Here is a 56,782-nt window from a genome sequence, read left to right as displayed (position 1 = left end):
CGATTTCCGTTGGCATCGTAGTCGAAGCCAGCGGTGCTGCCCGTGGCGTTGAAGCTCACGATGCGCCCCACGGCGCTGTAGCCCACGCTCCAGGTGACGTTGGCATTGGCGATGGTGCTGTGGGTCGGGTCGGTGTCGCCGGGCTGGTAGAGGTTCTGCGTCAGGCTGGTGATGCGCCCGGCCGCGTCGTAGGTGTAGCTGCTGAACTCGGTGGCGGTCAGCCGGCCTGCGGTGTCGTAGGTGCGGCTGGCTGCGATGGAGGGGCTCGCGAACGCCCAGCTCCACGCCGTGGGCTGGCCCAGCGGGTTCCAGGCGATGCCGGTGACCAGCGGGTTGCCGTTCAGGCTCAGGCCTGTGAGGCGGCCGGTGCTGTCGTAGGTGTGCGTGAGCACGCCGCCGCCGTTGGGGTAGCCGATGCTCGCCAGCGTGCCGTTGGGGTTGTAGGTGTAGCTGACCTGCTGGACGCTGCCGTTGGCAAGCGTCTGCTTCTTGAGGGTGACCCGGCCAAAGGTGTCGCGGGTGTACTCGGTGGTGCCGCTGCGATCAACGATCTCCGACAGATAGCCTTTGCTGCTGGCCGTGAGGTCGTAGCGCAGGGTGGTGGTCTTGCCGTCGGCGAAGACCAGGCCAATGGGGCGGCCCAGGGCATCGCGGGTGATGGTTGTGGCCTGGCCGAGGGCGTCGGTGATCTGGCTGGGCAGGCCCAGGTTATCGTACTGGGTGCTCGCTCCGCCTGTATCGGCGCTGCTCTCGGTTGTTGCGTTGCCTTGGGCGTCGCGGGTGTAGGCGGTGGCTACGCCCTTTAAGTCCTTGGCTTCGGTGACGGCGTCCAGGGCGTTGTACGTCAGGGTGGCTGTCGTATTGGTCGCATTGGTGATGGCCTTGACGCGGCGCAATGCATCCAAGCTGACCCAAGTGGATTCATTGAGCCCGTTGGTTTTGATGTAAAGCTCGCCGTTGACGTCATAGCCGAATGAACTGGTCTGGCTCGGGCCTTTGGTCTCCGCGCTCAGACGATTGAGGTCATTGACAGTGCGCGCCATGCTCCAGGCGACGTTGCCGGCGCCGTCCTTGATCTGCTCGGCGGTGCGGTTGCCCATGCCGTCGAGGGTGTAGGTGCCGCTCTCGCCGCGGTTGTTGCTCCAGCCAGTCAGGCGGTGGGCTGCGTCGTAGGCATAGGTCAGGACGAGGCCTGTGGGCAGTGTGACTGTCTCCAGGGTGCCGTAGGGCTTGTAGGTGAGCGTGGTGGTCTGGCCGCCGACGGTCTGGGTCAACAGGCGATCCCGGGCGTCGTACGTATAGGCAGTGGAAAGGCCGTTGGGAGCGGTGGTGCTCACCACGCGGTTGGCGGTGTCGTAGGTGTAGTTGGAGACAAGGCCAAGGGCATCGGTGGCGCTCAGCACATTGCCAAAGGTGTCGTAGGTGTAGTGGGTGACTGCCCCGTTGGGTTCAGTCTGGGAGATCACCAAGCCCTGGGCGTTGTATGCCCACTGCCAGAACTGGGCCTTGTTGGTGGCCGTGTCGTTGACGGTTTTCGACAGCGTATTGCCCAGATCGTCGTACGTGTAGGCGGTGGTGCGGCCATCCTCCGTTTCGAGAACCGGCAAGGACAGCGATGAATGCCACAGCGTGGTGACAGCTTTGGCTTCTGGCGCTCCGGATGCTTGCACCACCCTGAGGGGCAGGCGCCGAACGGTATCCCAGGTCGTCGTTGTGGCTGTGCCCTTGAAGTCGGCCTCCGAAGTAATCAGGCCGTTGGCATCCTGAATACGGGATGCTGCATCAGACTCACCTGTGCCTGAGGGCTTGCTTCCGCTCACCACGGCCAGCTTGCCTTTGATGATGCTGTAGCTGTAGTTGCGGCTCGTACCCAGGGGGTCGGTGATGGATGCGGAGTTGATGGATGGGTAGCTGACTTGGTAACGGTCAACGGATCCTGTCAATTCGCTGCTCGTGGCACGGCCGTCGGCGTCATACGCGAAAGTCGCGAAGCGTGCCCCGACTTCATCGAGGAGTCCAGTCAGGGCCTGCGGAAACGCCGCACTCTCATAGAGAAAAGTGCGAGCTTTGCCGTCTGGATAAACGACAGAGGAGAGCCGACCAGCAGCATCGTAGGCGTAGCCGATCATGCGCAGGTCAGGGCGCGTAACTGCGACTAACTGGCCTGCGCCGTTGTAAGTCAATATCAGCGTGCGACCGAAAGGATTGCTGACGGTGGCGAGTTGCCCTGCGCCGTTATACGTGTAGACCGTGGTCCATCCGTTTCGCCGAGTTTCTGTTTGCAGCTTGCCGTCGGCGGTAAAGGACAGCACAGTATCGTCGTCGGCACGGCGATAGGTCCATGCGCCACTACCGGCCTGTGCAAGTACGTCAGCGCTGTTGGTTGCAGTCCAATCGGAAGAGCCGATCGCCTTGGCGAAGGTTCGCAGATTTCCCTCAGCGCTGGTGATGGACACTCCGACGGGATTGTTGGCGGGAGTGGCTGTAAGGGTTGTGGTGTGGTTGTGCGTCCATGCCTTCCCGAGTGCGCCCGTCGCGCGATCCGCGTCGTTTCCCCAGTTGCTTCGGTAGGTCCGAACGAACGAGAGCGGCGATGAGCCGCCGTCCATAAAGTCGGTTTCTGAGCGGAACTTCTCAGCTGTGGCGGGAAGTATGGGGTTGGTTGTTTGTACTCCTGCGATGGCTCCAGGTCTCTTGCAGGCGAGGGGTGAAAAAGAGACCTCTGGAGTTGCCTTCACGCAGGACGTTTGAGAGGGGTCTTCCTGAAAACGCTGCCCGCACTGGCATTCGCCACCCAACACAGTGCTGTTCGCCGGACATCCCAAATCACGCCTCGACACCACAAAATATGGATCCGGCGAGCCGTTATCAATCCAACAAAATGCTTCGAGGGGATAGGACGGATTAATCTCCGCCCTGAGGATTGGTGGCACGCTCGGGCGCCCCTTGCAAGCCTCTAGCGGCGTGGGATACATAGGCTGGGGGGCTGGCCCTCCCCATGTCCACATGTAGATCTTAGAAACTGATGCCTGGGACGTGGCTGACGCAAACAACAAGAGGACGAATGCGATGAGGTGAGCACTGCCTCTCTCGGCAAACAATCGCGCAACCCAATCCATGCGCCACGGCGCTCTTGAAACCCTCATCGCACCCCCTCATGCTTTCTTGTTCGCGCACCCGAACGTCTGTGACTCACTCGTCACGAGTCGCGATGACCAGCATGTTTTGAATGGGCAATCCCTTTCTGGCGATCACTCATTGGCGGTCTGCGAACTCGGTACAAGTTGTTTCAGATTAGCCGAAAGGCCACGTGTGAACAACGACGGACTGATGGCGCATGGGGAGTCGGCTAATGGATTGAACATAAAAGTACGCAATGCATCGGCTCGCTGTTGTCGATGAGCGACTGCACACAAGCCTACGACCGCGTCGGCCAAACCATGAGCGTTGATCATGGCGATCACCGCGGATGCTCAACAGGTCGCAGGAGACGTGACATTGATGGTTTTCGTGTCATGGCGGGCACCTTCACGGCGGCTTGCTACTATCAGTACATGCTCCGGATTGCACCTGCCATTGCCCTGACGTCGACCCTGCTGTGCCCGCCTGCTATAGCACAGGGACCCACCGCTCCTATTCGCGATGGAGGGCCCTACAGCACCTCGGCATCTGATGTGCAACTCAACACACTCAGGGCTATGCTGAGACAGCCAGAAGCTGCCATGGATTTGGCCAGAGTAAAGCTAACCATCGATCACATGATCGATCCCACCGTTGATATCGAAGGCCTACTCGCGCAGCTGGATGGAATGGCCCGTGAGATCCGGAAGCTTTATCCAGCGAACGCCAGCAAACAGGTCGCCGTCGAAACACTGCGGGCTTATCTGCACGGACCTGATCCGCAGCATCCGCGCCCGTTTCAGTATGACCTGGACGATCCCCAGGGGACGAAGGTCACAAACAAACTGCTGACAACTTACTTGCGGACCAAGAAGGGCAACTGCGTGTCCATGCCGATTCTCTTCGTCATCCTTGGACAGAAGCTCGGGATCGACGTCACGCTCGCGCGAGGGCCTCAGCACTTGTTTGTGAAGTACCGGGATGAGCAAGGTCGCTTGTTCAATCTGGAGACGACTTCAGGTGGCTTTCCGCGTTTGGATTCCAGCTATCAACGCGACACGCCCATGACAACGCAGTCGCTGACCAACGGTGTGTACATGCGGCCCTTGAGCCAGAGAGAGTCGGCGGCCGCGATGGCTGAAACCTTGCGGCAGCATTTCTTCGAGCGGGGCCAAGTGCCTCGCGGCATCGCCGTTGCCTCCGCGATGCTCGAGATATCTCCCGATGACGCAGAGACCATGGTCAGCGTGAGTTACGGCTATTGGCGACTGGAACAGAAGAACTTCCAGGCCAAGTACCCGAATCCCGACAGTATTCCTCACGAGCTTCGGCCGTACTTGCGTGACCTGCAGGAGAAGCAGGCGCTTTGGAGCAGCAAGGCTGAGGCACTCGGCTGGCGAGAACCCGAGCAAGCCCAGGAGGAGCAATACAAAGAGATCGTCAAGAAGGCTCGGAATTCATAACGAGAGCGGAGGGAGGAAGGCTTGGTGGCTCGCCGAGAGCCATGCACCATGGCACTGTTTCTTGCCAATATCCGGTTTGGCGTAGCGCTCGACATTCGCAGATACACCTCATCGGCCCTGAGTGGCGGGTGAGTCGATTTGGATGGTTCTCGGAACATTGCACCCTTCGGGGTTTATGGGCGATCCGTCCTTCCAATAGGGCGTGAAGCACAGCTCTGCACTGAAGCTCCTCGGTCAATGACAAGCAGGGGGCCAGCGCGAGAGTTGAATCACTCGATCTACTCGGGCAGATGGATTCGCCACCCTGCCGATTCAATTTCACCAGTCTCGACAAGATCCTGAACGACCTTTTTGATCACGGTCTGCGAGATCTCCTGCACCACGATCATGTTCTTCTCCCATACATACAGCCCGTTTGCACACTCTCCGGTTTTGCCCCACCTGGCCATGAGTGTCGCGAGATTTGCAATGGTGAAGAAGGTCACGCTGTATGCACGACCGTCTGCTAGTTCGATCCGAACATCCATGTTGCCATCGTCGGTCGGCTCAGGAAGATCGGCTGGGAATTGAAGAGAGAAATTCATCGTTACTTTCCTCCGAAGGTCTTGAGCACTTCGTCAATGACCGACTGTTGATTTTCTTTGTTCGACTTGCCAAGTATCTCGATACCGTTCGGCGTTTCTCGGAAATAGACACGGCTTCCATCCCTGCCGCGGACGTGGAGCGTCGTTCGGCCTATGAGCGCCGGCACGTCGCTGGTGCACGCTTCTCGGTGCCCGACCGGCTGCAGGAGTTCGTCGTCGACGTTCCCGCGTCGCAGCGCATCGTGCTCGCGCGCATCGTGGCTGCGGAGTTGGGCGCGCGCATCGGCCGCGAAGTTCATGCGCTCGCAGGTGGCACCCAGGCCTGGGCCGCCGCGCGCCTGCCCACCGACGGCGGCCCCGAAGGCGTGCTGACCGGGGACGATGATCATTGGTACAGCCCCTACGCCCACGCCGACCTTGGTAAGCGTGACGCGGGCTTCAAGCAGTACCTCGACTGGGAGACCCGTATGCGTCGCTGAATCCGCGGCGCAGCGTGTTCGACATCATTGAATCGGTGCTGAAGGTGCATGGCGTGACTGACCGGGCGGAGCGGCGCAACCGCATCGCGGCTATCCTGGAGCGCGTGGGTCTGCCGGCCGATGCGGGGCGGCGCTTTCCCAACGAGTTTTCCGGTGGGCAGCGGCAGCGCATCGGCATTGCACGGGCGCTGGTGCTGCGGCCCTCGCTGGTGGTGCTTGACGAGCCTGTGTCGGCGCTTGATGTGTCTGTGCAGGCGCGGATCCTTAATCTGCTGGTCGAGTTGAAGGAGGACTTCGGGTTTTCCTACCTGTTCATTTCGCATGACCTTTCGGTGGTGCGCTACATCGCCGACCGTGTGATGGTGATGAACAAGGGCAAGATCGTCGAGGCCGGTAGTCACCGCGATATCTGGGATCGGCCGCAGCACCCCTACACACGCAGCCTGATCGCCGCAGTGCCGGGAGCGGAGCAGCGCAAGGCGGCCTGAGTCGCCCTTGTCTGTCAATCCCCGCCGCACCCGCTGCGCTCGAGCACGGACAACAGCTGCGGCCCCAGCGACTTCAGCAACTGGGTCGGCAATGCGCTCGTGAACCGGTAGCGAGCGGCATAGGGCTCGTGCACGTAGGCCATGATGGTGCCGAAGTAGCGGCCGCCGATCATGAACACGAAGGTGGCCGATCGGTCGATCTTGCGCTCCGAGATCACCCGTCCGCCGCGGCCGGTTTGCTCGTAGCGATGGTCACCGGTGCCGGTCTTGCCGCCGATCTCGATCGCGCGGCCGTTCTCGTCCAAGAGTGTGCCCTTCAGGCGCCGTGCCGTACCGTCGTTCACCACCCCGACCAGCGCGCGCCGCAGCGTCGCGGTCAGCTCGGCGGGCAGCACCCGCTCAGCGCTCGCGTTGTGCGGCTCCAGCCGCGTCTCGTAGGGCGTGTCGCGCCCGAAGTGCAATGCACCGACCCGCTGCGTCGGCAGGCGCACGCCGTCGTTGGCGATGATGCCCATCAGCTCCGCCAGCGCGGCCGGCCGGTCGCCCGACGCGCCGATCGCGCTCGCGTACGACGGCGTCAGCGATGCGAAGGGGTAACCCACGCGCTGCCACGAACGATGAATCTGCGCGAAGGCGTCGAGCTCGATCAGCTCGCGCATGCGCTTGTCCTGCGCGCTCTTGTGGCGCGTCTTGAAGAGCCAGGCGTAGACCTCCTGGCGTTCGCTCGCGCTCGCAGCCAGCACCTCGGTCAGCGAGGCGCCCGGGTGGCGCCGCAGGTAACCAACCAGCCAGAGTTCCAGCGGATGCACGCGCGCGACATAGCCGCGATCGGCGAGCGACAAGCCAGCGTAGGTCTTGCGCAGCGCCCCCAGTGCGCGCGGCGAGTCGGCGCCGCGGCCCAGCCGCTGCACCAGAAGCGCGTCGAGCCGTTCGTCGCTGGCCTCGGGCTCGATCGTGAACAGCACGCTCGCCAGGCGCGGCGCCGATGGCCTCAGGCCGCGCAGCAGCAGCGCTTCGGCGTCCACGGCCGAATGGCGTTGGTACTTGCGATGGAAGCGAATGAGGAAGGCCGAGCCTTCGCGGTCCGCAAAGCGCGCGAGCAGCTCGCGCCGGCCCGGCGCGGTGGGGTCCTTCAGCAGGCGCTCGGCGTCCGACGCGCCGCCGAACATGCGGTGGCGGACCAGGTCGCGCATCAGGCGGATGAACACCAGGTTGACCGAATGCTTGAAGCCCTCCCGCACCGTCATCGAACTGCCGTTGCTCGAGCGCTCGAAATTCGCGAACTGGTGCATGCCGCCGCCGGTGAAAAAAGCCTCGCCCGGGTTCGCCGAATACTTGCGCTCCATGGCCGCCTCGAGCATCGGCGCAAGGCTGCGGTCCTTGGCGCGCAGCAGGTACTGCCGCGCCCACACGCCCAGCGGGTCGCGCGGGCTCGGCGCCAGCGCCGACAACTGGGCCGTGCTCAAGTCGGCCCAGCCCGCATGCAACTCGGCCACCAGCTCGAGGTAACTCACCAGCGTGCGCAGCTTGGCCGTCGAGCCCAGATCCAGCCGCGCGCCCTGGTTCACGTCGAACGGCTGGTCGATGTTGTCGGCCTGAACGCGCAGCAGGTTCGCTCCGGCGCTGCGCTCGAACAGCGTGAAGCTGTAGATCAGCGGGCTCGGGTCGGCACCCGGGTCGAGCAGGTGGGAGCCGTACAGCCCCGCCGCCTTCGCCGCGGCGGGCGTTCGCAGGCCGGCCAGCACCCGCGCCACCAGCGCCTGCGCCTCGCCGTCCAGGCTGGTTTCAGCGTCGAGGTCCAGGCGCTCCAGGTCGTAGGCACGCGGCACGCCGAGCAGCGTGGAGATGTGGGTGCGCAGCGCGCTCGCGGCCTTGCGCTGCACGAAGTCCGGACGGGGCGTGGGCGGCAGTGGGGGCTGCAGGTGCAAGGGCAGCGGCAGCGCCGCATCGCGCAGCGCGGGCGTGATCAGGCCCGCCTCGGCCATCAGCCGCAGGTAGCTCTCGGTCAGCCGCGCCAGGCCTGCGCCGTCGCCGAGCAGGTGCTGCGATGGGCGGCGCTGCGCGATCATCAGCGACAGCGCCTGCTTGAAGGCCTCGGCCTGCTGCCGGAGCGCTTCGTCGGTGGGCGCTGCTGCTTCTTCCGCGTTGTCGGCGAGCAGGCGGTTGACCTCGCCGAAATCGCGCCCGTACCAGGCCCACAGGCCGTCGCCCAGGCCGTGCACCTCGCCCATGCCCGGGCGTGCGGCCAGGGGCACCGTGTCGAGGTAGTCGACGACGATCTGGCGGCGCCGCGCCTGCGTGTCCTCGCCGTCCTGGTAGGCGCGCAGCGAGGCCGATGCCATCTGGCGCAGCTTGTCGCCGACCGACCCGGTGCGGCCTTGCGGCGAATGGCGGTACTTCTCGATCTGCGTGGCCAGCGTGCTGCCGCCCGTTGCCGACTGGCCCAGGCTGACCGCCCGCAGCGCCTGCTCGAGCGCGGCCTTCGCAAAGCGTTCCGGATCGAGCGCGGGGTTGCGCTGCGGCGGCTGCGCGTCCAGCAGGTGGCGGTCTTCGACGAACAGCAGGGCGCTCACCAGCAGCGGCGGCACCTCCTCGAAGCGCTCGTACGCCCGCTTGGGCACCCGCGAGTGCAGCAGCGCCGCATTGCGGCAGTCGCGCACCGTCAGGCCGGCCTGGTTTTTCTCGCGGTAGGGCGCGTGGAGCCCGTACTCCTGCAGCTCGATCAGCCGCGGCGACATGCGGGCTTGGCGGGTGACGACATAGCCCTGGGGCTGCAGGCGCTCGATGTAGTGGGGCAGATCGTGGTAGCCCAGCCGCTCGTCATAAGGCCCGGTGTGAGGGAAGCGGATGGCATCGCTGGCACCGGCGTCGACGCTGAAGCGGGCATCGTTGGCGAGGTCGCGCCACAGGGCCGATTGCAGCCGGGAGGTCTTCAATTCGTCCACCACGAATACGGCAAACGCACCCCCCACGGCGAGCCCAGCGCCGACCCAGAAAAGCTTCTTGAACCATGCCATGCTCTGCCTCGCGAACAGTTTGCACCGTGGGTTCGTCAGTCACGATGATGCGCTTTTCGCGGCGATTTGGCTTGTGCATGATCAAGCCGGTCAATCGGTTCAAGGCGGGATTTAAGTTTGCTCGAACTTCTGGAGCAAAAGTACGGCCTCAAATGCTCCCGCATCCAAGCCTGATCGGCTTATGTCGCTATATGGCGACCCTTCTGGTGGAGTCGCCGGCGGCGCGCAAGGCGCTATTCAACCCCACAGGCTTCCCGGGGCTCGAGTAGAAGATCACGCCGACGAGGCGCATGGCCGCGAATCGGCGCGAGGGCAGCAAGGTGTTCGCCAACCCGTCGGGGACTGATCTGAGTGCGGGTCCGCTCGCGAACACGCGCGTAGCTTGTTCCAGTGCCGTCAGCGGCGCCGGATTAGGGCACTGCTTTCCGTCCATGGACGACGACAGTGCGCTACCGTCGTTTCTGCGTTCGCCAGCCTGACTCTCGATGAATGGCGCCTCAAGCGTGCCTTTCATTACGGCACGCGAAGTGCACCTCAAGACGAGTGATGTCGTTGTCGAGACTCCTCGAGTGGATCAGCGGGTGGAGCGAGGAGGGCGCCCAGCGCCTGCGCTTTGTGCTGGATTTCTGGTACGCGACGATTGCGGCCGATGCGGCCATGTCCAAAGTTGGAATCTTGAAGTTTTCGGTCCACTTGGCCCAGCGCTCGGCCTCGCGTGCCGTCGCGCCGGCCTGGAGGCTTTTGAGAATGCCGCCTAGCGCTGACCGCAGAGATGTGGTGTGCCTTAAAAGCTGCAGCCGTGATCGTACCGAGCAGCGCTTGGGAAAGTTGAAGCGTCTTAAGGGCTTATCGCCGTGCACGAAAGCAGAAACTGAACAAGGATGAAGCCGCGAACACATTTCTGCAAATGGACGATGTCTCGGAGAAACCGGGCAGGCCAGGACAATATATTTAACATAATCTTAATTGTGTAATTTTTGAATCCGTTGCCACCTTTGACTTCGACGGAGGTGAGCGATGCGCTCATATTCCTCAAGCGCCATGCGCTACATGTTTCCGAAGAGTCAGTGAGTTTTGGGCGCACACCGCGCGAAATTCGGCGCTGATTCGATCGTCGGCATCCGCACTGTCCCAAAACGCGACCGCTGCCAGCGCTGCCCGCTTCCAGAGGTCCTTCTCCGACGGCAGGGGCAGCCGTGGGGCATAGGTCCTGGGGGGCAGCTCTACGCCGCGCACCGGGGCATAAGTCATTGGCAGCATGTCGTAGATCGGAGCCAGTTGCAGTTGCGCTTGGCCGGCAACCTGGACCGGCTGGAACGACAGGTTGCCGTCGTGCATGTCGGAATTGCCGATGAGCTGTCCGAAGTGCCCAACAAGACCGATACGCTCGAAGTCATCGTCCGAGATCCACCCCATCTTGGCCAGGGGTTGGACGCCTTCTGCCCAAGGGCGTCCGCCGGCACCGACGAAAGTCGAGTTCAGCACGCTCCAGGAAACGACCGGTGAGCGACCGCTGGCCCCATGCCTGTCGAAACGCTCGACCTCGAGGAATGTTCGATTCGCGAGGATGCGGATTCTGGATCGGGCCACGTCGATCCCTGCGTGCTCTGCCAATGCTTGAGCAGCAAGATGCTCGCACACAAGCAGGTCCGCCCAGCGCCGAGTGCCTGGTGAATCATCAGAGCCAGAGAACTTCACAAGAACATGCTGGTCGCCTTCGGCCGTACTCCGCATGGCGGTGAACTTCGGAAACTCGCCGCCAGCCGACGATCCAGCCACGCCGAGCTCGAGCGCTTGCGCGGCGAGCCGGGGGTACGATTCGTCCAATTGGTCGTCGGCTATTCCATGCGGTCCTGTGCCGTCGTTGAACGCCTGCACCTGCTCGAGCCACTTCCTGGCGGCCGCCTCGCCAACCACCAGGTCTCCAGGAGTGTCACTGCCAAGCAGGGAGAGCGCATGCAGCACGTCGTCATCCGACCAGTTCGTTGGGTCCTCACTCACCTTCAGCAAGGCCGCATGGTGTCGCGCGAAGTTTCGCCCGAGGAAGCCCTGAGGCCGCATGTCCTGCATCATGTACGGCAAGCCTTCGAACCAGCCCTGCTTCATCTCGTCGTCCAAGGGCCACCCGAACTCCTCGGAAAGCTCAGCGGCCGTGCCATCGGGATATACCAGGTCCAGCACGGCAACCTGGTGTTGAATTCCATCGCGGTCAATTCGAAAGAGCGGGATCGGCTCGTTGTCCCCCTTCAATGCGCGGCGCGCAGCGTATTTCGTGCGTCTAGCGCTTCCACGCACGATGATGTCCACTCCCGCGGCGCGAGTGGCCCGGCTCAACGTGGGACGACTCACGCCCATCGCATCAGCAAGCGCACCAGCCTGAAGAGGCCCATGAGCGCGGAGGATTTGGACAGGATCAACAGCCATATGAAACGATTTTCAAAGACATAATGAATGAATTTCCACCTATAGTGGTGCACAAATAAATTCATTCCCATTGAAACAATACGTGAAACGATTGTATCCTGGGCCGGTGCATGAGCACCCCGTGCTGCCGCGGCATCACGACAGAACTGCGCTTCGCCCAATCCTCTAGGCTGGCGCGAAGAGACCGATGGCTTCGCAGTCGGCGGCCGCGGGTGATGGGCCGTTGGTTTCCACTTTCAGCGACAGGAGCCCGATCAGCAAAGCGCCACCGATCCCATCGTGCGGAGATGCGAAGGCAAACGACTCATCGCCGCTTCAAACGCTTGGAAGACCGAACATGCGGCGGCTGTTGTCGCTACAGGCCTGAATAATCTCTTCAACATCCCGATTCATGAGTTCCGCCACGCTGATGGCGATCCAACGGAGATTTGCTGGCTCGTTGTGCCCGCGACGGACTCCTGGGTTTTTCGGAAGAAGATAAGGCGCATCGGTTTCAAGGTGCAAGCGATCCAACGGAATTGCCGATATGGCTTCGCGCAGTGCCATGCCCCGCTTGAGATCGGAGACCCACCCGGTAATGCCGATGTCGAGCCCCATGCCGAGGAAAGCTTCCGCCTCCGCGCGATCACCGGTGAAGCAGTGAACGACACCACGGGCCCCGTCGGCAACCACAGGGGCGAGCATGTCGTGGAAATCAGTGAAGGCGTCGCGACAGTGAAGGAAAAATGGTTTGCGGATTCCGAGGGCCATCGACAGTTGACGCTCGAATGCGATGCGCTGCAACTGCGGCGTTGAAAAGTTGCGGTTGTAGTCAAGACCGCACTCTCCGATAGCGACGACCTGCGAGCACTTCCAGAGTTCGGCAAGCTCGCGTAAGGTGTTCGGGTCGCACGACTTTGCGCCGTGCGGATGAACCCCAGCGGTCGCAAAGACAACACCGGGGTTTGCCTTGGCGAGATCGCGCGCAAGCCTACTCGAGGCAAGCGAAGTGCCTGTGGCCAGGATTTGCGTCACTCCTGCGGCCTTTGCGCGGACCAGCAGTGCATCTGTGAGCGACACCAACTGCGCCGCGTGGAAGTTCACGCCGATGTCGACCAGCTGCGGTCGATCCCCTGACGAATTCGTACTCATGCACCGATGGTACGAACTCAGTTAGCCGAAGCGCCGGCGTGCATGCGCGATCTCGACGATCTTGCTGCTGAGCTCTTGCCTCATGGCATTGGCCTCGGGTGGATGGCGGTAGCTGTCGCGGGAGAGCCCCACAAGCCTGCAGGCGCGCCGCTCGCTCAGATCGCATTGCTGGACCATGGCTAAGACGGCGGCCCGCTTGGCTTGCGGGGCTAGCGCTTTACCCCGAAGGCGGTGTTCAGTGCGTGGATGTCCAGGTGCGCCGTAATAGTCCGCTCGAGGCCGTTGTTGACGGCCGGGTGGTTTAAGGCGTGATGTCGGTGACGTGTTGAAGCAGAGCGAACGCCACGCGCCATGCGCGGCCGTCGCAGTGAACGGTGGCCGTGCGCTGGTTGATCCGAACGATTTCTCCGACGTGGCGCTTGAGGCTTTGGTCGGTGAAGCTCACGCGCTGGCCGACGCGGAAGTCCTGTTTGTGATGGATCTCCGGCGGCGGCCTCAGCGGTGCGGCAGTCGCCGGTGAGGGTGACGCGCCTGCCTGCTGATCATCGACAGGCACGACGGCCGCGTACAGCACGCTGAAGCGCTGTTTGCTTTGCTCATCGATCAGTGTGACCTGCCGGTCTTTCATCGCCGCGATGCGAGCCTCGCGCAGCTTGCCGGTCCCCCAGTCCCAGTACCTCACCAGTTGGCCCATGTGCAACTGCGAGCGCGCCTGCACGATGCGCCTGGGGTCGGCCATGAGTTGCTCGATGACCCAGCTGAGCTGGTACAGCTCAGCGCTGGTGGCCATGGGGAGATCTTCGATCTGCTTGACACGCATGCTGGCGATTTTGCCAGCGGCGATGCGCTCAGGCCGCGAGCTTGTCAGTCGGCTGTGAGCTCGTCGGCGCCGCCTTGGCAAGCTCACTGGCGACCGCCCACGGCAGCAACTCGTCGATACGGTTGCTCGGATGGTCGGCGATGCGCTCGAGCACGTGGCGCAAGTAGGCCTGCGAATCAATGCCGACGAGCTTGGCCGAGCCGATCAAGGTGTAAATCACCGCCGCGCTGTGCCCGCCGTTGTCCGAGCCGAGATGCAGGTAGTTCTTGCGGCCGATCGCCACGCCGCGCAGCGCGCGCTCGGCCGCGTTGTTGTGCATTTCGATCCGCCCATCGTCGACGAAGCGCGTCAGCGCCGTCCAGTTGCTCAGCGAATACCCGATCGCCAACGCCATCGGCGACTTCGCCGAGACCTGCGACAGCGCCGTGTCGAACCATGCCTTCAGGTCGCCCAGCATTGCAGCGGTTCGTTCCCGGCGAACCCGCATTCGCTCGTGTGGCGGCTTGCCTCGGATCTCGGCTTCCACCCCGAAGACCTTGCCGATGCGCTGCAGCGCCTGGTGCGCCAGCGTTCCGCCGAGCTTGTGCTGGCGCTCGTGGATGTCCCACAGCTTGCGCCGTGCATGGCTCCAGCAAGCCGCCTCGACCACCCGGCCGTCTTCATACAAGGGGTGGTAGCCAGCGAAGGCATCAGCTTGCAGGATTCCCTTGAAGTGCCGCAGATGGCGCACGGGGTGTTCGCCCCTGCGGTTCGCCGAGTACTGGAACCACACCGCCGGCGGCGCTGTGTCGCCGCTGGGGCGGTCATCCCTCACGTACACCCACAGGCGTCCAGTGCGCGCCTTGGCACCGGCGCCGCCGAGCACGCGGATCGGCGTGTCGTCACCGTGGATCTTGTCAGCCGCCAACACGTAGCGGCCGATGGCTTCGGCCAGCGGGCTCAGCAAGCGTGCCGCCTGCGCCACCCAGTCGGCCAGGGTCGAGCGCTGCAGCTCGACGCCTTCACGGCTGTAGATCTGGCACAGCCGATACAAGGGTGTGTGATCGCAATACTTGCTCACCAGCACGTGCGAGAGCAGCCCGGCGCCGGCCATGCAGCGATCGATGGGGCGACTCGGCGCGGGCACCTGCGTGATCGTGCTGCAGTTCGCGCAAGCGAGCTTGGGGCGAACGTGGCGCACAACATGGAAGCTGCCCGGCTCATAGTCGAGTACCTCCGCGACGTCCTGGCCGATCTCGCGAAGACCGCGGCCGCAGGCCTGGCAGTTGCAACCGCTGTGCGGCGTATGCATCACGGTGCGCCGCGGCAGATGATCTGGCAAGTCGCGCACGCCGGTGCGCTGTCGCGCCTGGCGCTTCTTGCGGCCTTGATCGATGGACGTGACGTTGGAAGGGTGCTTGCCATCAGCGTCGTCTTCGCCCGGCACCGCGGGGGTCACCGCCGGCTGCGCGAGCTGCCCGCCCACGAGTTCAAGCTGAGCGTGTTCAAGCTGCTCGCTGGAGCGGCCGTACTTCATGCGCCGCAAGTACGCCACTTCAACCTTGAGCTTCTCGACGGTCAGCAGCGCGATCTTCAATGCCTCTTGCGAGCGCTGCACTTCGCCGCTGAGCGCGGCGTTGGCGGCAAGCAGTTCCTGCGAGGTCATGGCTACGACTGTGCCGGTCGGTACCTGGCCCTACAACGGGAGTTGTCCTGTCAACTTGGCCGATGCTCCACTACGCCGCTGCGCGTGGCTGCCAGGTGCGCTCGGGTCGGCGCCAGTCGATGCCTTCGAGCAGCATCGACAGCTGCGCACCGCTCAACGAGATCGATCCCGACTCGGCCTGTGGCCAGACGAATCGCCCTCGCTCCAGCCGCTTGGCCAGCAGGCACATGCCGTCGCCGTCACTCCACAACAGCTTGACCAGGTCGCCGCGCCGCCCGCGGAAGACGAAGACGTGGCCGGAGTACGGATCCTCGGTGAGAGCGGTCTGCACCTTCGCCGCCAGCGTGTCCATGCCGCAACGCATGTCCGTCACGCCAGCGGCCAGCCAGACGCGGGTGCCCGCCCGCGGGCCGATCATGCACTCTGGCGCAGCGCGCGCAGGACGCTGCACAGACTGTCTTCGTCGACAGCGCCACGCAGTCGCAATTGCGCGCCGGCGAACTCCAGTTCGATGACGCCAGTCCGCGGTGTCGGTCTCGATGACGATGGGGCAGGCGCAGCGGAAGTCGGAATGGACATGACCTCGGTCGCCGGTGCTACCTCTATCGGCAACAGCACCGCCGGCGGCGCGTCGCCTGCGGCTCGAACATGCTCCCTGCGCCACTTGAACAGCATGTTGGCGTTGATGCCACTGCGCAGCGCGATCGCCGATACGGACGCGCCTGGCTCCAGGCTTTGTCGCACCAGCTCCTGCTTGAACGCACGGTCGTGATGTCGTCGGCCGGCCTTCGAGTCTTGCTCACTCTTCATGGTGTGCACCATCTCCTTTAGCGCACACCTCCAAGCGGGTCTGCGATTGAGGTCAGATGCTTCCTGCAGCCTGCGCATCAGGCAAGGACGGCCTTCGTCGGACCATTACGGTGCGCCTCGGCCAACAGCTTCTTGAGCTTGTTGTTCTCGGCCTCCAGTTCACGCAGCCGCCGGGCGTCGGGCACGTCCATGCCGCCGTACTTGGCACGCCATTTGTAGAAGGTCGCGTCGCTGAAGCCGCCTTTGCGGCACAGATCCTTGATCGGCAAGCCGGACTCGGCCTGCTTGATGAAACCGATGATCTGCTCCTCGGTGTATCTGCTCTTTCTCATGTCCGTCATTCTCCAAGTTGACGGACTTCGCTGCCATTACGCTGGTACAGGGGGCAGGTCACAACGAACTGGGCCACTGTCGGCTTATCTAAGTACAGGGGGCGCACGCTCATTGGCGGACCTGAAGGCCAGCGCCGTCTTCGCCCTTAATGGTGAGGTCTAGGCAATTCCGGTCGAGCCCTAGTTCGCGGGCGAGAAGCAGCGCCAGAACCTCAGCCTGCAGGTGGCGTACGTCGCGTGAGTTGGTAATGACTACATCGGGACTGAAGCGGCTACCGTCCGTCGCGCTGACGTGCGAGCCTTCCGCTGCGCCGTTGTGACCTGGGCGGATGAGTTGCCAGAGTACGGCGCCGGCCATGCGCAGCGCGTGCGCCTCGTTGTCGAAACGCACGTCGGTGACAACGAAGCGGGTTTCGCCCTCGCGGCGATAGTCGGCGAACCTTCCAGCCGCCCGGTGCATGCGTGCGGATCAGGTGCTCGACTGCGATCTGCAGCGGGAAGCCTGAGTCGTTGACGGTTTTTAAGTAGGGCGGTTTCAAGTCTGAAGTGCAACACACTCGATCCTCAAGGGAAGAGCTTGCACGAACAGAAGTTACGAACAACTGAGCGCCGAAGAGCGAGGAATGATCATGGCGATGAAGCTGCAAGGCAGCAGCGCCAGATCGATTGCCGCAACGTTGGGGCGCGCGCCCAGCACGATCACGCGGGAGTTGCGGCGCAATGGCTTCAAGTCCGATGCAGAGCTCGGCCCAATGGGGCGCCCGCGCATCGCGGGTGGCTACGATGCGGTCAGGGCCGGGGTACGTTCGCGCCGTGTGCGACGCCAGGCACGGCGTCGGTGCAAACTTCACTTCGAGGGCGCGCCCTGGCGCAAGGTTCGGGCGCTGCTGGAGCAGTGCTGGTCGCCCGAGCAGATCGCCGGCACACTCAAGCAAGAGCACCCTGGACAGCGCGAATTGCAAGCTTCTCACGAGACGATATACACGGCCATCTATGCTGCCCCGCGTGGCGGATTGCGCAAGGAATTGGTGGCCTTGCTGCGCCAGGGCCGCGGCGCGCGCAAGCCTCGTACTCGGGGAGAAGACAGGCGTGGTTCGCTGCAGGACATGGTGAGCATTCATGTGCGTCCGCCCGAGGCCAACGATCGCCTGCTGCCCGGACATTGGGAGGGCGACTTGATCAAAGGAGCCCTGAACCGTTCGGCCGTGGGCACCCTGGTATGCCGCAAGACCTTGTTCGTGATGCTGGTCAAGATGGATGGCGCCACGGCGCTGGATGCCCTCAAGGGCTACGAGCAGGCCTTCTCGCCATTGGACGAAGCGCTTCGCAAAACCTTGACCTACGACCAAGGCAAAGAGATGGCTTTGCACAAGAAACTCGCCGAAAGCACGGGGCTGAAGATCTATTTTGCAGACCCTCACAGCCCTTGGCAGCGCGGCATCAACGAGAACACCAACGGCCTGATCAGGCAGTACCTGCCCAAAGGAACAGACCTGAGCGTCCACTCTCAGCGCCATCTCGATCACATCGCCTGGAGTTTGAACACCCGCCCACGCAAAACCTTGGGCTTCCGCACACCGGCTCAAGTCCTCTTCGAGGACTGCTTCAACCAGAATGTCGACATTCAACCCATCGTTGCACTTGGGATTTGAAATCGCCTAGTGATCGCTCATACGACTTGATTCAAGGGGCAGAAGGGGTGAGGGACGTTAGCAGCGCTAGCATCGTACATTTCCTCTGTAGATTATTTAACATAAGACACATTGTGTTGGAAAACACTGTGGGAGCAAAGTTGTAATGTCGCATTCCAGCAAAGTTGAAATGTCGCAAAGTCTGCGCCCCGGTCCGGGGTTTGAGGTGCAGACATGGCGAACGACGCGGCCACCATCACAATGAACATGCGCGAGGTCAACCGGCTCAAGACGGCGCAAGCCGTCGTTGACCGACTGACACGTGTGGGCCAAGCCGCGCAGCGGCTGGGCCTGAGTCGACGGCAACTCGAACGCCTGATTCAGCGATACAAGGATGAAGGCGCCGCCGGGTTGGTTTCGCGTAAGCGAGGCCGACCCGGCAACCGCCAACTGGCGCCGGGAGTCGCGCTACGGGCCATTGGGCTGATCCGCGAGCGTTACGCGGACTTCGGGCCAACACTGGCCTGCGAGAAGCTGGCTGGACGCCATGGCCTGACGCTCGGTGTCGAGACGGTGCGAACACTGGTGACGGCAGCCGGCCTTTGGACGCCCCGCAAACAGCGAGTCGCCAAGATCCATCAGCCGCGCAACATGCGCAGCTTGCGCCCGTCGAACAGCGCGTGGGCCACGAAATCCATGCTCCAGATCTCATTCATGGCATGGGCTAACTGTTTTGGCTGTGGGCACCGTCACGATCTATTGAGGCACGGCGCCAGCGAGGAACATCTCTACAGCGCGCTTGACCAGCGCATGGATCTGATCCGCTGACAGTGGTGGAGGATTGCTCTGGAACAGCCGAACCTGGGTCTCTGCCGTGACCAATGCGGAGAACTGCATCGCAGTCACGACGGGATCTGCACGCCGCAACTCGCCGTACTCCATCGCAGATGCCATGAGCCCGGCGAGCGTCTGGATGAATTCGGTCGGCCCTGATTCGTAGAACAACTGCCCCACCTTGGAGTGCCCGGCTTCGGCGATGACCATCCGGTAGACCGCGAGCGCATCGGCATCGTTGCTCAGCACGGACAGCATCCGCTCGCCGAAGCTCATCAGCAGTGATTCGAGCGTGGCTTCACCGCTCACCTTGAGCAACTCCGTCGGGCTCTCCGCCAGGTGCGATGTTGCAACGCTCTGCACCACCGCCATGAAGAGTTCCTCCTTCGAGGAGAAGTACCCGTAGAGGGTGGCCTTCGACCCGCCAAGGCGCTTGGCAAGCTCGTTCATCGATGCTCGTTCATATCCCTGCTCCTTAAACAGTGCCAGCGCTCCCTCAACGATGGCGTTGCGCCGCGTCTCCGTTCGTACCTTCATCAAGTCTCCTTCGAAAGAATACCCAACTGTACATTTTTCTTGACAGAGCAAATTTGGTGGATCAATAATGAACCGTAACGTACAGTTGTGATTTGATCTTCTACAACCCCCATCGGCCAAGGAATCCATGCCCGCTCTTCTCAAAACTTCAACGGCTGCCATGCTCGCGGTCTGCTTGGCCCTGGGGGCGTGCAGCAGCACGCAGCCCATTCCCTACGCGGGCATCCCGTCGTCCAGCCAGCTGCGCCCCAGCCTGAACGATGACTCCGGCCGCACCCCGTTCGAATACAAGACCCAGGTCAATTGGCGCAAGTATTCAGCCTTCGTTCTCGATCCGGTCGCCATCTATCGCGGCAGCGATGCCCAGTTCGACGATGTGTCGGAAGACGACAAGGCATTCCTCGCCCGCAACATGCTGGACCAGTTCGCTGCAAAACTGAATGCCCGCTTCCCGGACGCTTCATCCAGAAATGTCAACGCATTGCGGATCAAGCTAACGCTCACCGGCGCGAAGACGAACACGGCCGTGCTCAGCACCTTCTCCCGATTCGACCTCATGGGCGGCCCCTACAACGCCGTGCAGGCCGTCCGCGGCAGGGAAGGCGCCATGACGGGATCCGTCAGCTTCGCCGTTGAGATCTACGACGCCTCGACCAATGAGCTGCTTGGCGCCTATGTCGCCAAACAGTACCCCAATGCATGGAATCTCAAAGCCGGTATCGGCGCGAGAAGCGCGTCCATCGTCGGCATTGAAAAAGGCGCCGATCAGTTGATCGCCTACCTGCAGTGAAGCAGGTCTCGAGGATTGACCACATGGACGCCGTTCACGTGATACGCCAAATCGTCGGGGCGATGAAGAAGGCACTCGCGCGGAGACTGCGCAGGCCTTGCATCAAGCTTCAGTGCGCCTTGGCAAGGGTCACCCGGTCTAGGCGCGGCATCTTCCACGCCAAATGAATCGTCACCCACCGCAGGAGCACTCGATGACCTTCACCCGGAATTTCCGCCTCGCATGCATGGCCGCCTGCCTTGCACTCGCCTTCAACGCGAAGGCCGAACTCTTCACCTCTCTGGCTTCCAGCGCCGGTTCTGCGTCCAGTGGCAGCGCGTCCGCATCGCTGCGCGGTTCGAGCAAGAGTTCGTTCGACGGCGACAAGGTGGCCGAAGGCGACTACCGCATCACCGAGGTCGCGCAGGCCACCGACCGCACCGGCTTCACGCGCGTCGCGATGCAAAACGACGATACGCAGCAGCGCATCGTGCTCGAGTTGCCGCAAGCCACTTTCGCGAAGGAACGCCTGGGCCCTGGCGACCTCGTGCATGCACAACCGCGAGCGTACGGAACGGCATTTGCGCGCAGCGACAACCGCCGGGCGTTCTACCTGGTGCTCGCCGATGATTTGTACGGGGAGCTGGTGGCCCGCCCCGTCAGCCTTTGAGCGTCGTGCACCGGTTCGCGCTTGGGTTCGCGGCAGTTCTCGCTCTCGCCTGCGGCACGGCGCAAGCGGCATCCGGCGGGACAGGACCGCTGGCTTCCTCGCAGTTCTGCGATCACACGAAGCCGTTGACCGCAGACCAGCAGGATCGATTGCTGCGTCTTGCCGCCGTTGTGCGCGACGAGCTCTCAGCCGCTGGCGATGGTGCCGTGCTGATCAGCCGTTCCGGGCTCGATCTTTCGCGATTTCGCATCCGGTACTCCCACGCCGCCATCGCATGGCGCGACGAGACCGACGGCTGGTCTGCCCGCCAGCTGTACTACGCCTGCGACGAAGGCCGCCCGCGGATCTATGACCAGGGCCTGACGGGGTTCGTGATGGGCATCGACGATCCCGCGCTGAGCTACATCTCGATCGTGCGACTCCCCGCTGACGCGGCACAAACGCTGCGGCGCGCGGCGCTCGACAAGCCGCGCGCGCTGCACCTGCTGGGCGCGACCTACAGCGCCAACGCCTATCCGTTCAGCCTGCGCTACCAGAACTGCAACCAGTGGGTCATGGAGATGCTCGCCGTCGCGTGGGGCGACCTGTCCGACGGAGATGACCTGCGCGGACGCGCCCAGAACTGGCTTCGGCAGGCGCCCTACGAACCCGAACCGGTCGACGTCGGCTCGCATGCGCTGATTTTTGCGTCGAGCTTCGTGCCGCTCTTGCATCTGGACGACCACCCGGAAGACGACATCTATGCACTGAAGCTGCGCGTCAGCCTGCCCTCGACCGTCGAGACCTTTGTGCGCGACCAATTGCCCGGGAGCGAGCGCGTCGAGCTGTGCCATGACGGCAGCCAGATCGTCGTGCACCACGGCTGGACCTCCATCGCCGACGGCTGTCGATCGGGCGACGGCGATCGTGTCTTGCAGCTCGACTAGCAAACATCCACACCTTGCAGACGAAGGAAACACGAATGCGCCCGTCGATGCACACCATGATTCGCGCCGCCGCCTTCGCCTTGGCAGGCTGTACGGGGGCGCAACCGCGCCCTTGTCCCGACTCCCGGTCGACTGAAGAAGACCAGGGGGCACTGGCTCAGCACATGGACGCTCGGTTCGGCGACAAGCTCAACGCAAGATTCGACTTGGTAGCGCGCCTGGGTCCCTCCAGAGCCGGCAGCGACAAGGCCGCCGACGATCTGGCTGCCCGTCTGGCGTGAGCCGCCACCGCATCCCAATGTCCTCGCTGATTTGGCTTGTCCCGATGGTCGCGGCATTGATCAGTATCACTCTGGTCGCTCGGGTTCTGCTCGAGCGTGGCCCCACGGTCGAGGTGAGCTTCAGAACGGCCGAAGGTCTGGAGGCCGGCAAGACGGTCGTGAAGTACAAGGACGTGCAGATTGGCGTGGTGCAGAGCCTGCGTCTGGCCCAAGACCGCTCGCATGTGCGCGTGGTGCTGCAGCTCAACCAGGATGCCCAGGGCTTCACTGCACGGGGCACGCGGTTCTGGGTGGTACGACCGCGACTCGACACCACGGGCATTTCAGGCCTGGGCACCTTGCTGTCCGGCGCCTACATCGGCGCCGATGCGGGCACGTCGCGCGAGAACAGCAAGATGTTCGTTGGCCTCGAGGCGCCTCCTGTCGTGGCGTACGACGCGTCCGGCACTCAGTTTCTGCTGCGAGCCGGGGATGCAGGCTCGCTCGGCGTGGGCTCGCCGGTGTTCTTCCGACGCATCAAGGTTGGCCAGGTTGCCGCATATGAACTCGACCGCGACGGCCGCGGCGTCTTGTTGAGGCTCTTCGTTAACGCCCCCTACGACACCTTCATCGGGGTCAACACGCGCTTCTGGCATGCCAGCGGGTTCGACCTGCGCCTCAGCTCGAGCGGCGCGACGCTGCGCACCCAGTCGCTCACGTCCATTCTGCTCGGGGGCATCGCTTTTGGTGCGCCCGACGACACCCGCGGACCGGCAGCCCCGGAGGGCATGGCCTTCGCGCTGGCCGATGACGAATCGACTGCCATGAAAACTCCGGATGGCCCGACGCAGACCCTGCTTCTCTACTTCGACCAGTCTCTGCGCGGCCTGTCGCCGGGCGCGGCGGTGGACTTTCGCGGTGTCGTGATCGGCGAGGTGAAGGCCATCGGCGCCGAATTCGATCAGAACCGGCGCGAGTTTCGCATGCCGGTGCTCGTGCGGATCTATCCGGGCCGCCTGCGCCCCGACATGGCCGACCCCGGCCACGGGCCAGCGCACGAGCAGGAGGACGTCAAGCGCGTGTTGATCAACAAGGGGCTGCGCGCGCAACTTCGCAGCGCGAACCTGCTGACCGGCCAGCTGTATGTGGCGCTCGACTTCTTCCCGAAAGCACCAGCCGTCGCGATCGATGTGACCAGGGAACCGCTCGAGTTGCCGACCATCCCCAACGGCCTCGATACGCTGCAGTCGCAGGCCGAAGAGATCGTGACCAAGGTCAACAAGGTGCCTTTCGAGCAGATCGCTCAGGACCTGCGCACCACGCTCGCGAGCCTGGACAAGACGCTGATCAGTGCAGAGCGGTTGGCAACGACGCTGAACAACGACGTAGCGCCGGAAGCCGTCGCGGCGATGAGGGACGCGCGCAAGACCATGAACGAGGTCGAACGCACGCTCGCGCAGGACTCGCCGCTGCAGCAGGACGCGCGACAGACGCTGCAGGAACTCACGCGCACCGCCGCGTCCGTGCGCGTGCTCACGGACTACCTTGAACGCCATCCCGAGACACTTCTGCGCGGCAAGCCGGACGACAGGAAATGAAATACCTCTCCAGCTTTGCAATCGCACACGCTGCGGTGCTCGCGCTCGTGGTTGGCGTCTTTCTGATCGACGGCTGCATGAACAGGACCGATCACCGCTGCACTCTGACGGCGCCGGACGCTCCGTCGGCGCTGTCTTCAACACTTCTCGACGCCCAACGGAGCGCGCCGATGGGAGGGAGCGCCTGCTGATGAACATCCTTCTTCTTGGGGCCGAAAATCAAACGCGCAGCAAACTCGGCAGTGCGCTCTGGCGATCCGGCTTTGCGGTCGATGTGGCCGACCTCGCCGCCGCCGGGTCGCAGCTCTCGACCGGCAAGCCGTATGCATTGATTCTTCTCGATGTTGCACCGCCGGAAACAACTCAAGCGGCGATAAATTCTGTTCGACGCATGACCAGCGCCCCTTTGCTGGTGCTGACAGGGCGAGACCGGCTGGAAGACCGCGTCGAAGAACTTGCGCCAGGCGCCACCGAGTACCTGGCCGGGCCCTACGCCATGGACGATTTGCTGACACGCGCCTGGGCCCTGACGTCCCGCGACGAGAGTCCGGACGCCGCCTTGCTCCGTCTGGCGGACTTGGCCATCGACCGCAAGCGCGGCAAGGCAATTCGTCGAGGCACGGACCTGAGTCTCAGTGCCACCCTGTTCGAGCTTCTGGATGTATTGATGGCCCATCGAGGGCATGTGATGTCACGCGCAAGGCTGATCAACGCCGTTTGGGGATCACGTGCCACACATCAACACGACAACCTGGTCACGCTCTCCATCTTGAGACTTCGCCAGCGGCTGGATGATCCATTTGATCTGAAGCTGATTCATACAGTGCACCGCAAAGGGTACGTTCTCGAAATTCGCAACGACCACTATCTTGGATCTGGCTGAACGCTGGACGTTTATCTAACAAGGAAATCTCATGAAAAGACTCGTACTTCTATTTGTAATCTCAGCGGTCCTATCCGGTTGTGTGGTCGTGCCATCCGAGCGGGATCGTCCCCCACCGGCACGACGCGGTCACAGTGACCGCGACCGCGATGGTGACCGCGATGGTGACGGTATTCCCGACCGCTACGATCGCGCACCGAACAACCCCTATCGCTGACGCGTTCGGACATCGCCGCGATGCGAGCCCCACATAGCTTGCCAGTGCACCAGTCCCAGTACTTCACCAGTTGTTGCATGGTCTCGACCGTTGTGGCCGGATCACGGGGACCCTTTAGGCAAGCGCCTTGGTCTTGGTAGCGCACCGAGCCCATTCAGGCTCACTCACAGAACATGCCTAGCGTGACCTGTCAACAGGCTTCGCGCGGTCGAACATATCGAGCCAACTGGTATCGCCGCGCTTGCGCGCAATCTCGAAAGGCGAATTGCCGCGATCATTTTGTGCATCAGGGTCGGCACCACGCCGGAGCAGGTAGGCCGTCAACTCGCGGTTTCGCAAACCGGTGGCAAGCAGCAAAGGCGTGTTGCCTCGGCTGTCACGCACATCGACAGCCAATCCGACGTTCAGCAGTCGCTTCGCCCAAGCGATCTGCTGAGCGCGGGCACGTTCCTCATCTTTCACCAGGAGCGGGGCCTGCGCCAGTTGATGCAACGCAGTGAAGCCGCTGTCGGCCGCGTGACGCGCGTCGGCCCCTCGCGCCAGCAACAACTCAGCGGACTCGTAGCGCCCCATTCCCAGGGCGGTCAGTAGCGGCGTGTTACCGCCCGCGTCCATGGGCCTGTCCACCCCGGCGCCACCATCCAGCAGCATGCGCACTTCCTCCAGCTCGCCCGAAACCGCGCTTACGGCCAGCACGCTGACGCCGCTCAGGCAGGCGTTCGGGTCCGCGCCGCGTGCCAGCAAGGTGGCAAGTTGGCGGCGCCGGTCCTTGCCGAGGCCGAAAGCGATGGGTGGTGCCTCTTTGAAGGCCCGCTGGAGCGCTGCCGTGGAAAAGTCACCATAGTCCTGCGCTTCCGATGGCTCCGGACAGCGCTCGATTGGCGCGGCGCTACACACCGCCACGGTCAGCGAGAACACCCCCATCAACACCCACTTCACGGGGTACCCCACACATGAGCGGTTGTGGCATCGTCCATTACGCATCTCGACATACTTGCTGGCGCTGCAACTGGTTACGGCCCGCCCATGCGCGTGAACGCCGGGGAACTGGCCACGCTGAAGAGCCAGGAACGTATGGCCAACAGGAACGCCGTCACGCGGCCGCCATGGGACGCGTCCCCGATGGTTGTGCGCACTGCTCGAGCTCGAATTGCCGTTTCAGTGATTCCAATGACCTCATGGATCACGTCCACGTTGACGAATTCATCCTCGTTGACGTCCAACACGGCTGGACCGACCAGTGCGGTGAGTGCGCGTCTGCTGGGGAAAAGCGTCCGGCCGTGTATGGCCTTCGCCATGCGGTGTACAGCCTCACGGTCCGCGGCGGATTGGACGGGTACATCCGTGTCGCTGGAAATCGCTGCGACACCTTCAGGCACGATCAGATCGTATCGAAGCACCCAGAATGCGAACGCCTGTCCGCCCCCCAGGATCATGTCTTCGCCGGCGGCCGCCAAAGTCGCTCGACGGTCTCATAGGGTGTCACCGCTTCCGTCTTGCGGCCTCGTTCGGTCACCATGGCTGGGGCTCGCCAAACGCATCCTCAGAGAAGTTCAGCGTTGCACGCGCAACGACGTGTTGTGGCAGCAAGAACAAACTGCGCGGATCACGCTGCCCATGCTGAACTTGGCGCGCCAGCGCAAGGCGGCGCTTCGAAATGCCGGGGCGGGGTTCGGCGACCGAGCCGGCAACGAGTGCCAGGTCAGCAACTTTGCCTAGCTTTTCCAAGATGCGAACATACGTGCCCATGGTCACTGATGGATCGCCACGTTCTGCTGCGGCAAGAGTGGCCCGTGAAATTCCAAGCCCCGAAGCAAAGTCAACGGCCGTCATCCGGTGTGAGCGGCGTTCCAATGCAAGACGTCCTCCAAGCTGACGGAGCAACTCGCTGCTTGGGGCCGAGTTCGGCAGAATCTTGGCTGGCATGGCGACCAGCATGTTAGTCAAAGCATTCTTCTTTGTCCAAAATGCTGTTCAAAGTCAAAGACGGCAGCAGGCCGATGCCAGAGAACGATCGCCTGCACGCAATGCGCACGCCCTCTTCTCTTTTGTTCCTGCGGCTTGAATCAAGCCGCCGCCCAGGCCGTGCTTCATGCAGCGCGAACTCGGCGGGCCAATGGCCCCGGTAAAGCCCAACTTCGTCAGCGGCGCGGCATCTTCAAACGCCCAGGTGTAAACAGCAGGACAACACATGTTTGACGCGACTGCAGGCCAGCGCGGTTGCCGCCATCGATACCCTGGGCTGATGGCAAGCCTGTACGACCGAAGCCTTGAACTTGGCGCTGCTTGCGTCGCCGGCGCCGACCAAGCGCGTCTGACGGTGAAGTGTTCATGTGCTCGCCAAGCGTCAAGCGGACACGAGGCTCCTATGTCGCTGACTTGAGATCAACATGACTTCGCCGGCTGCTTTCGCTGCTGGGCCTGAACAGCCGGTTCCCCGGTCCAACCTCAGTGAACGAAGCGCCCGCCCGCGCCGATCATGGTCATCTCGACGAACCGCGAGCCGTTGTGGTTGTCCGGGGTGAAGGACACGGTGAAGCCGCCCGCATCCCAGTTGCTCATCGTCTCCAGGGCTGCCGCCAGCTTGGTCCGCGTGAGATCCCGGCCCGTGCGGCGCAGCCCTTCGACCAGGGTCTTGGCGGCCAGGAATCCTTCCATCGATCCAAAGCTCATGCCCGGCACGCCGGCCTTCTGCATGGCCCGGGCATATTCGTTCTGCAGGGCCGAAGCCTTGCCCCAGGGGAAGGGCACGACTTCGGAAATCATCACGCCCGCGCCGGAGCTGCCCAGTTCGTCGGCCAGCGCCTTGCCGCCGACGAAAGACACGCTGACGAATTGGCCGCTGTAGCCGGCCTTCTTCATTTCCTTGATGAGTGTCGCGCTGGACGTGTAGGAGCTGATCAGCACGATGGCATCCGGGTGTGCGGCTTGGAGCGCCTTGGCGGCCGCGCCCACGTCGGTGCTGTGCCGCTCCACCGTCGCCGTTGCAACGATCGCCAGGCTGCGCTTGGCTTTCGCCTTGGTCATGGCATCGAGCCCGGCCTTGCCGTACGCGTCGTTCTGGTGAAAGACCGCGATGCTCTTGGTGCCGGTGACCGACAACTGGTCGAGGATGTATTCGGCTTCGTCGAAGTAGCTCGCTCTGACATTGAAGACGAAGCGGTTGAGCGGCTGGCGCAGCGCCTCGGCGCCGGTGACCGGTGCAAAGAACGGCACCTGGGCAGCCACGGCCAATGGCAGCGCCGCCAGCGTGGTGGACGTGCCGACATAGCCGAACAGCGCAACGGCATGGTCCTGCTCCAGCAGCTCGGCCGTGTTGCTGGCTGTCGTCTGGGGGTCGTAGGCGTCGTCCTTGGCGCGCAGCTCGATCTTGCGCCCGTGGATGCCGCCGCCCTCGTTGATGGCCTGGAAGCAGATGCGTGCCCCCAGGTTGAACTCCGTGCCGAGCTGCGCGGACGGGCCGCTGAACGGGGCGGACTGGCCAATCACGATCGTGTCGTCCCCGGGTTTGTCCTTTTCCTTGGCGAAGCTCGACAGGCTCGCGAGGCCCAGCGAGGCGGCGGCGGTGCAGGACACCAACAGGGAACGCCGGATCGGTGAGTCGGGCTGCAGGGTAGGGCGTGTGGTCTGACTGAAAGGCATGTTGTGTCGAGTACCTGCTCGGCTTCCTAGAGCGGGGATCGAGAGGGTGAGTAGAAAGACAAAGCGGGATATGCCGCCGAGAAAATGACCAGCAGCAATTTTTGCGAACTTATGTACTCTCGGCCAGAACTCGAAGTGAAATTCAGCCCTTCACTTTTCGAGGTAATCGCATCGCCTGGGCAATGGCAAGCGATCCATTGCTCTCAGATGTCGCGCTTGGACCATCGATAGCGCGTGCCGCCCGAGCGGCGGTCCGCCTTCTCGGGCACCGCACCCTGCGCCATCAGGGCGCCTGCACGCAACTCAATGTGGCGCAGGCACTGAAGGAGCGCGTCGATATGCGCAGCATCGATCCCGTCGAGGAGATCGGCATTGAGATTCGCGATCCGGGGAAACAGATCCCCGAAGAGTCGCATGCCCGATGGGCTCACACGAACATGCACTTCCCGGCCATCGTCAGCATCCTGTCGTCGTTCCACCAGCTTTTTCTCGTAGAGGCCACGCAGGCCGCGTGAAGTGCTGACGCGGTCCGGATGGAGACGCTCGGCGAATTCGGAACTGGTTACCTCTCCGATCTGCACGAGCACACCGATCATTCCCCACTCACGACGCGTGATGCCGAAGCCGCCCTCGACCATGCGGGTCGCCATGGCGTTGCCTGCGCGCACTGCGCGCCACAGGCGATACAGGAGCAAGTCATCCAGTGAACGGGGAGCGCGCAATGCACTCGCATCGGGGAAGGCTTGCGTATGAGCCATTGCTTTCTTCATCTTGAAAATCGCAATGGGCAGTGTCAGCAACGCCACGGGCTTGGATGCCTGTGCGACACCCCAAGCGCCGTCCCCCGCGCATGGAGGCCGTCACTGCGTCCCGCGCGGGTTCGACTCTTCAGCGTCGCAACACAAGTTCCAGTTGGCGTCCTCCGCTGCCACGGCAGCAGGCGAACGCGGGGCCGATCGGTCGTGCGGCTTGCCACATGGGAGCCGTTTTGCGGATGCTGCCGGGCAGCGCCAAGAACATGCCAATACTTGAGAACGTGCTGCTTAGCGGCCGGCGTACGGCAGCGACGAGTGATGCACCACGATGCGCAGCTTGCCGGCATCGTCCTTCACGAAGGTCCAGGTCTTGTCGACCGTGGTGACCGTGCCGTCCGGGCCGGTGAACATCACGTTGCCCAGCGTGCTGGCCGTGTCGCCATGGATCAATACGGCGCTGTTGGCAATCTCGCACTTGCTCCAGCCCTTCAGGGCAAAGCCGGTGTCGTTGGGAAAGGCCGGATTGCCGCCCACGAAGTACGCCAGTGCGCCGTCGCGGGCGGTGCGAAAGGTCTGCGGCGATGTCGTGAGCGTCGGCTTGAACAGCACAGCGCCCTGCTGGTAGGCGTATGCGCTGTCGATGACCTTCTCGGCCAGCGCCTTGGCCGCCGGCTGCCCGCCGCTGGAATTCGCGGCGCTGATGTCCACCAGCGCCTTGCACCAGGCCTGCTGGGCGCCCAGGACTTCGACTTCCGTGATACCGCGATTGGCGATCTTCTCTCTGGCCGCAGCCGGCAGGATCGCCCCTGCGATCAGGAAAGAGGCGATGGCGACAGGGGTGAATTTTTTCATCTTCGTTTCCGGTTGAGGTGGTTGGATATCGGAACGGCCCGAGGGCTTGTCCCGAGACCCAAATTGCATCAGCGCGGAATGCACAAGGGGTGAAGCGCGCATTAAGTGGCGCTGTGTAGAAGATGAATATCGGATGAATGGCCTTCGCTTACCCCGGCTTGCGGCGCCGACCTTGCAAGCCAAGGCGGGGCAGATCGAACACCGTCTTTGCAAACGCACAGAGGCAACGCCGCCGCATCGGCAGAAATGATTGATTAGATCAATAGCTCGTCGAACCATATAAAAGTGCGACAGCTCCACCTGGGCGCTGGAACGGGAGAACTTGTGCGACTGTCTGCTTCCCCGCTTCCTTTTGAAACCGCACTGAGCGGCTCGTTTCTCGGCGCCAGCGATGCGCGCAGCGCAGAGCTCGACGAGGACATGGATCCGATGCGGGTCTTGCTCATCGACCATCAATCGACCCAGTGCAAGACCTTCAACGAGGGGCTGGAGAGAAACGGCTTCACCGTCGATATCGTGAATGGCGAGAACGCAGCCGCGAACCCGGTCATCGCACAGGACTACGCGCTCATCCTGCTGAACTCGATGCGGCCTGGCCAGGACGGATTCCATGCCGTTCGAACGATCCGGCGCAAGACGGATGCACCTCTGCTGGTTCTGACCGAACGCGACAGCGTTGCCGCTCGCATGGCGGGGCTGGAACTTGGCGCGAACGACTATCTGGTCAAGCCGTTCCAGTTTTCCGAACTGCTGGCCCGCGTCAAGGCGCTGGCCCGCAGCACCGGTGTACGCCCGCAACCGGTGCTTCGCCTGGCCGATCTGGAGCTCGACGAGCGGCGCGCAAAGTTCTCCCGCGATGGGACCGAGCTCGCATTGACCAGGACGGAGTTCACGTTGCTGGTGGTATTGCTTCGCAACCAGCGCAAGGTGCTTTCGCGGTCGCTGCTTGCCAGGCGCGTCTGGGATACGGAATTCAATGCCAGGGCCAACTCAGTGGACGTGGCCATCCTTCGCCTGCGCAGCAAGCTTGACGCCCCGTTCGAGTCGAAGCTGCTGCACACGGTGCGAGGCCAGGGGTACGTTCTCGAAGAACGCCCCAGGCCCTTGTCGAGCAAGAGCGAGTAGACGCAGGGCTGGAAGACCTGGATGTTGCCGCAGCCAAGGAGGAGGTGCGCGTCGGCATGCCGACGCGGCCTTGTGAGGTGCCTCGCCGTCAGCGCGGCATCCGGATGTCATCGATGACATGAACGCCTTGGCGCCCTTCGTGCTTTTCACAATGCCGGTGCTCGAGATGGCCGCTCCCTCCCCTGCCCCCATGTCGCGACGCAGCGTCTGTTGTCGACGGGGCAGCACGGGCCCGCGCATGCGCAGGGCCCCACGACAGGTGGAGGCGCCGTGGTTGAGCCCGGCCGATGTGGCGATGCCAGCTGTCATATCGGAAGCCAGGGTCCTGGGGCGAGTCAAAAAAATACTAACGGGAAACGATTTGAATCCAGCCCTTCTCAACCAGACACATCCCTGTATGACAGGAGTGTCCTTGGATACTGGCAGACCTCGCGGTTGCCGTTAGTATGTTTATTCTTCTGTTGCTGAAGTTGCCAATGTCCCTTCCTCTTTTCGACGAGTCGCCTCCCGCGGGGCATGCGGCCGCCTTCGGACAGGCTTTCGAGGCGTGGCAGGCCGATCAGCGCGGCTCGGGTCTGCTGCGTCGGGACGGCTCGGTTTCGGTCTACCAAGACATGTGGGACGCCTTCGCGGGCTGGTGCCTGGGCCAGTCGCCTGTGGTGAGCCTGTCCTCCCTTGGACTGGCCGATCTGCAGGCGTTCCAGGCGGCGCGATTCGGCCGCAAGACCTCGGATTTGTCGCTCACTCCCCGCTATGCATTGCGGCTGATGCGGCTGATCGACCGGGTGCTGCGCCACCATGCGGCCCAGACCGATTCCTTGGTCAACACGGCTGCCGCGGACTGGATCACGGCCAATCCCGAAGTGCGCTATGCCGATGCAGCGCATGCAGATCCCCTGCCGGAGTACCTTTCGGTGAGCGAGGCCAGGCAGCTCATTGCCTTTGTCTCGGCCGCTCGGCCGCGGCCGGGAATTCCACGGAACGCCCACGCAGCGCTGACCTGGCAGGAACTGCGCAATCGGGCGTCGGTGGCCCTGCAGCTCGGCGCCGGGCTCACGCCGGGGGATGTGCGGGCGCTGACGCTGGATTCGCCTGTCGCACATGGCGGCCGCGTGCGCGAGCGGCCGTGGAAGCTTCATGTGCCGGGGGACGGCAATTCGCCGGCCAGGGAGACACCCCTGGCACCTTGGGCCGCGGAATTGCTGCAGCACTGGCTGACCGTGCGAGCCGAAGCGGGCATCGTGGGCACCTACCTGTTTCCCTCCACACGCACCGGCAAGCAGTGGCAAAAGCCATCCCAATACGAGTGCGCGAAACGCGTGCTCGAGGACGCCGGCATGGACACGCCCGAAGGCGGCTCGTTCCGCCTGCGCCATACCTTTGCGCTCAGGCAACTGCGCCGCGGCACATCACCTGAGCAGGTGGCCCGATGGCTGGGCATCGAGCCGGCGAAGATGAAACGCTATGAACGGGTGCTGCCGGGCGTGGTCGAGGTCGTGTGATGGGAGCTTCTGCGCAATGCCTCCTTCGGATCGGGCAGGCGTCGGTCCGCGTGACCTGCGTCTTGATCGGTTGCGGCCTTGACCGAAATCACGGCACTCCGGCGCGCCTGTAGCCACCCCGGGCCGTGGCCCCATGCTCGATCGTGCAATCACGGGTGCCCAGCCGCCCACTCTGGCGCACGATGATCGGGACGCTGGAAAGCGAACGGACAGCCGTGATGAAACGCGCAAGACGGGGCGCAACCTGCGCGCAGTTCGGCTGGCAGGACGTAGCGCCCCGTCGATGCCCCTCCTTTGCCCTGCCTCACCTCGACCACACAGGGCACCACGATCGATTGCGCCGAGTGCCACACGGCCAAGACACCCCTGCAGTCTGCGGGACTTGCCGCGTGCCCCCCGCACGTCCTTCGCTTCCCGGCAACTAGCACATCGTGCAGTTGCACCCCCGACTCGATTCTTCAACGATGCAAAGGCCCGCCATGTGCCAAGGAGCATCTCATGCGCACCCTCTTGATCGACAACTACGACTCGTTCACCTACAACCTCTACCAGTACCTGGCCGCCTGCAACGCCGAGCCGCCGATCGTCCTGCGCAACAACGAGATGAGCTGGGACGAGGTCGAGCGCATGCCCTTCGACAACATCGTGATCTCGCCGGGCCCGGGGCGTCCGCAGCGCCCCGCGGACCTTGGCATCTCGGCAGACGCGCTGCAGCGCTCGCGCAAGCCCGTGCTCGGCGTCTGCCTGGGCCACCAGGCGATCGCCCACCATTGCGGCGCCCGGGTCGATCTGGCGGTGCGGCCCATGCACGGGCGTCTGGACCGTGTCTCGCACGCGCAGCGCGATCTCTTCAACGGCATCCCGGACCGTTTCGAAGCGGTGCGCTACCACTCCCTGGCGGTCACGCAGCTGCCTGCATCCCTGGAGCCGCTCGCCTGGACATCCGACGGGACACTGATGGCGCTGCGCCATGTCTCGCGCCCCTGGTGGGGCGTGCAGTTCCATCCGGAGTCGATCTGCACGGAATTCGGTGCGCGCCTCTTGCGCAATTTCAGGGAGCTGACGCAGGACTGGTACGCGCAGGCACTGCAGCGCGATGCACGGGATCGCCTTTGGCCCGCGTTGCGGCTCGAGGGTGCGCAGGCGCTCTCACTGCACGCCGAGTGCATCGACACCGCGGTCGACCCCGAGGCCGTCTTCGTGAGCGCATTCGCGCACAGCGACTGCGCTTTCTGGCTGGACAGCAGCCTCGCCGAAGTCGGGCGGGCGCGCTTCTCCTTCATGGGCGACGCGAGTGGGCCGCACACCCAGGTGCTGACCTATCGCACGGCGCCGCGCGAGTTGCTGGTGCGCCGGGGCGACGCCGTCCAGGTGCGCGACGAGAGCATCTTCGACTATCTGCGCGACCACATTCCCGAACTGCCGCCCACAGGTCCGCGTCTGCCCTTTGACTTCACCAGTGGCTTCGTGGGCTATTTCGGCTACGAACTCAAGCGGGAGCTCGACGGGGCACGCATGCACGACGCCGACACCCCGGACGCGGTGTGGATCCTCGCCGACCGCTTCCTTGCCTTCGACCATGCCGAGCAACAGGTCTGGATCGTCTGCCTGGATGAGGCCGCCCCGGGCGATGAGAACCGGCGCTGGATCCAAGCCATGCGCGAATGCCTGAGCGGCGTGCAGACGCCCGCCGGGGATGCCAGCGGGGATGCAGCCCGTGATCTGCATCCACTGGGGTGGCGGGTGGACCTGAGCGCCTACCGCGATCTCATCCTTCGCTGTCAGCACGAGATCCTGCAAGGGGAGACCTACGAGGTCTGCCTCACGAACCAACTGATCGGTGAAGGGCGCATCAGCCCGCTGGAGATCTACCGGGTCCTGCGCAGGCACAACCCCGCACCCTATGCGGCCTACCTGCGTACCGGCGGTTATGCCGTGCTGTGTGCGTCGCCCGAGCTCTTTTTGCACATCTCCAGCAACCGGGACGTGGAGTCCAAGCCCATCAAGGGCACCGCGGCGCGCGGCGCAACGCCGGCGGAAGACCTTGCGATCGCCGACGCGATGGTCGCCGACGAGAAGACGCGCGCAGAAAACCTGATGATCGTCGACCTGCTGCGCAACGACCTCAACCGGGTGTGCGAGATCGACAGCGTTCACGTGCCCAGCCTGTTCGCGCTGGAGACCTACGCCACCGTGCACCAGTTGGTCAGCACCATCCGGGGCCGGCTGCGCGCGGACCTCGGGGCGGTGGACTGCGTGCGCGCCGCCTTCCCCGGCGGCTCCATGACCGGCGCGCCCAAGGTACGCACGATGAAGATCCTCGATGAACTGGAGGAAGCCGCCCGCGGCATCTACTCGGGCAGCATCGGCTATCTGTCGCTCAATGGCGCGGCCAAGCTCAACATCGTGATCCGCACCCTGGTGGCAGCCAATGGGCGGGTCTCCATCGGCGCCGGCGGTGCCATCGTCGCCATGTCCGACCCGGATGCCGAGGTCGAGGAGATCGTCCTCAAGGCGCAGGCCCTGTGGGACGTGCTCAGGCGTTGCGGCGCACCGCTCGGGCCGAGACCGGGGACGGTGGCGGATGCGAAAGCAGCTGGCGATGCTGCTGCGCCGGTGCCCGCGCAGGAGACGCCCACGCCCGCAGCGCCGTCTTCCGGCAATGGCTAGCGCGCGGGCCAACCGCCGGGGCATCGCCCTCATGCTGGTGGCCATGGGCTGCTATGTGCTCAACGATGTCTTCGTCAAGCTGATCGCACAGAGCCTGCCTCCCGGGCAGGTCCTCGCCGTGCGCGGCGCCTTCGCCAGCGCCCTCGTCCTGGCCATCGCCTGGGGGACACGGGCCCGCTGGCGGCCCGCGCTGCGCGCGCTCATCGCGGTGCGCTGCGGGCTCGAGATCACGACCGCCCTCGCCTCCGTGGTCGCCCTGTCGCTGGCGCCGCTCGCCACGGTCAGCACGCTCATGATGACCGCTCCGCTCATGATTGCCATCACTGCGATGGCGCTGCGCTGGGAGCCTTGGCAGGGCAGCCGGCTGCTCGCGACCGCTGCCGGCTTCGCCGGGGTCTTGCTGGTGATCCAGCCGTCCGCACAGCTCGCTATCCCGGCAGCCGGGCACGCCTGCGCGCTGCTGTGCGCAGTCTCGCTGGCCGCCCGCGACCTGGTGACACGGCGCATCCCGGCCGCGGTCCCTTCGGCGGCCATTGCCGTCGCGACGACGCTCGCCGTGTGCCTGGCCGGAATGCTGCTGGGTCTCGTGGAGCACTGGGCGCCGCTCACGCGGCGCGAACTCGCCGCGCTGGCGGCCGCCGCCGGCTGCGCGGCGCTGGGCAACTACGCGCTCATCGCCGCCTGCCGCGGCGTCGATCTCTCCGTCGTCACGCCTTTTCGTTACAGCCTCATCGTCTGGGCCATGCTGCTGGGGTACGCGATCTGGGGCGACGTGCCGCCGCCCCACACTGCCCTCGGCGTGGTCCTGATCATCGCGGCGGGGGCTTTCACCGTCTGGGCGGCACGTCGCCCGTGAGCAAGCAGCCCCTGCGCCTCAAGTGCGCAAGCCTCGCTCACATGCGAGCGGCCAAAAGCTTGTCTGCAACTGCCTCTGCGATCTCGTGTCGTTCACCTGCAAAGGCAGCGCCATCGCTATCGTCATTTTTCACGGAAGGACGTGATGCCAATGGCCAAGAACAAGGTTGACAAGACGGCAGAGGCAACGGCTGTTGAAACGATCAAGCGACTGGCCGTCATGGCCATGTTCTCAGATGACGAATTGTTGGACAAGTTGGTACTGAAAGGCGGCAATGCCATGGTGCTCATTCACCGGCTGAGTGCGCGCGCTTCGGTGGATCTCGATTTTTCGATGAAGCACGATCTGCCCGATGGACTGGAATCCACTCGCAGGCGCATTGGTGCAGCGCTAGAGAAGACCTTCAAAGCAGCGGGCTATCAGGTCTTCGACATCAAGATGGAGGAAAAACCTCGCCCCCTGTCCGATGACATGGCGGGCTTTTGGGGCGGATACGCGATCGAGTTCAAGCTTGCTGATGCGGCCTTCTTTGGCGAAAGCAGGGATGACCTGAAAGCATTGCGCCGTCACGCCATCAGCATTGGACAAGGCAAAAAATTCCTGATCGACATCAGCCGTTTCGAGTACACCGATGGCAAGCAGGTGGCTGACCTCGATGGCTATCGAATCTACGTGTACTCGCCAATCATGATCGTGTGCGAAAAGCTGCGGGCGCTTTGTCAGCAGATGGATGAATACAAGCCCATCATCAAACGGTCCAGAGCAGGAAAGCCACGAGCCCGGGACTTCATCGACATCTACACTTTGGTTGGCACGCTGAAATTGGACGTCAGCTCGGATGAGGCGATCGATATGCTGGTTGAAATGTTTCGCCTGAAGCGCGTGCCGATCGAATGGCTCGGCCTGATTCAGAACTACAGGGAGTTTCACCGTCAAGATTTTCCGGCGGTGGCCGCCACCGTGAGTCCGGGCGTCGAACTCAAGGGATTCGATTTCTATTTCGACTACGTTGTACGGATCGCCGCCAACGTGGCAGATCAACTCGCAACCAGACGCTAGAGGCCACGCGGAACGTGAAGTCGCCACTGCTTCACATACACCGAATCCGCCATCCCGTGCGTCAGGTGGAAGTCGTGCGCCATCGGGAAGCTTCGCAGCAGGTCGAGTTGCCTGGAGCGATATCCCGCGCGCTCCATGTAATAGCCAATTGCCTGGTGATAGGGATAGGTGAAGGCCAATCTTTTCAGCATGGCACTCAAACCATTGACTGAGACCTGTTCTTTGGCCAACTCGAAGGCCTTGGCGACCTCGAAAACACCCCCTGTGTAGATGGGCCGCACAACCGCATCGATGAGTGTGCGTTCCACGTTGGTCAGGCGGACTGTCGCTTCTTCTGCGGCGCCGTATTTCACAATTTGCGTCACAACGCCGAGCTGAAGGGTCTTCGCGCTGTTGACAAGAACGATGCGGCGATCGCCAAAGGTCACGGCATTTTGAGTCTCCCTGGCAGCCTGTTTGAAGGCCTCATCAATCGCTGCTTGATCGATACCTGCTTGAGGACTCTGCGCTGCGCGCTCGTGACTGATGTAGATGCTCGTTGGAATTTGCTCGGTGAGGCCGTGCATGCGTAACGCGGTGTAGTGACTGAAGTAGCTGTTGGCCTTCAGGTGAAGCAACATCTCCAGCGTCGGCACGCTCCCCCAGACGTAAAGCTTTTCGGGTCTGTTGGGCAAGTCGAACTCGAACTCTTTGAGGTCTGCGCTCTTTGCCAGGAATCCGATGAACTCGTCGATGGTTGTCTTCTGCGTCAGCCTCCACCCGCGACGCTCGGCAGAAAGAATCGCTCCAATCTCTCGATGCTTGAGAACACGTGGGCCTTTTTCGTTGAGGTACGCCACGATGTCTGGCTTGGCAATTTGAATGCGTGAGCGATTCACCACGGCATTCCTCGTCGGGTTGCGTGCAGAGCTGGGAAATACAGATCAATTGCTGTGCTATGGAGCATGAATGCTCCATAGCATGATATATCTTGCCACATTTGTCGAGCTCCTTCTGTTTGTCCGGGACAGTTGCCAAGATCATGAGGAATTGCTATGCTGCGGAGCATTTATGCTCCGCAGCATCATATAAAAATAGCGTCCGTCCGACACCAGTTGGACCTCTCGGCACGCCCACCGCCGTGAAGGACGCTCGCCCTTTGCCACCGCTGGCTGACGGACTGCGAATACCTCCGAATCCAGCGACGCGATCCGCATGTTCGCCGTCTCGCCGCTGATCGCGAGGGAGCAGACGAAATCTCCCGCCCGAGGCGGCGGACATGACATCCTGCGACGAAGGAGCCAAGGACCGGCCCCGCGCCGCAACGCCACGCTGCCGCAGCGGTGCGACAACAGAAGACGCCCTCAATCGCAGAGCGAGAAAACCACGCACAGGCAGGTGACCGGTGCCTCACTGATGGCGTCGATGCCGTGCAGCACACTCGCCTCGAAGAGCAGTGAATCGCCCGGTCCGATCTCCGCCACCTTCGCGCCGTGCCGATAGGTCACACGGCCCGAGACCATGTGCAGGAACTTGAGGCCGGGGTGCTGAAAGCGCGTGCAGGGTTCGGCCTCCTCGGCAAGCCTCACGAGGCAGGGCTCGACGAAGAGTTTTCCGGACAGCAGGTGACCCAGCAGTTCGTAGCCATAGCCGGCCACCGCACCCATGCGATCCACGCGGATGCCCTTGCCGGCCGGCACATGGCAAAAGTCGGTGCGATCGAACCGGTCTACGAGAAAGCGCGACATGGACATGTCCAGCCCGCTGGCGATACGGTCCAGCGTCTCGACCGAGGGCAAGACCAGGCCGTGTTCGATGCGCGACAGCAGGGAGGGCGAGATGGCCGAACTGTGCGCGAGCTGGCCACCCGACGCGCCGGATGCGACGCGAAGCGCCCTGATCTGCGCACCAATGCGCAAGACGGCGCGGCTGCGCACGGCCTTGCCGGCGCCCGCGGCGCCGTGAACGACGCCGGGAGTTGGAGCGCCCGTGCGGTGCGAAGCGGCGATGCGACCTGCTTGCGCCCCATGCGCTCAGCCCCTGCCCGCGCCCGGATGGTCCTCGACGATCACTGGCTGACCCAGGGTCTTGACCATGGGCTCAGCCAACGTTCGGGCACCGAGATTGGCGAAGACCCGGCACCGAAACCCACCGCCGCGATGCGCAGCAGCCGTGTGAGCCAAGGCGCGCCATCGGCGCAGCGGCCAGCGGCTGCGCAAAGGCGCTCACCGCGAGAAGAACGACGGTGCCGTTGAGCCCCGGGCCACGGACGCCGAGGCGGCTCTGGCGACTGAAGCAATCGAAGCCGAAGAGATGCATGGCCGGACAAAGTAGGCACGAACCGCGAGTTTTTCTCGCGCTGCCTTCTCGATCAACCCTTGCACGTCACGTCATTTCGCCCGCACCTGCAGGGCCGTCCGCCGCACCCGCCGTCCTCCTACTGCCGCGGGCACGCCGCAAGCAGCCGCCAAGCGGTCCGATTGCACCGCGTGCAAAACGGCCTGTGTGCACGGCAGGCAAGCCGGCGCATCCGGCGCATCCGGCGCCCACAGATCGCATCGCGGGAACGCGGCGCGACGCCGCCTTCGCGACATGGCCTCATCCTGGTGCCGGCGCCGCGGTCGCACTCCGGCGCCGCGCTGCTTTCCTCCCGCGCGCGCAGGTGGCGCATCTGCCGCCGACCCTATCAACTCTGACAGTGTCCCGGCGTCTGTCATCAAGCTGTAATGCGGCCTTATGCAGCGAGAGGTGACGTCATGGAGATCATCGCGGGAACGGCCGACTCATTCTCCGCAGGGGTGCTGTTCGACATGGCGCGCTACCGGCACCAGGTTTTTGTCGAGAAGCTGGGCTGGAAACTGCACACGCGCGGGCGGCTCGAGCTGGACGAGTTTGACCGCAAGGACACCATCTATCTGATCGTGCGCACTCCGCAGGGCCAGATCGTCGGCACCAGCCGCTTGCTGCCGACGCACCGGCCCTACCTGCTGGCCACCGTCTTTCCGCAACTGCTCGGCAACACCCCTGCCCCATGCTCGCCGAAGATCTGGGAACTGTCGCGCTTCGCCGCCGTCGACAGCGCGCGTCCCGGCGCGAACGAGGATCCATATGGGTCGTCGCTCGCGCTGGACATGCTGGGCGCGGCGATGCGGATGGTCGCCAAGGAGGGCGGTCAGCGACTGATCTGCGCCTCGCCACTGGGTGTCGAGCGCATCCTGCGCCGCGCAGGCCTTCATGTGCACCGGGTGGCACCGCCGGTGTTGGTCGAGGGCCAGTATCTGTTCGCCTGCTTCATCGACGTGGACAAGGGCTGGCGCCCGCGCCGGGACCGCTGCGGCGACGCGACCCGGTGAGCACACACGCGGCCCCGGCCACCGCCGGAAATGGCCAACGGCTCAGTTCAGGACCCCGAGGCGCGAAGAGCGCGCCACAGCCGAGTTCTTGTTGTTGGCGCGCAATCTGGCGATCGCATTCGTGATGTGATAGTTGACCGTCGGCTTCGAGAGACCGAGGATGGCCGCGATCTCCTCGCTCGTCTTGCCGTCGGCGGTCCAGCGCAGCACCTCCACCTGCCGGCTGGTCAGCGGCTCGAGCCCGGCGAGCGGACTTTCTCCCAGGTGGTGCGAGAGTGCACGGTGGGCGGTACTCACCAGCCATTGGAGCCAAGGGTCCTTGGCGCGCATCTCCGCAGCCGAGAGCGGTTCGCTCGACCGGGCAAGCGACAGCATGCCGACGCGGGCATCGGCCTCGAAGACCGATTGCGCCCAGCCGATGCGCAGACCGAAGGAGCGCGCTTCGTCCCACATCTGCGGCGCGCCCCGAAAGACCTCGTCGCTCCAGATCACCGGCGCCCGGCTGCGCACCCCATGGGCGACCGTGGGATCGATCTGGAGGTATCCCGCATCCAGATACCGATGATTCCAACGCTCGTCGTAGGTGCTGAGCATCAAGGTCTTGGGACGGGTGAACGGCACGAAGATGCGCAGCCCGTAGGCGCACTGCTCGAAACCGAGGTGCCTGGCCGCCACGCGGATCTGCTCGAGCACCTGGGATGGCTCGCTCGCCTCGCTCAATTGACCGAGAACATCCTGGGTCCAGTCGTTCATAGGAGCTCTCCCTGCGGCGCCGACGCCCCCTCTTCGCCGCAAGCGCGGTCGACGCTGCCCCGGCGACAGCCCGGCACCACGGCCGTCCGAGGTGGCGGCCCCTGCACCGACCGGCCCTTGAGCCAGGCTGCTGCACGCACATGGCGATCGGTCCAGGCGAACCTTTGGGGCAAATGTTTGACAGTCTAGAAGCGCTGCGCCCGCGCGTGATGGCAAATTGACCACCATTTCTGCCAACCTCGCGAGCGCTGGCGAGGTTCAGCGCAGGGCCAGGGAGGTGATGCGAACCACGAATTGACTCCCAATTTGCGAACGATGCTCCGGGCAATGCACAAGGTCTGGCTCCTGCTGTTTCCCGGATTCCCTCTGGTCGACGTCAGCGGCATGCTTGCGGTCTTCGAGGCTGCCAACGCCCTGCGCAGGAACGGGAGCGACAGCGCTGACTATGGCGTGCGACTGATCTCTGCCGCGGGCGACCCCGTTCTCAGTTCCAGCGGTGTTGCACTGTCCGCGGGTGCGTTGCCGCATCAGCTCGCGGGTCGCGCGAACACACTCGTCATCGCCGGCGAGCCGGAGGCGGCTTCAGCTGCGCAGGCGCCGCTGAGTATGCAGCGCCTGCGTGAATGGCTCTCGAACAGCCGCAGGCATCTGAGTCGCTGCGCCATGCTGGGCGCCAAGGCGCTCCTGCTTGTGCCGGACCTTCGCCGCGTGCGGCGACGAAAGCGCCCTGCGCCGCCCGCCCCGCCGTATGCCCGCATGGAGAGATCGGCCCCGTTCGCCGCCCGTGTGGCCATGCGCGGCTGGCGGATCATCGAACCCGGCCAGGGCGTGGACCTGGCGCTGTCGTGGGTCGAGGAGGACCGGGGAACGGGGTTTGCGGACACGATTGCCTCGCGCCTGCCCGAGCCGCGCAGCCGGCGCTACGGCATGAAGCGCTATCGCAGCGTGCTGATCGAGCAGCCCGCCCATGACGCGCGGATCACCGAATTGCATCTGTGGATCGCGACGCATCTGCGCGAGAAGCTCAGCGTCGCCCGGCTGGCGCAGGAGGTTCACATGTCCGCGCGCTCTTTCGCGCGCTTCTACAAGCGCGAGACAGGCCTCACGCCGGGACGCGGTGTGCAGCAGATTCGCCTGGACACGGCCTGTCGCCTGATCGAAACGAGCACACGCCCCCTCAAGGCCATCGCCGCGCAATGCGGCTACAGATCCCGGGAGGTGATGCGCAGGGTTTTTCTGCGCAGCCTGCAGATGACGCCGTGCGAGTACCGGCGACGCCACGCGATGGCCAGTGGTAGCCGCCCCACGTAGCCGCGCAATGCCTCACCACCGGGAACGCTGGGCATCTGCGCTCAGGCCCGTCGTCGCAGCGCGCACCCAGATGGAAACGCCCGCCGCACGCACGCGTCGATCGCGTGCGGTGGCCGATCCCGCGAATGCGGCCTGCCGATGCCCGCTGACCGACGGCACGCCAGCCTGCGCCGGTGCCCCAGGTAGCAAGGCCATACAGCGCAACCTGCGCGCGTGAGCAGGCCCGCCCGGTTGCCCGGCTCGACGCAGGCATGCATCGCTATTCCTCCGTTGCCCAACACACCGGCCGCAGATCCGCCAACGGCAGCAAGGAGCGCGTCCCGTCGCCGAACCGGACCTCGCCGACATTGTTGTCCTGTGCCTTGAGCCGCAGTGACCCACGTCGTCCGCCATGCTCCACCACCAGCACCGTGCGTCCGCTGCTGGTCACCTTGGCCACCTTGCTTTCACCCGCCGGCGGCGCTGGCGAGCCATCGGGCTCGCAAGGCCGCGGGCGCGCCATCGTTTCATCGAGGTGGGCACGACTGATCGGAGCGCCCCGCGCCAGGAGTTCCTGAAACTCCTGCGGCCGATCGCGCGCAATGGCCACCAGCCGGTACAGCACCCGGACATCCCCGCCGATCCTTCCCTCCTCCACCGCCCATCGCAATTGCGCCGGAGCGTCGCCGAGCCTCGCGGCCTCGGTGATGAAGGAGCGCGGCTTGCCCAGCCGCCGCGCAATCTCGGCGCGCGAGTGCCCTTCCCTCTCCCGCTCGGCGATGAAAGCGGACAGATCGAGTGGCGACATGTCCTCGCGGTGCAGGTTCTCCGCCGCCTGCGCGAACGGATCGACCCGTTCATCCACAAACGCTGGAACGGCGGAAAGTCCCGCCCGACGCGACGCGCGCACCCTGCGCTCGCCGCGGTTGACGATGTACCGGTCCGCCTGCTCGGGGTGACATCGCAGGGATACAGGCTCCAGCACACCATGGCGGCGAATCGATTCGGCGAGCTCCTCGATGCCGTCGGCCCGGACGCTTCGACGCGGCTGGGCAGGATCAAGATCGATGCGATCCAGCGCCACCTGCACCGGCGCCCCCGGGGCGAGACAGCCAGCCTCGCCGGTCAGCAGATCGGCCGCCTTGAACTGCGACAGCGCACTCAGATCCAGGCCGTCCATCGCATTCATGCCCTCGCCTCTGGCGCTTGCGTCGTCTCGCCCGAGCCGGTGATGCGCTGCTGCAGCAGCTCGAACACCTGCATCACCTCGAAGCTTGCCTCGCGTGCCGCGCTTTTCTGCAACTGCCACACCGGCATACCCGCGGCCAGCGCCTCGGGAATTGCCGAGCGGGTCGAGATCCGTGCCGGGATCACGAACTCCCGGAAATTCACGACCAGTTCCTGCATCGCAGCCTTCTGTCGCAGCGAATGCGGATTGAACCGGTTCAGCACGATGCCCGCCAGACGCAACTGCAGGTTGAAGCGCCGCCTGACGCCAAAGATGGTCTTGAGCATGTCCGAGACACCGTCGATGCTGTACTCCTCCAGCTCGATTGGACAGGCCACGGCGGTCGCGGCGATCAGCGCCGCGCTCATGCGCAAGCCCAGCGCCGGCGGCGTGTCGATCACGACCGAGTCGAAGGCCTGCGCCAAACGCAGCACGTTGCTGCGGAATGCGGAGATCACCACCTCGGGCCTCGCGAGCTCGATGTCGGCCAGCTTCCTGCTGCCCGCAACGAGCGCGATGGCCTGGTCACGCAGTGGCACGATCGATCTCGCACCCTGACCGAACAGTTCGACCGCCTCGGTGCCCACCGCGAACCGGCGCAGCGACTTCGAACTGTTGGCCTGTGTATCAAGGTCGATCACGCACACGCACTGGCGCTGCACGTCGGCCAGCCAGCACGCATAAAGCACAGCCAGCGTGGACTTGCCGACGCCACCCTTCTGATTGCCAAAGACGACCACGTTGCCCATGCCTTGCTCCTCGCGCATCCGTTGGAGAAAACCTGGCCATCACACCAAGCGGTGTGCTGCGCGGGTTCGTCGCCGAGGGCCGCAGTGCAAGTTCTCTGCCGCCACGCACGCAGCCTCAACTGCCGCACCCGCTCGTGGTCCACCCACGTACAGAGGTGCCCCGGGAATTTGGCTCTCCGAGTGCTGGCTGCTCCACTATCAAAAGAAACAGTCGACACACGCATGGCCCTGGGTAGACAGTGCGCCCCATGCGAGCAAGGGACATTCACTGCAGCGACGTGATCGATCAAGGCAAGCGGGCAGCCTGGCGCTGCCTGCATGTTCTCGTCGGCTTGATGGCCCACACGGGCATCCTGCTCGCGCAGGTTCCGCCAGCCGCGTTGCATGCCGTCGCTGCGTCCGAACAGGCCGCCCGCGACAACGACCGCATCGCGATCCTTCGCCAGGAGCTGAAGAAGTCCGAAGAGCAGCTGGAAAGTCTCGTGCACCGCAAGGCCGAGCGCCTCGCTGCCTCCGACATGCAAGCGGCGAACGAGGCCGAAGAGCAGCGTGTCCGCACGCTGGGCGATATCGCAGGCCTCCGGCGAGAAATCGCTTCGGCGTCCCACCTCGCCGCAAGCCAGGCCACTGTGATGAGAACTGCTGGCGCTCTGCCGGCCCGCAGCCACCCCACCTTGGGCAAGGGTGCGACGCCAGCGCCAGCACCGGCGCCCTGGTGGGATGTCTATGGCAATGGCCGGCGCTTCGAAGCGCCTGTATCGCGGTCCCTTGCGCCTGGACAAGGCAGCCGTGCTGTTTCCACCCGCCCGCTGGAGTAGTTTCATGGCTGCATGCTTGGTCCACGGCGCGGCACTTCCGGTGCTTGCTGCGCAATCTCGTGAGTCCTGCGGGCCAGCACGAACCCAAGAGGAGCCTGCTTCAGGCACCCCACACCCATCCACCGCGTCGGCCTCACACGGCGTCGCCTGCGGCCGTTCGATCTGGCCCGCACTGTTGCTCATCGCGCTGCTCGCTGCCGCCCTCCCCGAGCTTGCCTTGGCAAGCAGCCCGTTCGCAACCGGCGCGAACGCCACCCAGCAGCAGCTCGTTGCCATCTTGACGCCGCTGGCGGCGGTCGCCGTGATGGTCTCCGGCGCCATGGCCTGGTTCGGACGTCTGAGCTGGTGGTGGATGGTTGCCGTGGTGATCGGGACCGTGCTGGTCTTCGGCGGCCCGCAGATCGTCTCCTGGATCCGCAGCCTCTTCGGGGTCTGAGGAGCACGCGCCATGAGTCGCAATCAGGGCATCGTCGCCGATCCGCTGTTCGTGGGCATGACACGGCCCTCGATGGTCTGGGGCATCAGCTACTCGGCCATGATGTTCAACATCGTCGTCACGACCGAGTCGTTCATCGTGACGAAGAACCTCGCCTGGCTGCTGGCTTTCATGCCGATCCACGGGGTGCTTTACCTGGTGTGCCTGTACGAGCCGCGCTTCTTCGACCTGCTGCAGTTGTGGGGCCGCACGCGTCTTCCGGCGATGCTTGGCGGCAACCTGCGCTTCTGGCGCGCCAACTCGTACAGTCCGCTGGCGCTGGACATGCCTGATTTGCGGGGGCGCCGCCGCATGCGCACGGCCCCCGTGGCGGTGAGCTGATGCGGGGGATGCCATGCAATTGCTCTCTCGCTCCGAGAAGACGCTGCATCGAGAGGTCGGCGCCGCGGCCATGATCCCGCTCGCGGCGCATGTGGACGAGCACGTGGCCCGCACGCGCGCGGGCGACTACGTCCAGACCCTGCGCCTGGGCGGCGCGAGCTTCGAGAGCGCGGACGACGAGGACATCAACGGCTGGCAGGAACGCCTCAACGTCCTGTGGCGAAACATCGCCTCGCCCAACCTGGCGCTGTGGACCCACGTGATCCGGCGCCGCGAGACCGGCTACCCGGCCGGGCGAACGGTCCCCGGCTTCGCCGGGGAAGTCGAGCAGCGCTACCGCCGGAAGATGGCCGGCGAGCGGCTGATGGTCAACGAGCTGTACCTGTCGGTCGTCTTTCGGCCGCAACCCACGCGCATCGGCAATGTCGCGCTGCGCCTGCTCGAGCGCACGGATCCCGAAGGCGCGCAATCGGAGCTGCGGGATTCCCTGGACGCCTGCGCCAAGCTGCGCCAGGAGCTGCTCGCAGCCCTGGAGCGCTACGACCCCGAGGCGCTGGGCATCTATCGTCTGGAGGGCAAGGAGGTTTATTTTTCCTCCCTCGTGGAGTTCCACGGTCTGCTGGTCAACGGGGAATGGCAGCGCTTGCCGCTGCCTCGCTCACCCCTGAACGAGGTCCTGGCCACCACCCGGCCCTTCTTCGGCAGCGAGGCCATGGAGTACCGCACGGGTACCCAAACCCGCATCGGTGCCTTCCTGGGGATCAAGGAGTACCCGACGCCCACGGCACCGGGCATGTTCGGCACCCTGCTGACAGCGCCCTTTCCCTTCGTCCTGACCCAGAGCTTCACCTTCCTGGCCAAGGGCACCGCCGCCGACATGATGAGCCGCCAGCATCACCGGATGGCGGCCGCCGGGGATCTGGCGGTCTCCCAGGCCGAGGAGCTCAAGGACGCCCTGGACGATCTGATGAGCAACCGGTTCGTGGTGGGCGACCACCACTTCAGCCTGCACGTTCTGGCCGACACCTACGACGGCGTCAGCGAAGCCGAGGGACGACCCCGCCTGAAGCAGCTCAACGACAACGTGGCACGCGCCCGCTACCTGCTGGGCGACACGGGGATGGTGGTGGCTCGGGAGGATCTGGCGCTGGAGGCTGCCTTCTGGGCGCAGCTGCCGGGAAATTTCGGCTACCGCAGCCGCAAGGCACCCATCACCAGCCGCAACTTCGCGGCCATGTCGCCGTTTCACAATTTCCCGACCGGCCGGGCAACAGGCAACTACTGGGGCGAGGCGCTGACCATGTTCATGACGCGCGCCGGCTCGCCCTACTACTTCTCGCTGCACGCGAGCGATCCGCGCAGCCCGGACGGCGGCAGCCGACGGGACGTGGGACACATCACGGGCGTGGGGCCAGTCGGTACCGGCAAGACCACGCTGCTGGGCTTTTGCATGGCGGCGATCCGCAATCGGCTGGACGCGACCCAGGTCATCTTCGACAAGGACGAGGGCCTGCACATCCTGGTGCGGGCACTGGGTGGCCAGTACCTGCCCCTCAAGAACGGCGCGCCCACCGGCTGCAATCCTCTGCAGCTGGACGACGCGATCGCCGACAACGTCGAATTCTTGCGGCACTGGCTCAGGCGCCTGGTCATGCGCACGCCAAGCGACACCCTGAGCGTGCGCCAGGAAGACGACCTCGACCAGGCGCTGCGCGGTACCCTGAAACTCGATCCACCCTACAGGCGCCTGTCCCGGCTCATTGCCTTCCTCGACATCACGGATCCGGAAGGGATGCACGCGCGCCTGCGCAAATGGTGCGCTTCGCAGCACGGGGACTACGCCTGGGTCTTCGACAACGACCGTGACGCAGTGGGGCCTCTGCTGGCCCGTCACTTCCTGGTCGGCTTCGATGTGACCGACTTCCTGGACAACGAGGTCGTCCGGGCGCCGCTGACCATGTACCTCTTTCACCTCGTCAACCGGATGGTGGACGGTCGTCCCCTGGTGTGCTGGATGGACGAGTTCGCCAAGCTCCTGAGCGACCCGGCCTTCGCGAAGTTCGCCAAGAACGGGCTGGAGACATGGCGCAAGAAGAACGCCAACATCGCCACCTTCACCCAGAGCACCAGCCATGTGCTCGATTCCAGCATCGCGCGGGCGATCGTCGAGCAGACGCCGACGAAGATCCTGTTTCCCAACCCGGAAGCGGACCACGACGAGTACACCCAGGGCTTCAACCTGACGGAGCGGGAGTTCGCGCTCATCAAGCAGGAACTCCAGCCTGGTTCGCGCCAGTTCCTCATCAAGCAGAACCACGTGAGCGTGGTCGCGCAGCTCGATCTCCACGGCTTCGATGATGCCCTGCATGTCATCTCGGGGCGCACCGGCAACGTGCGCCTCATGCGCGAGCTCATCGAGAGGCATGGGCCGCAGCCCGATCAATGGCTGGCTCCTTTTCGCAGGGCCCTGGCCAGCCGTCCTGCCCGTTCCACCTCGACCCAGGAGGCCCCCCATGCATAGGCACCTTCTCGCCCTCTTCCTTGCTGCAGCGGCTTTCCTGGCACCGATGCACGCGAAGGCCGGCATCCCAGTGATCGACGTCACGGCCATCGCCAATCTGATACAGCAGGTCATCTACTGGCAGCAGCAGATCTCCGCGATGCAAAAGCACTACGACCAGCTGAAGGCCTCGAAGGACCAGCTGACCCAGACCTACAGCGCCATGACGGGCACCCGAGGCATGGAGCAGCTGCTTCAGACCTCGGACCTCGCGCGCAACTACCTGCCTCCCAGCTACGGCGAGCTGTTGAACACGCTCAACGGCTCCTCGGCCAGCTATGCCGGGCTGGCCAGCCAGGTGCAGTCGATCATGAAGGCCAACAGCATCCTGTCCGGCACACAGATGGATGCGCTCAGCCCCGAGTTGCGCCAGATCGTCGAGCAGGGCCGGCAGTCGGCGGCTGTGCTCAACGCGACGACCCAGAGCGCCTACCAGAACACCAGCCAGCGCTTCTCGGCGCTGCAGCAGCTGATTGACCGCATCGCCACCGCCCAGGACCCCAAGGCGATCCAGGACCTGCAGGCCAGGATCCAGACTGAGCAGAACATGCTCACCAACGAGCAGTCGAAGCTGCAAAGCCTCTATCAAGTCGCTCAATCCGAGGCGCTCATACGCAAGCAGCGCGTCCGAGAGCAATCTGCATCGGACATCGGTTCTGCGAAATCGCTTCCCACCGTCGACTACTAGCGCGCAGGACATCCATATGCAAAAGACGACCTGGACACTGCTGGCAGTCATCGTCGCTGACGCGGCAGGAGGCGAAGCGCCCCGCCTTGTCCAGCATCAAACCGTAGAGCCGGTGCACGCTGCGGCCCAGCAATCACCCTTTCCTTCAGCGCCGGCCTCGAGGGTGACTGACGGCGACTGGATCCGTTGCAGGCCCGAAGGCATCCGCCGCACGCAAGACCCGAGGCCGAATCCCGCCTCGCTGGTCAACGCCCACTAGCACGTCCGATCATGGGATTCTTCGCACAATTCTTCTCCTGGCTCGATGGCCAGCTTGCCAACTATGTTGGCACACACTCGGCGCAGGTCGCGTCCGCCATTGAACCTGCCGCGGTGACGCTTGCAGCCATCTACGTGATGATCTGGGGTTACCTCAGTCTCACCGGACGAATCCAAGAACCGATCTGGGAGGGGGTCAAGCGAATCTTCACCATCGCGATCGTCCTCGGCGTGGGACTTCGGCTGTGGACGTACAACCAGGTCATCACGGACACCTTCTATCGAGCACCTGAGCAGTTGGCGGCATCGGTCGTTGGCGCGTCGACGGTCGTGAGCGTGATTGACCAAGTCTGGCTCGACGGAACGGCGGTTGCGGAGCAGCTGCTCAAAAAGGGCAGCGTGCTGGATAGCGACTTCGCGTTCTATATCGCTGGCTTTTTGGTCTATCTGCTGGTGGGGCTGACCGTTGTCGTAACGGCCTTCATGCTGGGGCTGTCCAAGGTGGCCATTGCCATCTTGCTGGCCTTGGGCCCGATCTTCATCGTCTTGCTCTTCTTTGATGCAACCCGACGATTTTTTGAATCATGGACTGCACAGCTGGCCAACTACGCACTCGTCGCAGTGCTCACCATGTTCGCTGCGGCGCTGCTGCTCGGCATTGTCAAGGCCTACGCCGCCAGTGCGGCGGCGGCAGGCGCGGGGATCACCGTCGCTGCGAGCGCACGAGTCTGCGTTGCCTCGGCCCTCGTTTTCCTGGTGATGCGCCAGGTCATGCCCATCGCCGCAGGACTGGCCAGCGGTGTCGCGCTGAGCACTTATGGCGTCGTGAGCGGAATGCTCCGCTGGGGACTCGGAGGTGCCAAGCGCACCGGCCACGAAGTCAGTCGCGGCGTGCTCGACGGCCTGCGGCGAGAGCCTGGCGGTCGCTGGGATTCGCTTCGCCGCCTGGCGGGCAATCGCGTCGGTGCCGCCGTGGTCTCCATCGGTGCCATCGGTACACCGCGCCGTGGCGGCACCGTGCTTGCCAGGGAGCGGGTCATGCCGAACCCCTCGCGCAATTTCTAACTTCAGAGAGCATGCCAATGAAGCCGTCGATCGCGCTCCCCCTGCTTGCCTTGCTCCTGGCAGCCTGCGGCACCCGCCCGCCTTTGCCGCCGGAATGCGAAGGGCCACTCACACCCATCAATGCATCGGCGGACGCCTCCAATTCAGGAGCGATCAATGCACCGGGACGCCGCCCTTGAAAACTACCTGCTCGAGGCCCGAAGCTGGGAGCTCGACCGCGCGCGCCGGGCGGAGCGATCGGCCAAGGTCGCCTGGATCGTCGCTGCAGCGGCGGCCGTCATCGCGGGGCTCGCGGCCGCTGCCGTCAGCGGGCTCACACCGCTGAAGCAACCCGTGCCGGTTCTCATTCGGGTCGACAGCAGCAGCGGAATCGTCGACATCGTCCCCACCTACGAGGGCACGACCGACATCGAGCAAGTGGTGACGCGCAACCTGCTGCAGAACTACGTGATCGCGCGTGAGCGCTACTTCTACGGCACCGCGGAAGCAGACTACGAGTTGGTCGCTTCGCAGAATTCACCCCACCTCAACCAGGAGTGGGCGACCCTGTGGGCGACCGATAACCCAGCCTCGCCCTTGAACGTCTACAAGGACGGCACGTCCATCCGCACGCAGGTGCGCTCGGTCACATTCCTCAAGCTGGAAAGCGGCAAGGACAAGCTGGCCCAGGTCCGCTTCACCCGCTCCACACGCGCCGGCGGGACTGGGGAGGAGCAGGCAAGCCACTGGGTCTGCACGATCGAGTTCGCCTATGTCCCGCCATCGAAGGACGACAAGATGCGCTCACTCAATCCGCTGGGATTTCGCGTCGTGGAGTACCGCCGCGAGCCCGAGATCGCCACATCGGGTACTGCTTCGAGCAGGCAGGACGTGCGATGAGCTCCCATGGCGCGCTCCCCACGTTTGCGCTCGCCATCGGACTGGCAGCGGGTCTGGTGTTCATCGCGCCGCTCGCCCACACCGCGACCGTGCCCCTGGCCGGCAAGGTCGATGCCCGGGTGCGGGTGGTCGCCTACAACCCCGACGACGTCATCACGTTGCGGGGCTACGTCGGCTATCAGATCCACCTGCAGTTCGCCGAAGACGAGGAGTTCGTGAACCTCGGCTCCGGCGACAACGGCGCCTTCGATGTCGGCGCCGAGCGCAACCATTTCTTCATCAAGCCCAAGGAGGCACGCGCCTCGACCAATCTCACCGTCCTCACCAACCGACGGGCCTATCACTTCGACTACATCGTCTCCGCCACCGCGCCGGTGGGTGCAGCCGCCAGACGCATGGTGTATTCGCTGCGCTTCACCTACCCGCAGGATGAGGCCCGCGCCGCGGCAGCGGACCGGGAACGCCGCAATGCAGAAGCGCGCATGAACCGTGGAGAGGTCGACCGGCTGCGCAACACCGACTACGGGTTCTGCGGCAGCGATTCGCTCAGGCCCATGAGCGCCTACGACGACGGGGTGCAGACCCGGCTGCGTTTCCAGGCGCGCGCCGAGTTCCCGGCCATGTTCATCCAGAATGACGACGGCTCCGAATCGCTGCTGAACTTCAACATCGAAGAGGACGAGGTTGTCATCCACCGCGTGGCGCGTCGCTTCGTGCTGCGCCGGGGCAAGCTGGTCGGCTGCGTCGTCAACCGGTCCTTCGCTGGCGGCGGCGCACGCACCCCGAGCCACACCAACACGCCAGGCGTGCAGCGCATCACCACGGGAGACGGGCCGTGACCTGGCCGGACCGGACTCGCCACGCCTTCCCCTCCGATCCGCCGGCGGGTGGCGACGCGCCCGAGATCGATCCGGACACCGGAGAGGTCCTGTCTGCGCAGCGAGCCGCAGGCCCGGGACGTGAGGCGGCCCGAGCCGCCACAGGGAGCACGACGATCCAGGGCGAGCGCGCCGTCCCGTCGGTCAATCGCGAGCGCTCCATCCAGTCACGCATCAGCGGCGCCCTGGCGCTGGCCACGATCATCCTGCTGGGCGCCGGATTCCTGTTCTGGTACTACAACACGCAGTACGCCAGGACGCGGGAAGCCGAAGAGGCCGCGAGAAAGGCGGCTGCGGCGCGCGCCGGCGGCGAAATGAAGGTGCCGCCGCTGGGCCGCGTCGCCCCTCCAGGGGCCCCGCCGGACCCGGCATCGGTCTCCACCAACCCCGCCCCAGCGCCACCCCCCGGGCCGCTCAACACCGCCAACGCGGGCACCCCACAGAAGACACCCGAGCAGATCGCGCTGGAACGCCAACTGGGCATCCCGGTGCTTCGCCGCGCGCAGGCGGCCCAGGCCACGGGCGCCACCACGCCCTACGCGTCCGCGGACCCGGCGACATTGCCCGCCAGCGTTCCAGGAATGGCGCAGCTGATCGGCGCGCTGCAAGCGCCCGGGGCAACCTCAGGGGCTCCCGCGGGCGGCAGCCTCGCCGCCAACCTGCGGCCCACACCCACTCCGGCGGTCGCCGCCCGCACCCTGCCCGCGCGGCGCATGCTGCTGCCCAAGGGCGCGTTCATCGACTGCACCCTGGAAACTGCCATCGATTCCACGTCCGAGGGCATGACCACCTGCATCGGCGCCAGCGACATCTATGGCGCCGACGGCAAGGTCGTGCTGCTGGAGCGCGGCACCAAGTACGTCGGCGAGCAGCGCGGAACGCCGCGTCAGGGGCAGGGCCGCGTCTTCATCGTGTGGAACGAGGCCCGCACGCCCACCGGCGTCGTGGTCCAGCTGGCCTCCCCAGGCACCGACGAGTTGGGGCGCAACGGCCTGCCAGGCTTCGTGGACACCCACTTCTGGGACCGCTTCGGCGCCGCGATCCTGATCTCGGTGATCGACGGCACGATGGAGGCCATCACCGCCTACCAGCAAAGCGGCACCAATGCCAGCAGCGGCACGGACGTGGTGCTGGGCACGCAAGGCAGCCGGGATGTCCTCACGGAGGTGCTGCGCAGCACCGTCTCGATCCCACCGACCGTCATCAAGAACCAGGGCGAGCGCATCCAGATCCTGGTCGCCCGCGATGTGGATTTCAGGAGCGTCTATGCGCTTCGAACCAGTCCCACCACCCCTTGACCGAGAGCCCGTCGCCACAGCAGGCGATCGGCGGGCGCAGCACGGGCCTGCACATGCTGGCGCACCTGCAGAACCACCTTCGTCCCTCGCCCTCTTTCTCGGCCCGCTGGGCCGCCTGCTGAACGATCCCGAAGTCACCGAAATCTGCATCAACGCGCCGGGCGCGGCCTTCGTGGAACGGCAGTCCGGCTGGACACAGGAGGAGCTCCCCTTCGCCAGCTTCGACTGGTGCATGTCCATCGCCAAGCTCGTGGCCAATTTCACGCGCCAGCGCGTCTCGGCCAACGAGCCCCTCCTGTCCGCCACCTTGCCCGGCGGCGAACGGATCCAGGTCGTGCTGCCGCCCGCAACCCTGGAGCGGACCGTCTCGATCACGATCCGGCGTCCGTCCAATGCCCTCTGGAGCCTCGCAGATCTGGAGAGCCTGCACATCTTCGAGCCGACGCGCAGCATTCCCGCTGCGCCAACACAGCAACCCGATGCGACAACCCTGTCGCCAGAAGACGGAGAGCTGGCGAACCTCCTCGCCCGCAGACAGTTCGCCTCCTTTTTGCGTCGCGCCGTCCAGCTGCGCAAGAACATCCTCCTGTCCGGCGCCACCGGCTCCGGCAAGACCACCGTCAGCAAGGCGCTGATCCTCGAGGTGCCTTCCGAGGACCGACTCATCACCATCGAGGACGTCAAGGAGCTGTCGCTGCGCAACCAGCCCAACCATGTGCGGCTCTTCTACTCGCAGGGCGCCCAGGGGCAGGCCGAGGTCACGCCCGGCCAACTGCTGGCCAGCGCCAAGCGGCAGCGCCCCGACCGGGTCTTCGTGTCCGAACTGCGCACAGGCGAGGAGGTCTACGACTACCTGGTGTCCGTGAACACCGGCCACCCCGGCTCCATCACCAGCGTGCACGCGGACAGCGCGGAGATGGCCTTCGTGGCACTGGCACAGTTGATGAAGCGCAGCCAGGCGGGCCAGGGCATGAGCACCCGCGAGGGTGTGGAGCTGGCCCGGATGAGCGTGGACATCGTGGTGCAGTGCGCGAGAGACCGGCGAGAGGGCCGGCAGCGGCGCATCGTGCAGGAGATCTGGTATGACCCGGCCACCAGGCACCGAAGACTTGCCTAGTGCCTTCAGGATCGCGGTCGCGCTGCTGGTGGCGGCGACGGTCGGCCTGTACGTCGGAGGCTATGCCTTCCTGATGGCCATGAAGCTGCCGCCGCAGAATGCAACGCTGCTGACCCTTCATCAGTACTGGGAGGCCTACGGCGAGCGGCCGGACATACGCCGTCCCCTGATCGCGGCACTGATCGGCTCCCAGGGACTGATGCTGGGCCTGGTAGGTCTCGCCATGCTGCCCCGGCGTCGGCCCCTGCACGGCGAGGCGCGATTCGCCACCCGGCGCGAGATCGAGCAAGCGGGTCTTCTCAACGAGAACGGCATCATCCTCGGGCGTCGGGGCCATCGCTATCTGGTCCTGCCGGGTCAGCAAGGGGTGGAACTCGAGGCACCGCCGCGCAGCGGCAAGGGCGTCGGCGTCGTCATCCCCAACCTGCTGAACTGGCCCGGCTCCGCCATCGTCAGCGACATCAAGGGCGAGAACTTCACGCGCACAGCGGGCTTCCGAGCAGCCCATGGGCAAGAGGTGTACCTGTTCGATCCCCTCTCCGCGCGGGAGTGCTCGGCACGCTGGAATCCGCTCGGCTATGTGTCTGACGTGCCCTACCGCTGCATCGACGACTTGCAGCGCATCGGCACCATGCTCTTTCCCGACCCGCTGGCCGGTGACCCGTTCTGGACTTCGTCGGCCCGCTCTCTGTTCCTGGGCATTGCTCTGTACCTCTTCGAGACCGAGGGCGCCACGCGCACCCTGGGCGAGGTGCTGCGCCAAGGCATGGCCAGCGACGCCGAGGGCTTCCAGAAGCACTGGAAGCGCGTCATCGATGCCTGCGAACGCGCCGGGTATCCCCTGTCGCAAGAGGCGGTGCAAAGCCTCTACGACGTGATCGACCTGGCGCCGACCACCGCCTCCAGCATCCGCAAGACCTTCACCAGTCGATTGGACCTGTGGCTCAACCCCATGATCGATACGGCCACCTCGGCCAATGACTTCGACCTGCGCGAGTTGCGCAAGCGCTCCATCTCCATCTACGTGCAGATCAACCCCGACAACATCGCCCGGCTGCAGCCGCTCCTGAACCTGTTCTTCCAGCAGGCGATCGGTCTGCAGACACGCGAATTGCCCGAGAACAACCCGCAGCTTCGCCACCAGGTGCTCCTGATGCTCGACGAATTTCCGGCGCTCGGGCGCATCCCCGTCATCGCGGAATCCACGGCCTTCCTGCCCGGCTACAACGTGCGCGCCGTCGTCATCGTCCAGTCCAATTCGCAGTTGGTCGAGAAGTACGGCATCGAGGGCGCCAAGTCGATCCGCAAGATGCTGGCTGCGCGCATCGTGTTTCCGCCCAAGGAATACGAGGACGCCGAGGCCATCTCGCGCGAGCTGGGAACCTACACCGTCCCGCAGAAGAACGTCAGCCGCCCGATGTGGGGCGGCGCGGGCGGTGCAAGCAAAGCCCCGACCGTGAGCATCAGCGAGCAACCGCGCCGCCTGCTGCTGCCCCAGGAGGTCAAGGAGCTGGGCCCGGATCGGATGATCCTGTTCTACGAAGGCCTGCGCCCGGTGCTTGCACACCGCATCCGCTACTTCCGCGACAGGTTCTTCGCCTGCCGTGAACGACCCCCACCGCCGGTGCCGAAGCTGGACGTGGACAGGTCCAGTCGCGTCATCGCGACCGCTCGGGCGGCCAGGCCCGATGACAAGGAAGACACGCCCGACACGAATCCCGGATCCATCACCAATGCCACGCCACAAGGCGGTGGCTTCGCACCGACGACGAAGGAAGCGAGCACCATGGCCGGTGATGTACTGAGCGACGACTTGAAGCTGGACGACTTCTCCTTCGACTTCGACGACGTGGAGATTCCCACCGAGAAGCTCAGCGACGAGGACGTGAAGCGCCGAGCTGATGAGTTCATGGCGCGAATCCTGGATTGATACCGTATCGATTCGGCGCGAAC

Annotated in this window: 49 protein-coding genes and 4 pseudogenes (1 of these 53 only partly in view); 29 read left to right on the top strand and 24 right to left on the bottom strand. The window is 64.3% G+C overall.

Features of this window, described 5'->3' with window-relative positions; all coding sequences use genetic code 11:
- On the bottom strand, window positions 1-2,933 hold the 5' portion of the coding sequence (locus ACTG4X_RS35950; RefSeq protein ID WP_440534498.1) for an RHS repeat-associated core domain-containing protein. It extends 1,420 nt beyond the left edge of the window; the window shows 2,933 of its 4,353 coding nt (coding positions 1-2,933); its start codon is at window positions 2,931-2,933; the stop codon falls past the left edge of the window.
- Window positions 2,934-3,722: 789 nt separating this feature from the next.
- On the opposite strand from ACTG4X_RS35950, the gene ACTG4X_RS35945 reads away from it, so the two are divergent.
- Window positions 3,723-4,583, top strand: a complete 861-nt coding sequence (locus tag ACTG4X_RS35945) for a transglutaminase family protein (protein ID WP_440534497.1) — start codon at window positions 3,723-3,725, stop codon at window positions 4,581-4,583.
- A gap of 278 nt (window positions 4,584-4,861) precedes the next feature.
- Here ACTG4X_RS35945 and ACTG4X_RS35940 read toward each other — a convergent pair whose 3' ends face one another.
- Complete coding sequence (locus ACTG4X_RS35940) at window positions 4,862-5,167, bottom strand: hypothetical protein (protein WP_440534496.1); 306 nt, start codon at window positions 5,165-5,167, stop codon at window positions 4,862-4,864.
- Between the two features lie 131 nt (window positions 5,168-5,298).
- On the opposite strand from ACTG4X_RS35940, the pseudogene ACTG4X_RS35935 reads away from it, so the two are divergent.
- A pseudogene (locus tag ACTG4X_RS35935) lies at window positions 5,299-5,646 on the top strand (rhodanese-like domain-containing protein); the annotation flags it as partial.
- Window positions 5,628-6,134, top strand: a pseudogene (locus ACTG4X_RS35930) (ATP-binding cassette domain-containing protein); the annotation flags it as partial. The pseudogenes ACTG4X_RS35935 and ACTG4X_RS35930, both read left to right, overlap by 19 nt.
- 14 nt (window positions 6,135-6,148) lie before the next feature.
- Here the strand turns inward: ACTG4X_RS35930 and ACTG4X_RS35925 are convergent.
- The 10 genes and pseudogenes from ACTG4X_RS35925 to ACTG4X_RS35880 form a co-directional block, all read right to left on the bottom strand.
- Entirely contained in the window at window positions 6,149-9,151 is a 3,003-nt protein-coding gene (locus tag ACTG4X_RS35925) for a transglycosylase domain-containing protein (RefSeq protein WP_440534495.1), read from the bottom strand.
- Window positions 9,152-10,183: 1,032 nt separating this feature from the next.
- On the bottom strand, window positions 10,184-11,575 hold the full coding sequence (gene yjjJ / locus ACTG4X_RS35920) for a type II toxin-antitoxin system HipA family toxin YjjJ (protein WP_440534494.1): 1,392 nt from the start codon (window positions 11,573-11,575) through the stop codon (window positions 10,184-10,186).
- 315 nt (window positions 11,576-11,890) lie between these two features.
- Window positions 11,891-12,706 carry a TatD family hydrolase gene (locus tag ACTG4X_RS35915; RefSeq protein WP_440534493.1) on the bottom strand — a complete coding sequence of 272 codons (816 nt, stop codon included), beginning with the start codon at window positions 12,704-12,706 and terminating at the stop codon, window positions 11,891-11,893.
- Between the two features lie 21 nt (window positions 12,707-12,727).
- A complete protein-coding gene (locus ACTG4X_RS35910) occupies window positions 12,728-12,883 on the bottom strand; it encodes a hypothetical protein (protein ID WP_179830569.1) in 156 nt (51 codons plus the stop codon).
- Between the two features lie 124 nt (window positions 12,884-13,007).
- Window positions 13,008-13,496 carry a hypothetical protein gene (locus tag ACTG4X_RS35905; RefSeq protein WP_257014540.1) on the bottom strand — a complete coding sequence of 163 codons (489 nt, stop codon included), beginning with the start codon at window positions 13,494-13,496 and terminating at the stop codon, window positions 13,008-13,010.
- Window positions 13,497-13,554: 58 nt separating this feature from the next.
- Window positions 13,555-15,156 (bottom strand): IS66 family transposase, encoded by a 1,602-nt coding sequence (tnpC, locus tag ACTG4X_RS35900; RefSeq protein ID WP_440534390.1) that lies wholly within the window; start codon window positions 15,154-15,156, stop codon window positions 13,555-13,557.
- 85 nt (window positions 15,157-15,241) lie between these two features.
- Window positions 15,242-15,589 carry an IS66 family insertion sequence element accessory protein TnpB gene (gene tnpB / locus ACTG4X_RS35895; protein ID WP_097197973.1) on the bottom strand — a complete coding sequence of 116 codons (348 nt, stop codon included), beginning with the start codon at window positions 15,587-15,589 and terminating at the stop codon, window positions 15,242-15,244.
- Window positions 15,586-15,981 (bottom strand): IS66-like element accessory protein TnpA, encoded by a 396-nt coding sequence (tnpA, locus tag ACTG4X_RS35890; protein ID WP_440532379.1) that lies wholly within the window; start codon window positions 15,979-15,981, stop codon window positions 15,586-15,588. Before tnpA ends, tnpB begins: the two co-directional genes overlap by 4 nt.
- A 113-nt stretch (window positions 15,982-16,094) precedes the next feature.
- Window positions 16,095-16,313 (bottom strand): annotated as a pseudogene (locus ACTG4X_RS35885) (transposase); the annotation flags it as partial.
- A 109-nt stretch (window positions 16,314-16,422) separates the two neighbouring features.
- Window positions 16,423-16,773 (bottom strand): hypothetical protein, encoded by a 351-nt coding sequence (locus ACTG4X_RS35880; protein WP_440534492.1) that lies wholly within the window; start codon window positions 16,771-16,773, stop codon window positions 16,423-16,425.
- A 163-nt stretch (window positions 16,774-16,936) separates the two neighbouring features.
- Here ACTG4X_RS35880 and ACTG4X_RS35875 point away from each other — a divergent pair, with 163 nt between their 5' ends.
- Together ACTG4X_RS35875 and ACTG4X_RS35870 are read left to right on the top strand one after the other, a co-directional pair.
- The gene (locus tag ACTG4X_RS35875) at window positions 16,937-17,965 is read left to right on the top strand and encodes an IS30 family transposase (protein WP_440534491.1); all 1,029 of its coding nucleotides are present in this window, start codon (window positions 16,937-16,939) and stop codon (window positions 17,963-17,965) included.
- A 213-nt stretch (window positions 17,966-18,178) separates the two neighbouring features.
- A pseudogene (locus tag ACTG4X_RS35870) lies at window positions 18,179-18,604 on the top strand (helix-turn-helix domain-containing protein); the annotation flags it as partial.
- 96 nt (window positions 18,605-18,700) lie between these two features.
- On the opposite strand, the gene ACTG4X_RS35865 reads toward ACTG4X_RS35870, so the two are convergent.
- Complete coding sequence (locus ACTG4X_RS35865; protein ID WP_097201159.1) at window positions 18,701-19,315, bottom strand: TetR/AcrR family transcriptional regulator; 615 nt, start codon at window positions 19,313-19,315, stop codon at window positions 18,701-18,703.
- Between the two features lie 127 nt (window positions 19,316-19,442).
- Between ACTG4X_RS35865 and ACTG4X_RS35860 the strand changes: the two genes are divergently transcribed.
- The 6 genes from ACTG4X_RS35860 to ACTG4X_RS35835 all read left to right on the top strand — a co-directional run bounded on the left by ACTG4X_RS35860 (window position 19,443) and on the right by ACTG4X_RS35835 (window position 24,421).
- Complete coding sequence (locus ACTG4X_RS35860; RefSeq protein WP_097201158.1) at window positions 19,443-20,105, top strand: DUF3313 domain-containing protein; 663 nt, start codon at window positions 19,443-19,445, stop codon at window positions 20,103-20,105.
- Window positions 20,106-20,298: 193 nt separating this feature from the next.
- Window positions 20,299-20,754 carry a hypothetical protein gene (locus ACTG4X_RS35855; protein WP_097201157.1) on the top strand — a complete coding sequence of 152 codons (456 nt, stop codon included), beginning with the start codon at window positions 20,299-20,301 and terminating at the stop codon, window positions 20,752-20,754.
- Window positions 20,751-21,680 carry a DUF2145 domain-containing protein gene (locus ACTG4X_RS35850; protein WP_097201156.1) on the top strand — a complete coding sequence of 310 codons (930 nt, stop codon included), beginning with the start codon at window positions 20,751-20,753 and terminating at the stop codon, window positions 21,678-21,680. The genes ACTG4X_RS35855 and ACTG4X_RS35850 overlap by 4 nt, the downstream gene beginning before the upstream one ends.
- 298 nt (window positions 21,681-21,978) lie before the next feature.
- On the top strand, window positions 21,979-23,538 hold the full coding sequence (locus ACTG4X_RS35845) for a PqiB family protein (RefSeq protein ID WP_097201154.1): 1,560 nt from the start codon (window positions 21,979-21,981) through the stop codon (window positions 23,536-23,538).
- Complete coding sequence (locus ACTG4X_RS35840; RefSeq protein WP_097201153.1) at window positions 23,535-23,729, top strand: hypothetical protein; 195 nt, start codon at window positions 23,535-23,537, stop codon at window positions 23,727-23,729. The genes ACTG4X_RS35845 and ACTG4X_RS35840 overlap by 4 nt, the downstream gene beginning before the upstream one ends.
- Window positions 23,729-24,421, top strand: a complete 693-nt coding sequence (locus tag ACTG4X_RS35835; RefSeq protein WP_097201152.1) for a winged helix-turn-helix domain-containing protein — start codon at window positions 23,729-23,731, stop codon at window positions 24,419-24,421. The genes ACTG4X_RS35840 and ACTG4X_RS35835 overlap by 1 nt, the downstream gene beginning before the upstream one ends.
- A gap of 394 nt (window positions 24,422-24,815) precedes the next feature.
- On the opposite strand, the gene ACTG4X_RS35830 is transcribed toward ACTG4X_RS35835, so the two are convergent.
- The 6 genes from ACTG4X_RS35830 to ACTG4X_RS35805 all read right to left on the bottom strand — a co-directional run bounded on the left by ACTG4X_RS35830 (window position 24,816) and on the right by ACTG4X_RS35805 (window position 29,887).
- Window positions 24,816-25,577 carry an ankyrin repeat domain-containing protein gene (locus ACTG4X_RS35830; protein ID WP_179830567.1) on the bottom strand — a complete coding sequence of 254 codons (762 nt, stop codon included), beginning with the start codon at window positions 25,575-25,577 and terminating at the stop codon, window positions 24,816-24,818.
- A 74-nt stretch (window positions 25,578-25,651) separates the two neighbouring features.
- Complete coding sequence (locus ACTG4X_RS35825) at window positions 25,652-26,074, bottom strand: hypothetical protein (RefSeq protein ID WP_097201149.1); 423 nt, start codon at window positions 26,072-26,074, stop codon at window positions 25,652-25,654.
- Window positions 26,075-26,150: 76 nt separating this feature from the next.
- Entirely contained in the window at window positions 26,151-26,576 is a 426-nt protein-coding gene (locus ACTG4X_RS35820) for a helix-turn-helix domain-containing protein (protein ID WP_257015147.1), read from the bottom strand.
- A 510-nt stretch (window positions 26,577-27,086) separates the two neighbouring features.
- Window positions 27,087-28,280 carry an ABC transporter substrate-binding protein gene (locus tag ACTG4X_RS35815; protein WP_097201148.1) on the bottom strand — a complete coding sequence of 398 codons (1,194 nt, stop codon included), beginning with the start codon at window positions 28,278-28,280 and terminating at the stop codon, window positions 27,087-27,089.
- A gap of 203 nt (window positions 28,281-28,483) precedes the next feature.
- Window positions 28,484-29,038 (bottom strand): MarR family winged helix-turn-helix transcriptional regulator, encoded by a 555-nt coding sequence (locus tag ACTG4X_RS35810; RefSeq protein ID WP_097201248.1) that lies wholly within the window; start codon window positions 29,036-29,038, stop codon window positions 28,484-28,486.
- Window positions 29,039-29,323: 285 nt separating this feature from the next.
- A complete protein-coding gene (locus ACTG4X_RS35805) occupies window positions 29,324-29,887 on the bottom strand; it encodes a hypothetical protein (protein WP_440534490.1) in 564 nt (187 codons plus the stop codon).
- Window positions 29,888-30,211: 324 nt separating this feature from the next.
- Here ACTG4X_RS35805 and ACTG4X_RS35800 point away from each other — a divergent pair, with 324 nt between their 5' ends.
- The 5 genes from ACTG4X_RS35800 to ACTG4X_RS35780 all read left to right on the top strand — a co-directional run bounded on the left by ACTG4X_RS35800 (window position 30,212) and on the right by ACTG4X_RS35780 (window position 37,099).
- Window positions 30,212-31,012: a winged helix-turn-helix domain-containing protein gene (locus ACTG4X_RS35800; RefSeq protein WP_097201145.1), complete on the top strand. Its 801-nt coding sequence runs from the start codon at window positions 30,212-30,214 to the stop codon at window positions 31,010-31,012.
- Window positions 31,013-31,488: 476 nt separating this feature from the next.
- Window positions 31,489-32,514, top strand: coding sequence for a tyrosine-type recombinase/integrase (locus ACTG4X_RS35795; RefSeq protein WP_097201144.1), 1,026 nt, complete (start codon window positions 31,489-31,491; stop codon window positions 32,512-32,514).
- Window positions 32,515-33,012: 498 nt separating this feature from the next.
- The gene (gene pabB / locus ACTG4X_RS35790; RefSeq protein WP_097201143.1) at window positions 33,013-35,184 is read left to right on the top strand and encodes an aminodeoxychorismate synthase component I; all 2,172 of its coding nucleotides are present in this window, start codon (window positions 33,013-33,015) and stop codon (window positions 35,182-35,184) included.
- 31 nt (window positions 35,185-35,215) lie between these two features.
- Window positions 35,216-36,040, top strand: coding sequence for a DMT family transporter (locus ACTG4X_RS35785; protein WP_097201247.1), 825 nt, complete (start codon window positions 35,216-35,218; stop codon window positions 36,038-36,040).
- Window positions 36,041-36,190: 150 nt separating this feature from the next.
- On the top strand, window positions 36,191-37,099 hold the full coding sequence (locus tag ACTG4X_RS35780; protein ID WP_097201142.1) for a nucleotidyl transferase AbiEii/AbiGii toxin family protein: 909 nt from the start codon (window positions 36,191-36,193) through the stop codon (window positions 37,097-37,099).
- Here ACTG4X_RS35780 and ACTG4X_RS35775 read toward each other — a convergent pair.
- Both ACTG4X_RS35775 and ACTG4X_RS35770 read right to left on the bottom strand, forming a co-directional pair.
- On the bottom strand, window positions 37,096-37,977 hold the full coding sequence (locus tag ACTG4X_RS35775; RefSeq protein WP_257015145.1) for a type IV toxin-antitoxin system AbiEi family antitoxin domain-containing protein: 882 nt from the start codon (window positions 37,975-37,977) through the stop codon (window positions 37,096-37,098). The genes ACTG4X_RS35780 and ACTG4X_RS35775 overlap by 4 nt on opposite strands.
- Window positions 37,978-38,442: 465 nt before the next feature.
- The gene (locus ACTG4X_RS35770; protein WP_097201140.1) at window positions 38,443-39,015 is read right to left on the bottom strand and encodes a helix-turn-helix domain-containing protein; all 573 of its coding nucleotides are present in this window, start codon (window positions 39,013-39,015) and stop codon (window positions 38,443-38,445) included.
- A gap of 819 nt (window positions 39,016-39,834) precedes the next feature.
- Here ACTG4X_RS35770 and ACTG4X_RS35765 point away from each other — a divergent pair.
- Complete coding sequence (locus tag ACTG4X_RS35765) at window positions 39,835-40,431, top strand: acyl-homoserine-lactone synthase (protein WP_097201139.1); 597 nt, start codon at window positions 39,835-39,837, stop codon at window positions 40,429-40,431.
- 42 nt (window positions 40,432-40,473) lie between these two features.
- On the opposite strand, the gene ACTG4X_RS35760 is transcribed toward ACTG4X_RS35765, so the two are convergent.
- Window positions 40,474-41,184, bottom strand: a complete 711-nt coding sequence (locus tag ACTG4X_RS35760; RefSeq protein WP_097201138.1) for an autoinducer binding domain-containing protein — start codon at window positions 41,182-41,184, stop codon at window positions 40,474-40,476.
- Window positions 41,185-41,511: 327 nt separating this feature from the next.
- Here ACTG4X_RS35760 and ACTG4X_RS35755 point away from each other — a divergent pair, with 327 nt between their 5' ends.
- Entirely contained in the window at window positions 41,512-42,495 is a 984-nt protein-coding gene (locus ACTG4X_RS35755) for a GlxA family transcriptional regulator (RefSeq protein ID WP_097201137.1), read from the top strand.
- 259 nt (window positions 42,496-42,754) lie between these two features.
- Here the strand turns inward: ACTG4X_RS35755 and ACTG4X_RS35750 are convergent, their stop codons facing one another.
- Window positions 42,755-43,663 (bottom strand): ParB/RepB/Spo0J family partition protein, encoded by a 909-nt coding sequence (locus tag ACTG4X_RS35750; RefSeq protein ID WP_097201136.1) that lies wholly within the window; start codon window positions 43,661-43,663, stop codon window positions 42,755-42,757.
- Complete coding sequence (locus ACTG4X_RS35745; protein ID WP_097201246.1) at window positions 43,660-44,451, bottom strand: ParA family protein; 792 nt, start codon at window positions 44,449-44,451, stop codon at window positions 43,660-43,662. The genes ACTG4X_RS35750 and ACTG4X_RS35745 overlap by 4 nt, the downstream gene beginning before the upstream one ends.
- 278 nt (window positions 44,452-44,729) lie before the next feature.
- Between ACTG4X_RS35745 and ACTG4X_RS35740 the strand changes: the two genes are divergently transcribed.
- From ACTG4X_RS35740 to ACTG4X_RS35690, 11 genes are all read left to right on the top strand, one after another.
- Window positions 44,730-45,269, top strand: coding sequence for a hypothetical protein (locus tag ACTG4X_RS35740; protein WP_179830565.1), 540 nt, complete (start codon window positions 44,730-44,732; stop codon window positions 45,267-45,269).
- Between the two features lie 175 nt (window positions 45,270-45,444).
- Window positions 45,445-45,705 carry a TrbC/VirB2 family protein gene (locus ACTG4X_RS35735; protein ID WP_257015144.1) on the top strand — a complete coding sequence of 87 codons (261 nt, stop codon included), beginning with the start codon at window positions 45,445-45,447 and terminating at the stop codon, window positions 45,703-45,705.
- A gap of 12 nt (window positions 45,706-45,717) precedes the next feature.
- Entirely contained in the window at window positions 45,718-46,086 is a 369-nt protein-coding gene (locus ACTG4X_RS35730; RefSeq protein WP_097201135.1) for a type IV secretion system protein VirB3, read from the top strand.
- Window positions 46,087-46,099: 13 nt separating this feature from the next.
- Window positions 46,100-48,607 (top strand): VirB4 family type IV secretion/conjugal transfer ATPase, encoded by a 2,508-nt coding sequence (locus tag ACTG4X_RS35725; RefSeq protein ID WP_097201134.1) that lies wholly within the window; start codon window positions 46,100-46,102, stop codon window positions 48,605-48,607.
- Window positions 48,600-49,334: a type IV secretion system protein gene (locus ACTG4X_RS35720; protein WP_097201133.1), complete on the top strand. Its 735-nt coding sequence runs from the start codon at window positions 48,600-48,602 to the stop codon at window positions 49,332-49,334. The genes ACTG4X_RS35725 and ACTG4X_RS35720 overlap by 8 nt, the downstream gene beginning before the upstream one ends.
- 270 nt (window positions 49,335-49,604) lie before the next feature.
- On the top strand, window positions 49,605-50,657 hold the full coding sequence (locus ACTG4X_RS35715) for a type IV secretion system protein (RefSeq protein ID WP_440534489.1): 1,053 nt from the start codon (window positions 49,605-49,607) through the stop codon (window positions 50,655-50,657).
- A gap of 156 nt (window positions 50,658-50,813) precedes the next feature.
- Entirely contained in the window at window positions 50,814-51,536 is a 723-nt protein-coding gene (locus tag ACTG4X_RS35710; RefSeq protein WP_097201131.1) for a virB8 family protein, read from the top strand.
- Window positions 51,533-52,375, top strand: coding sequence for a TrbG/VirB9 family P-type conjugative transfer protein (locus ACTG4X_RS35705; protein ID WP_097201130.1), 843 nt, complete (start codon window positions 51,533-51,535; stop codon window positions 52,373-52,375). Before ACTG4X_RS35710 ends, ACTG4X_RS35705 begins: the two co-directional genes overlap by 4 nt.
- The gene (virB10, locus tag ACTG4X_RS35700; protein ID WP_097201129.1) at window positions 52,372-53,712 is read left to right on the top strand and encodes a type IV secretion system protein VirB10; all 1,341 of its coding nucleotides are present in this window, start codon (window positions 52,372-52,374) and stop codon (window positions 53,710-53,712) included. Before ACTG4X_RS35705 ends, virB10 begins: the two co-directional genes overlap by 4 nt.
- On the top strand, window positions 53,681-54,829 hold the full coding sequence (gene virB11, locus ACTG4X_RS35695; protein WP_097201128.1) for a P-type DNA transfer ATPase VirB11: 1,149 nt from the start codon (window positions 53,681-53,683) through the stop codon (window positions 54,827-54,829). Before virB10 ends, virB11 begins: the two co-directional genes overlap by 32 nt.
- Window positions 54,795-56,759 carry a type IV secretory system conjugative DNA transfer family protein gene (locus ACTG4X_RS35690; RefSeq protein WP_097201127.1) on the top strand — a complete coding sequence of 655 codons (1,965 nt, stop codon included), beginning with the start codon at window positions 54,795-54,797 and terminating at the stop codon, window positions 56,757-56,759. Before virB11 ends, ACTG4X_RS35690 begins: the two co-directional genes overlap by 35 nt.
- The last annotated feature ends 23 nt before the right edge of the window (window positions 56,760-56,782 follow it).

The organism is Variovorax sp. YR566 (genome assembly GCF_051992195.1).
Lineage (GTDB): Bacteria > Pseudomonadota > Gammaproteobacteria > Burkholderiales > Burkholderiaceae_C > Variovorax.
Note: the sequence above shows the minus strand (reverse complement) of the source record. Positions and strands in the feature narration are given on the sequence as shown.

What these genes read in the sequence shown, in the direction of transcription:
- ACTG4X_RS35780 (WP_097201142.1), top strand. Translation starts at nt 36,191, where the DNA reads ATGGCCAAGAACAAGGTTGACAAGACGGCAGAGGCAACGGCTGTTGAA.
- ACTG4X_RS35940 (WP_440534496.1), bottom strand. Translation starts at nt 5,167, where the DNA reads ATGAATTTCTCTCTTCAATTCCCAGCCGATCTTCCTGAGCCGACCGAC.
- ACTG4X_RS35880 (WP_440534492.1), bottom strand. Translation starts at nt 16,773, where the DNA reads ATGCACCGGGCGGCTGGAAGGTTCGCCGACTATCGCCGCGAGGGCGAA.
- yjjJ (WP_440534494.1), bottom strand. Translation starts at nt 11,575, where the DNA reads ATGGCTGTTGATCCTGTCCAAATCCTCCGCGCTCATGGGCCTCTTCAG.
- ACTG4X_RS35865 (WP_097201159.1), bottom strand. Translation starts at nt 19,315, where the DNA reads ATGAAGGTACGAACGGAGACGCGGCGCAACGCCATCGTTGAGGGAGCG.
- pabB (WP_097201143.1), top strand. Translation starts at nt 33,013, where the DNA reads ATGCGCACCCTCTTGATCGACAACTACGACTCGTTCACCTACAACCTC.
- ACTG4X_RS35755 (WP_097201137.1), top strand. Translation starts at nt 41,512, where the DNA reads ATGCACAAGGTCTGGCTCCTGCTGTTTCCCGGATTCCCTCTGGTCGAC.
- ACTG4X_RS35840 (WP_097201153.1), top strand. Translation starts at nt 23,535, where the DNA reads ATGAAATACCTCTCCAGCTTTGCAATCGCACACGCTGCGGTGCTCGCG.
- ACTG4X_RS35715 (WP_440534489.1), top strand. Translation starts at nt 49,605, where the DNA reads ATGGGATTCTTCGCACAATTCTTCTCCTGGCTCGATGGCCAGCTTGCC.
- ACTG4X_RS35690 (WP_097201127.1), top strand. Translation starts at nt 54,795, where the DNA reads ATGACCCGGCCACCAGGCACCGAAGACTTGCCTAGTGCCTTCAGGATC.
- ACTG4X_RS35860 (WP_097201158.1), top strand. Translation starts at nt 19,443, where the DNA reads ATGCCCGCTCTTCTCAAAACTTCAACGGCTGCCATGCTCGCGGTCTGC.
- ACTG4X_RS35825 (WP_097201149.1), bottom strand. Translation starts at nt 26,074, where the DNA reads ATGATCCTGGGGGGCGGACAGGCGTTCGCATTCTGGGTGCTTCGATAC.
- ACTG4X_RS35785 (WP_097201247.1), top strand. Translation starts at nt 35,216, where the DNA reads ATGCTGGTGGCCATGGGCTGCTATGTGCTCAACGATGTCTTCGTCAAG.
- ACTG4X_RS35810 (WP_097201248.1), bottom strand. Translation starts at nt 29,038, where the DNA reads ATGGCTCATACGCAAGCCTTCCCCGATGCGAGTGCATTGCGCGCTCCC.
- ACTG4X_RS35855 (WP_097201157.1), top strand. Translation starts at nt 20,299, where the DNA reads ATGACCTTCACCCGGAATTTCCGCCTCGCATGCATGGCCGCCTGCCTT.
- ACTG4X_RS35925 (WP_440534495.1), bottom strand. Translation starts at nt 9,151, where the DNA reads ATGGCATGGTTCAAGAAGCTTTTCTGGGTCGGCGCTGGGCTCGCCGTG.
- ACTG4X_RS35805 (WP_440534490.1), bottom strand. Translation starts at nt 29,887, where the DNA reads ATGAAAAAATTCACCCCTGTCGCCATCGCCTCTTTCCTGATCGCAGGG.
- ACTG4X_RS35795 (WP_097201144.1), top strand. Translation starts at nt 31,489, where the DNA reads ATGTCCCTTCCTCTTTTCGACGAGTCGCCTCCCGCGGGGCATGCGGCC.
- ACTG4X_RS35725 (WP_097201134.1), top strand. Translation starts at nt 46,100, where the DNA reads ATGCAATTGCTCTCTCGCTCCGAGAAGACGCTGCATCGAGAGGTCGGC.
- ACTG4X_RS35835 (WP_097201152.1), top strand. Translation starts at nt 23,729, where the DNA reads ATGAACATCCTTCTTCTTGGGGCCGAAAATCAAACGCGCAGCAAACTC.
- ACTG4X_RS35815 (WP_097201148.1), bottom strand. Translation starts at nt 28,280, where the DNA reads ATGCCTTTCAGTCAGACCACACGCCCTACCCTGCAGCCCGACTCACCG.
- ACTG4X_RS35915 (WP_440534493.1), bottom strand. Translation starts at nt 12,706, where the DNA reads ATGAGTACGAATTCGTCAGGGGATCGACCGCAGCTGGTCGACATCGGC.
- ACTG4X_RS35820 (WP_257015147.1), bottom strand. Translation starts at nt 26,576, where the DNA reads ATGCTGGTCGCCATGCCAGCCAAGATTCTGCCGAACTCGGCCCCAAGC.
- ACTG4X_RS35710 (WP_097201131.1), top strand. Translation starts at nt 50,814, where the DNA reads ATGCACCGGGACGCCGCCCTTGAAAACTACCTGCTCGAGGCCCGAAGC.
- virB11 (WP_097201128.1), top strand. Translation starts at nt 53,681, where the DNA reads ATGCGCTTCGAACCAGTCCCACCACCCCTTGACCGAGAGCCCGTCGCC.
- ACTG4X_RS35765 (WP_097201139.1), top strand. Translation starts at nt 39,835, where the DNA reads ATGGAGATCATCGCGGGAACGGCCGACTCATTCTCCGCAGGGGTGCTG.
- tnpB (WP_097197973.1), bottom strand. Translation starts at nt 15,589, where the DNA reads ATGATCGGCCCGCGGGCGGGCACCCGCGTCTGGCTGGCCGCTGGCGTG.
- ACTG4X_RS35910 (WP_179830569.1), bottom strand. Translation starts at nt 12,883, where the DNA reads ATGGTCCAGCAATGCGATCTGAGCGAGCGGCGCGCCTGCAGGCTTGTG.
- ACTG4X_RS35720 (WP_097201133.1), top strand. Translation starts at nt 48,600, where the DNA reads ATGCATAGGCACCTTCTCGCCCTCTTCCTTGCTGCAGCGGCTTTCCTG.
- ACTG4X_RS35845 (WP_097201154.1), top strand. Translation starts at nt 21,979, where the DNA reads ATGTCCTCGCTGATTTGGCTTGTCCCGATGGTCGCGGCATTGATCAGT.
- ACTG4X_RS35705 (WP_097201130.1), top strand. Translation starts at nt 51,533, where the DNA reads ATGAGCTCCCATGGCGCGCTCCCCACGTTTGCGCTCGCCATCGGACTG.
- ACTG4X_RS35905 (WP_257014540.1), bottom strand. Translation starts at nt 13,496, where the DNA reads ATGGCCACCAGCGCTGAGCTGTACCAGCTCAGCTGGGTCATCGAGCAA.
- ACTG4X_RS35745 (WP_097201246.1), bottom strand. Translation starts at nt 44,451, where the DNA reads ATGGGCAACGTGGTCGTCTTTGGCAATCAGAAGGGTGGCGTCGGCAAG.
- ACTG4X_RS35875 (WP_440534491.1), top strand. Translation starts at nt 16,937, where the DNA reads ATGATCATGGCGATGAAGCTGCAAGGCAGCAGCGCCAGATCGATTGCC.
- ACTG4X_RS35945 (WP_440534497.1), top strand. Translation starts at nt 3,723, where the DNA reads ATGGATTTGGCCAGAGTAAAGCTAACCATCGATCACATGATCGATCCC.
- ACTG4X_RS35760 (WP_097201138.1), bottom strand. Translation starts at nt 41,184, where the DNA reads ATGAACGACTGGACCCAGGATGTTCTCGGTCAATTGAGCGAGGCGAGC.
- ACTG4X_RS35730 (WP_097201135.1), top strand. Translation starts at nt 45,718, where the DNA reads ATGAGTCGCAATCAGGGCATCGTCGCCGATCCGCTGTTCGTGGGCATG.
- ACTG4X_RS35750 (WP_097201136.1), bottom strand. Translation starts at nt 43,663, where the DNA reads ATGAATGCGATGGACGGCCTGGATCTGAGTGCGCTGTCGCAGTTCAAG.
- tnpA (WP_440532379.1), bottom strand. Translation starts at nt 15,981, where the DNA reads ATGAAGAGTGAGCAAGACTCGAAGGCCGGCCGACGACATCACGACCGT.